General features: G+C 64.5%; 47 protein-coding genes and 1 pseudogene (1 of these 48 running past the window's edge). 29 read left to right on the forward strand and 19 right to left on the reverse strand.

Going from position 1 to position 57,671, the window contains the following annotated elements:
• Positions 1-116: pseudogene (locus tag BUB39_RS25755) on the reverse strand (histidine kinase); the annotation flags it as partial.
• 426 nt (positions 117-542) lie between these two features.
• Here BUB39_RS25755 and BUB39_RS09445 point away from each other — a divergent pair.
• The 3 genes from BUB39_RS09445 to BUB39_RS09455 all read left to right on the forward strand — a co-directional run bounded on the left by BUB39_RS09445 (position 543) and on the right by BUB39_RS09455 (position 2,266).
• Positions 543-929, forward strand: a complete 387-nt coding sequence (locus BUB39_RS09445) for a COG4315 family predicted lipoprotein (RefSeq protein WP_084527203.1) — start codon at positions 543-545, stop codon at positions 927-929.
• 124 nt (positions 930-1,053) lie between these two features.
• Entirely contained in the window at positions 1,054-1,215 is a 162-nt protein-coding gene (locus tag BUB39_RS09450) for a DUF3309 family protein (RefSeq protein WP_073052916.1), read from the forward strand.
• A gap of 25 nt (positions 1,216-1,240) precedes the next feature.
• On the forward strand, positions 1,241-2,266 hold the full coding sequence (locus BUB39_RS09455; protein WP_073052917.1) for a fatty acid desaturase: 1,026 nt from the start codon (positions 1,241-1,243) through the stop codon (positions 2,264-2,266).
• 236 nt (positions 2,267-2,502) lie between these two features.
• On the opposite strand, the gene BUB39_RS09460 is transcribed toward BUB39_RS09455, so the two are convergent.
• Positions 2,503-3,396 carry a LysR family transcriptional regulator gene (locus BUB39_RS09460; RefSeq protein ID WP_073052918.1) on the reverse strand — a complete coding sequence of 298 codons (894 nt, stop codon included), beginning with the start codon at positions 3,394-3,396 and terminating at the stop codon, positions 2,503-2,505.
• Positions 3,397-3,497: 101 nt separating this feature from the next.
• On the opposite strand from BUB39_RS09460, the gene BUB39_RS09465 reads away from it, so the two are divergent.
• The 12 genes from BUB39_RS09465 (at position 3,498) to BUB39_RS09520 (ending at position 18,207) form a co-directional block, all read left to right on the forward strand.
• Positions 3,498-4,376 carry an SDR family oxidoreductase gene (locus BUB39_RS09465; RefSeq protein WP_073052919.1) on the forward strand — a complete coding sequence of 293 codons (879 nt, stop codon included), beginning with the start codon at positions 3,498-3,500 and terminating at the stop codon, positions 4,374-4,376.
• Positions 4,377-4,623: 247 nt separating this feature from the next.
• A complete protein-coding gene (locus BUB39_RS09470) occupies positions 4,624-6,093 on the forward strand; it encodes an FAD-dependent monooxygenase (protein WP_073052920.1) in 1,470 nt (489 codons plus the stop codon).
• A gap of 200 nt (positions 6,094-6,293) precedes the next feature.
• Positions 6,294-7,457 (forward strand): ROK family protein, encoded by a 1,164-nt coding sequence (locus BUB39_RS09475; protein WP_244540209.1) that lies wholly within the window; start codon positions 6,294-6,296, stop codon positions 7,455-7,457.
• Between the two features lie 170 nt (positions 7,458-7,627).
• Positions 7,628-8,872: an ABC transporter substrate-binding protein gene (locus BUB39_RS09480; RefSeq protein WP_244540210.1), complete on the forward strand. Its 1,245-nt coding sequence runs from the start codon at positions 7,628-7,630 to the stop codon at positions 8,870-8,872.
• 270 nt (positions 8,873-9,142) lie between these two features.
• Positions 9,143-10,030, forward strand: coding sequence for a carbohydrate ABC transporter permease (locus tag BUB39_RS09485; protein ID WP_073052921.1), 888 nt, complete (start codon positions 9,143-9,145; stop codon positions 10,028-10,030).
• Between the two features lie 5 nt (positions 10,031-10,035).
• Positions 10,036-10,869: a carbohydrate ABC transporter permease gene (locus BUB39_RS09490; protein ID WP_244540211.1), complete on the forward strand. Its 834-nt coding sequence runs from the start codon at positions 10,036-10,038 to the stop codon at positions 10,867-10,869.
• A gap of 13 nt (positions 10,870-10,882) precedes the next feature.
• A complete protein-coding gene (locus BUB39_RS09495; protein WP_073052923.1) occupies positions 10,883-12,001 on the forward strand; it encodes an ABC transporter ATP-binding protein in 1,119 nt (372 codons plus the stop codon).
• 23 nt (positions 12,002-12,024) lie between these two features.
• Positions 12,025-12,954, forward strand: coding sequence for an N-acetylglucosamine kinase (locus tag BUB39_RS09500; protein ID WP_244540212.1), 930 nt, complete (start codon positions 12,025-12,027; stop codon positions 12,952-12,954).
• Between the two features lie 17 nt (positions 12,955-12,971).
• Positions 12,972-13,973 (forward strand): SIS domain-containing protein, encoded by a 1,002-nt coding sequence (locus tag BUB39_RS09505; RefSeq protein ID WP_073052925.1) that lies wholly within the window; start codon positions 12,972-12,974, stop codon positions 13,971-13,973.
• 26 nt (positions 13,974-13,999) lie between these two features.
• Positions 14,000-15,160 carry a DSD1 family PLP-dependent enzyme gene (locus BUB39_RS09510; RefSeq protein ID WP_073052926.1) on the forward strand — a complete coding sequence of 387 codons (1,161 nt, stop codon included), beginning with the start codon at positions 14,000-14,002 and terminating at the stop codon, positions 15,158-15,160.
• A gap of 106 nt (positions 15,161-15,266) precedes the next feature.
• Positions 15,267-15,494, forward strand: coding sequence for a hypothetical protein (locus BUB39_RS09515; protein WP_073052927.1), 228 nt, complete (start codon positions 15,267-15,269; stop codon positions 15,492-15,494).
• 151 nt (positions 15,495-15,645) lie between these two features.
• Positions 15,646-18,207: a membrane-bound PQQ-dependent dehydrogenase, glucose/quinate/shikimate family gene (locus BUB39_RS09520; RefSeq protein WP_084527205.1), complete on the forward strand. Its 2,562-nt coding sequence runs from the start codon at positions 15,646-15,648 to the stop codon at positions 18,205-18,207.
• Positions 18,208-18,289: 82 nt separating this feature from the next.
• Here the strand turns inward: BUB39_RS09520 and BUB39_RS09525 are convergent, their stop codons facing one another.
• The 5 genes from BUB39_RS09525 to BUB39_RS09545 form a co-directional block, all read right to left on the reverse strand.
• Positions 18,290-19,084: a TIM barrel protein gene (locus BUB39_RS09525; RefSeq protein ID WP_073052928.1), complete on the reverse strand. Its 795-nt coding sequence runs from the start codon at positions 19,082-19,084 to the stop codon at positions 18,290-18,292.
• Entirely contained in the window at positions 19,081-20,001 is a 921-nt protein-coding gene (locus tag BUB39_RS09530) for a sugar phosphate isomerase/epimerase family protein (RefSeq protein ID WP_073052929.1), read from the reverse strand. The genes BUB39_RS09525 and BUB39_RS09530 overlap by 4 nt, the downstream gene beginning before the upstream one ends.
• A gap of 29 nt (positions 20,002-20,030) precedes the next feature.
• Entirely contained in the window at positions 20,031-20,864 is an 834-nt protein-coding gene (locus BUB39_RS09535) for a carbohydrate ABC transporter permease (RefSeq protein WP_210187057.1), read from the reverse strand.
• Positions 20,861-21,754, reverse strand: coding sequence for a carbohydrate ABC transporter permease (locus BUB39_RS09540; protein ID WP_073052930.1), 894 nt, complete (start codon positions 21,752-21,754; stop codon positions 20,861-20,863). Before BUB39_RS09540 ends, BUB39_RS09535 begins: the two co-directional genes overlap by 4 nt.
• 125 nt (positions 21,755-21,879) lie before the next feature.
• Positions 21,880-23,148 carry an extracellular solute-binding protein gene (locus tag BUB39_RS09545; protein WP_175561809.1) on the reverse strand — a complete coding sequence of 423 codons (1,269 nt, stop codon included), beginning with the start codon at positions 23,146-23,148 and terminating at the stop codon, positions 21,880-21,882.
• Positions 23,149-23,414: 266 nt separating this feature from the next.
• On the opposite strand from BUB39_RS09545, the gene BUB39_RS09550 reads away from it, so the two are divergent.
• Together BUB39_RS09550 and BUB39_RS09555 are read left to right on the forward strand one after the other, a co-directional pair.
• Entirely contained in the window at positions 23,415-25,070 is a 1,656-nt protein-coding gene (locus BUB39_RS09550) for a GMC oxidoreductase (protein ID WP_073052931.1), read from the forward strand.
• Positions 25,071-25,190: 120 nt separating this feature from the next.
• Positions 25,191-26,288 carry a LacI family DNA-binding transcriptional regulator gene (locus BUB39_RS09555; RefSeq protein WP_073052932.1) on the forward strand — a complete coding sequence of 366 codons (1,098 nt, stop codon included), beginning with the start codon at positions 25,191-25,193 and terminating at the stop codon, positions 26,286-26,288.
• Positions 26,289-26,366: 78 nt separating this feature from the next.
• Here BUB39_RS09555 and BUB39_RS09560 read toward each other — a convergent pair whose 3' ends face one another.
• Positions 26,367-27,374 carry a LacI family DNA-binding transcriptional regulator gene (locus BUB39_RS09560; RefSeq protein WP_073052933.1) on the reverse strand — a complete coding sequence of 336 codons (1,008 nt, stop codon included), beginning with the start codon at positions 27,372-27,374 and terminating at the stop codon, positions 26,367-26,369.
• A 312-nt stretch (positions 27,375-27,686) separates the two neighbouring features.
• Here BUB39_RS09560 and BUB39_RS09565 point away from each other — a divergent pair, with 312 nt between their 5' ends.
• The 4 genes from BUB39_RS09565 to BUB39_RS09580 all read left to right on the forward strand — a co-directional run bounded on the left by BUB39_RS09565 (position 27,687) and on the right by BUB39_RS09580 (position 32,183).
• Positions 27,687-29,000 (forward strand): alpha-L-fucosidase, encoded by a 1,314-nt coding sequence (locus BUB39_RS09565; RefSeq protein WP_073052934.1) that lies wholly within the window; start codon positions 27,687-27,689, stop codon positions 28,998-29,000.
• Positions 29,001-29,108: 108 nt separating this feature from the next.
• Positions 29,109-30,338, forward strand: coding sequence for an ABC transporter substrate-binding protein (locus tag BUB39_RS09570; RefSeq protein WP_073052935.1), 1,230 nt, complete (start codon positions 29,109-29,111; stop codon positions 30,336-30,338).
• 71 nt (positions 30,339-30,409) lie between these two features.
• The gene (locus BUB39_RS09575; protein WP_073052936.1) at positions 30,410-31,339 is read left to right on the forward strand and encodes a carbohydrate ABC transporter permease; all 930 of its coding nucleotides are present in this window, start codon (positions 30,410-30,412) and stop codon (positions 31,337-31,339) included.
• Positions 31,329-32,183: a carbohydrate ABC transporter permease gene (locus tag BUB39_RS09580; RefSeq protein ID WP_073052937.1), complete on the forward strand. Its 855-nt coding sequence runs from the start codon at positions 31,329-31,331 to the stop codon at positions 32,181-32,183. The genes BUB39_RS09575 and BUB39_RS09580 overlap by 11 nt, the downstream gene beginning before the upstream one ends.
• Positions 32,184-32,268: 85 nt before the next feature.
• Here the strand turns inward: BUB39_RS09580 and BUB39_RS09585 are convergent, their stop codons facing one another.
• From BUB39_RS09585 to BUB39_RS09600, 4 genes are all read right to left on the reverse strand, one after another.
• Entirely contained in the window at positions 32,269-34,326 is a 2,058-nt protein-coding gene (locus BUB39_RS09585) for a beta-galactosidase trimerization domain-containing protein (protein ID WP_073052938.1), read from the reverse strand.
• A gap of 472 nt (positions 34,327-34,798) precedes the next feature.
• On the reverse strand, positions 34,799-35,341 hold the full coding sequence (locus BUB39_RS09590; RefSeq protein WP_139251458.1) for an Isoquinoline 1-oxidoreductase subunit: 543 nt from the start codon (positions 35,339-35,341) through the stop codon (positions 34,799-34,801).
• Positions 35,342-35,483: 142 nt separating this feature from the next.
• Entirely contained in the window at positions 35,484-35,999 is a 516-nt protein-coding gene (locus BUB39_RS09595) for a (2Fe-2S)-binding protein (protein WP_073052939.1), read from the reverse strand.
• Positions 35,996-38,761 carry a xanthine dehydrogenase family protein molybdopterin-binding subunit gene (locus BUB39_RS09600; RefSeq protein WP_073052940.1) on the reverse strand — a complete coding sequence of 922 codons (2,766 nt, stop codon included), beginning with the start codon at positions 38,759-38,761 and terminating at the stop codon, positions 35,996-35,998. The genes BUB39_RS09595 and BUB39_RS09600 overlap by 4 nt, the downstream gene beginning before the upstream one ends.
• A gap of 355 nt (positions 38,762-39,116) precedes the next feature.
• Between BUB39_RS09600 and BUB39_RS09610 the strand changes: the two genes are divergently transcribed.
• Entirely contained in the window at positions 39,117-40,931 is a 1,815-nt protein-coding gene (locus tag BUB39_RS09610) for a heavy metal translocating P-type ATPase (protein ID WP_084527211.1), read from the forward strand.
• On the opposite strand, the gene BUB39_RS09615 is transcribed toward BUB39_RS09610, so the two are convergent.
• The 4 genes from BUB39_RS09615 to BUB39_RS09630 all read right to left on the reverse strand — a co-directional run bounded on the left by BUB39_RS09615 (position 40,932) and on the right by BUB39_RS09630 (position 45,674).
• On the reverse strand, positions 40,932-41,951 hold the full coding sequence (locus BUB39_RS09615; RefSeq protein WP_073052942.1) for a zinc-binding alcohol dehydrogenase family protein: 1,020 nt from the start codon (positions 41,949-41,951) through the stop codon (positions 40,932-40,934).
• 94 nt (positions 41,952-42,045) lie between these two features.
• Positions 42,046-43,020, reverse strand: coding sequence for an ABC transporter permease (locus tag BUB39_RS09620; RefSeq protein ID WP_073052943.1), 975 nt, complete (start codon positions 43,018-43,020; stop codon positions 42,046-42,048).
• Between the two features lie 17 nt (positions 43,021-43,037).
• The gene (locus BUB39_RS09625; RefSeq protein ID WP_073052944.1) at positions 43,038-44,579 is read right to left on the reverse strand and encodes a sugar ABC transporter ATP-binding protein; all 1,542 of its coding nucleotides are present in this window, start codon (positions 44,577-44,579) and stop codon (positions 43,038-43,040) included.
• Positions 44,580-44,681: 102 nt separating this feature from the next.
• Positions 44,682-45,674, reverse strand: a complete 993-nt coding sequence (locus tag BUB39_RS09630) for an ABC transporter substrate-binding protein (RefSeq protein WP_073052945.1) — start codon at positions 45,672-45,674, stop codon at positions 44,682-44,684.
• A 326-nt stretch (positions 45,675-46,000) separates the two neighbouring features.
• Here BUB39_RS09630 and BUB39_RS09635 point away from each other — a divergent pair, with 326 nt between their 5' ends.
• From BUB39_RS09635 to BUB39_RS09655, 5 genes are all read left to right on the forward strand, one after another.
• Positions 46,001-46,909 (forward strand): GntR family transcriptional regulator, encoded by a 909-nt coding sequence (locus BUB39_RS09635; RefSeq protein ID WP_073054101.1) that lies wholly within the window; start codon positions 46,001-46,003, stop codon positions 46,907-46,909.
• A gap of 116 nt (positions 46,910-47,025) precedes the next feature.
• On the forward strand, positions 47,026-47,712 hold the full coding sequence (locus tag BUB39_RS09640) for a GntR family transcriptional regulator (protein WP_073052946.1): 687 nt from the start codon (positions 47,026-47,028) through the stop codon (positions 47,710-47,712).
• Between the two features lie 24 nt (positions 47,713-47,736).
• Positions 47,737-48,531, forward strand: a complete 795-nt coding sequence (locus tag BUB39_RS09645) for an SDR family NAD(P)-dependent oxidoreductase (protein WP_073052947.1) — start codon at positions 47,737-47,739, stop codon at positions 48,529-48,531.
• 192 nt (positions 48,532-48,723) lie between these two features.
• Positions 48,724-52,575, forward strand: coding sequence for an autotransporter outer membrane beta-barrel domain-containing protein (locus BUB39_RS09650; RefSeq protein ID WP_139251431.1), 3,852 nt, complete (start codon positions 48,724-48,726; stop codon positions 52,573-52,575).
• Positions 52,576-52,632: 57 nt separating this feature from the next.
• A complete protein-coding gene (locus tag BUB39_RS09655; protein WP_073052949.1) occupies positions 52,633-53,127 on the forward strand; it encodes an OsmC family protein in 495 nt (164 codons plus the stop codon).
• A gap of 5 nt (positions 53,128-53,132) precedes the next feature.
• On the opposite strand, the gene BUB39_RS09660 is transcribed toward BUB39_RS09655, so the two are convergent.
• Positions 53,133-53,921: a hypothetical protein gene (locus BUB39_RS09660; RefSeq protein ID WP_073052950.1), complete on the reverse strand. Its 789-nt coding sequence runs from the start codon at positions 53,919-53,921 to the stop codon at positions 53,133-53,135.
• Between the two features lie 264 nt (positions 53,922-54,185).
• Here BUB39_RS09660 and BUB39_RS09665 point away from each other — a divergent pair, with 264 nt between their 5' ends.
• Positions 54,186-54,845, forward strand: a complete 660-nt coding sequence (locus tag BUB39_RS09665) for a carbonic anhydrase (RefSeq protein WP_073052951.1) — start codon at positions 54,186-54,188, stop codon at positions 54,843-54,845.
• 79 nt (positions 54,846-54,924) lie between these two features.
• Here the strand turns inward: BUB39_RS09665 and BUB39_RS09670 are convergent, their stop codons facing one another.
• Positions 54,925-55,959 (reverse strand): aspartate-semialdehyde dehydrogenase, encoded by a 1,035-nt coding sequence (locus tag BUB39_RS09670; RefSeq protein WP_073052952.1) that lies wholly within the window; start codon positions 55,957-55,959, stop codon positions 54,925-54,927.
• 337 nt (positions 55,960-56,296) lie between these two features.
• Between BUB39_RS09670 and BUB39_RS09675 the strand changes: the two genes are divergently transcribed.
• Positions 56,297-56,746, forward strand: coding sequence for a hypothetical protein (locus BUB39_RS09675; RefSeq protein ID WP_073052953.1), 450 nt, complete (start codon positions 56,297-56,299; stop codon positions 56,744-56,746).
• A gap of 14 nt (positions 56,747-56,760) precedes the next feature.
• On the opposite strand, the gene BUB39_RS09680 is transcribed toward BUB39_RS09675, so the two are convergent.
• Positions 56,761-57,671: the 3' portion of an aldo/keto reductase gene (locus BUB39_RS09680; RefSeq protein WP_073052954.1), read on the reverse strand. Its footprint extends 31 nt past the window's final position; only the last 911 of its 942 coding nucleotides appear in the window; its start codon lies off the right edge, out of view; the stop codon is at positions 56,761-56,763.

The raw sequence follows: 57,671 nt of genomic DNA on the forward strand, positions 1-57,671 counted from the left end.
GTGCTCGATGCGATCACCCGCAAAGCGGCGTCAAGGAACAGAAGCGGTTCGTTCGAAGACGCGATGACTGCGAGCGTGCTGGCCGCTTCAATATGGTCTGGAATGGAGTGTGACATGCTTAGGCCCTCAGGGGCCGGAGGCTCGCGAAGCGAAGCCATAGCTCGGCAATTCTCGGCGCCCGATCCTGGGATCGGGCCATCATGCAAGACGTTATCACGTCTTGTCCCGTCCGCGGCTGTCATTGTCACGGCATGACCGCTGCAATTCTCATCGCAATGTCCGGGTTCTGGGTGCTGCGTCTCTCCGGGTGCTCGAGTGAGAGCGTTGAGCCTGGCGGCCCATGGGAGTGGGCGATTGCGATGGACCGGCGGGCGTTGCAAGTCGCTGCGGAAAACTGCCCCGCCGAATTGATCTCACATGTGCTCCAATTCTTTCGCGGATGTCGGAACGAACATCTCCGGGAGCCCGTTGGTTTAGTATCGCCCGCACTCGATGGCATCGACGCTAGCGCCTGGTAAAGGCGGCGATGGACAAGGAACACCATGTTGAGAATGAATGCTCTCGCCGTGTTGATGGTCGCCATCGCGGGCCTTTCTTCCGCGGAAGCGAAGACCGTCGAGCCGGTCAAGATCGTGAAGACGCAGAATGGCCGTGTCCTGGCCGATCCAAAGGGCATGACGCTCTACACCTTCGACAAGGACCACATGGGCAGGTCGGAATGCACCCTGCTCTGCGCCGCGGTCTGGCCGCCGCTCATGGCGACGAAAGGCCAGAAGCCGTCGGACGCCTGGACGCTGGTGAAGCGCGCCAATGGTTCGATGCAATGGGCCTACAAAGGCAGGCCTCTCTACACATACCGCGTCGACATGAAGCCCGGGGACATCTCGGGCGAAGGCGTCGAGGGCGAGTGGCATATCGCCAAGCCCTGAATATGACCGTGGGGTGGCACCGATGCGCCGCCCCCCTGCTTCGCTTCGGCTTCGAGAGGCGATGGGTCCGCTGCCTCCATTCCTGGGAAGTCCCGCGCGGAATGGCGCCCAAGGAGGGCTTGATATGTCTCTGATCCTGCTGGTCATAGTGCTGATCGTCATCTTTGGCGGCGGCGGAGGATATTACGGCTACAGCCGCTATGGTGGGCGCGGGCTGGGCGGCGTCCTTGGCATTGTCCTGATCATCCTGATCCTGGTCTGGCTGTTCGGCGGCGTGCGCATCTGAACCCTTGCCACAACAGGTCCGGACCATGTCGGCGAACCATACGGCCACAATGATCTCGGCGGGCGAACTTGCCCGCTATCGCGCCCCCTCGCTCCGCCGCAGCCTGTTCGAGCTATCGATAACCGCTGTCCCGCTGGTGCTGCTCTGGGCGCTGATGTGGTCGCTGCTCTCCGTCAGCTATTGGCTAAGCCTTTTGCTGGCGGTGCCTGCCGCGGCCTTCCTCATGCGCCTCTTCATGCTCCAGCATGATTGCGGCCATGGCGCGCTGTTTGCTAATCGCGCGGCGAATGACTGGGTCGGCCGCAGCATCGGCGTGGTGACGCTCACGCCCTATGGCTTCTGGCGGCGAACGCACGCCGTGCATCACGCGGCGGTCGGAAATCTCGACAAGCGCGGCATCGGCGACATCGAAACGCTCACGGTCGCCGAATATGCTGCGCTAACTCCAGGTGCACGGCGGCGCTACCGGATCTACCGGCATCCGCTGGTGATCTTCGGCCTTGTCCCGGCCTATCTCTTCCTGCTGCACTACCGTTTGCCGGTCGGGTTGATGCGGGCCGGCAAGGCGCCATGGATCAGCACCATGGGCACCAATGCGGCGATCGCCGCCCTTGTGCTTGGCCTGATCTGGCTGGTTGGTCTTGGTCCCTTCGTCCTCATACAAGGACCGGTGATCCTCATCGCCGCGTCGATCGCCATGTGGTTCTTCTATGTCCAGCACCAGTTCGAGGACACGCGCTGGGTGCATGCGACGGGCTGGGACTTCCAGGAAGCCGCGCTGCAGGGCAGCTCGCACTACGAACTTCCCTCGGCGCTGGCCTGGTTCACCGGCAATATCGGCGTGCATCATGTGCATCACCTCTCCAGCCGGATTCCGTTCTATCGCCTGAGCGAGGTGATGGCCGACCATCCGGAACTTGCCGGTATCGGCCGACTGACCTTCCGCGAGAGCTTTCGATGCGCCAACCTTGCCCTATGGGATGAAGAAGAACAAAAATTGATTTCTTTCAAGCATTTCGAGACAAGGCAAGATCTCCGAAGCGGCCTTTGAGCCCTTCTAACTCTATTGATCATCCTAATCGGCGCGCCCGAAGTCATGGCCGAGCGACGCAGCATCATGCTGTCCAACGCGGCGCGGTTCCATAGCGAGTTCTTGCCGCCTCGCAGCTAAGCGGGCAAGCCAGGACCTCTCCTCGTTCCCGTGTCGAAGCGGTCATTGCAGTCATGCAGTGACCGCTCGGCCATGTCATCCGCCTATTACGTTGGCTCGTCGCGCCTTTGGATCCGCTAATGGTCGACATAGGCCGCCAATTCGTCCGGCGTCCCCTTGGGAAAGGCCTGCTTCAAGTGATCGAGGAAAGCGGCCACGCGCGCGCTTAACAACCGGCGCGACGGATAGAGCGTCCACAAGGTGATCTCAGGAGCCTCGACATCACCCCAATGCACCAGCCGGCCAGCAGCCAGATCGTGGCTGACGAGCGATATGGGCAGGCGCGCCGCGCCGATGCCGGTACGAACGGCATCGCGGACCATGATCATCGAAGACAGATGCAGAATTGGATCGACCGCGATACTGACGCCTCCGTTGGACGACTTGGTCTGCCAGGCGGTGGCCCGGTCGCTGGTCACGCGCACAACTGCCGGGACAGGCACGCCCTCCATCGGACGAGGTAGGTTCGGACTGGCGACAACCACCAAACTGTCGCGAAGAAAAGCTCGACCGACCAAAGTTTCATTGGGTTTCGGATTGACTCGGATGACGAGGTCATAGGCCTCTTCGACCATGTCGACCTCCCGGTCTTCCGTCGTCACTTCGAGGTGCACTTCAGGATATTTCATCCCGAATTCCGCCGCCAACCTCCCCATCGCCGTTTGCGAGAACAAGAGCGGCGAGCTGATGCGCAACCGGCCACGAGGACTGCCGCCCCCTGACGCGATGGCCGCGGCCGTCTCGTCCAGTTCGGTGAGCAATTGCCCGGTACGCTCAAAGAGCGCGCGTCCTTCCTCGGTCAGCTTGAGCAGCCTGCCGCCCCGCTCGAACAGCCGAAGCTCCAGGCTCGCCTCCAGCTCGCTCACGCGGCGGGACAGGGTTGCCTTGGGCCGACCGGCAGCGCGGGCGGCCTTTCCGAAGCCGCCATGACGAGCGACCAGATTGAAGTCGGCGAGCGCAAGAAGATCCATTCGTTCCACCTGTGAGACGATGGGTCCAGATATACGGTCTATTGCACTGGACGTGGACCATTAAATTCAGGGCGTCTTCTATCGAACCCGGAGAGATTCAGATGACCATCCTCGTTACCGGTGCCAACGGCACTGTCGGCCGCCAAGTCGTCGAACAGCTCAGCAAGCGGGGCGCCGATATACGCGCCCTGGTTCGTGATCCTGCCAAGGCGAACTTTCCGGAAGGCGTTACCGTCGTTCAGGGCGACTTCCTTGACGTTGATGCCGTGCGGAACGCCATGGAAGGCGTTTCCACGCTCTTCCTGCTCAATGCCGTGTCACCGGATGAATTCACCCAAGCGCTGATTGCGCTCAATGTGGCCCGCGCCGCCAGCGTCAACAAGCTCGTCTACCTGTCGGTGATCCACAGCGATCTCTATGTGAATGTGCCCCACTTTGCCGGCAAATTCGGCGTGGAGCGGATGATCGAGCGGATGGGCTTCGAGGCCACGATCCTGCGTCCGGCCTATTTCATCAACAATGACCTGACGATCACCGACGTCGTGCTCGGTCATGGCGTCTATCCCATGCCGGTGGGCGGCAAGGGCCTCGCAATGATCGATAGCCGCGACATCGGCGAAATCGCCGCGATCGAGCTTATGCGCCGCGAAACGAGCGCTGAGAGCCTTCCTATCGAGCGGATCAATCTCGTCGGCCCTGAGACGCTGACAGGCGCCAGCATCGCCGCCATATGGTCGGACGTGCTGGATCGCAAGGTCATCTATGGCGGCGACGATACCGCCGGCTTCGAGCAGAGCCTGCGGGCCTTCATGCCGGGTTGGATGGCCTTCGACATGCGCCTGATGAGTGAGCGCTTCCTGACCGATGGCATGCTGCCCGAGACGGGCGACGCCGAGCGCTTGACCGCATTGCTCGGCCGTCCCCTCCGCTGCTATCGGGACTTCGCAAACGAGATCGCCGCCGCTGCCGGGACGATCTGAACGACTCATCGGCATGACGGACTGACGCTTAGCCTGACCGGCGGGAGGCAGGACACGGCATGCCGCAACCGACGGCGGAGCTGTCGCTGTTCGAAGATGAACAATAGTCGTCAATGCAAAACGGACGGTATCCGCTCCTGCGGATCCCCAGTTGGCGGGACGAGGCGAACGTCGCACCATGGATCGACGCAGATGTACGGCGGTAGGGGCCGAAGCTGGTCGAACAAGAACTCGAGGGGAGTCGAAAATGACGGATCGCGTTCTGATAGCCGGTGCCGGCCCGGTGGGGCTTACGATGGCACTCGAACTTTCGCGTTATGGCGTCCCGGTTCGCGTCATCGACAAGATCGCCGGGCCCTCCGACACCTCGCGCGCGGTCGCCATCTGGCCGCGGACGCTCGAACTGTTCGATCGTTCCGGCGTGACGACGGACCTGATTGCGGTCGGCAACCGCGTGGTCGCAGCCAATATCTTTTCCGGCAAGAGCCAGATCGGCCAAATCCGGCTCAACGATATCGTCTCGCCTTTTCCCTTTGCGCTGATGACGCCGCAATACGAAACGGAAGGCGTGCTCCGCCGGCATCTCAAGTTGCGTGACGTCGAGCCACAATTCTCCACGGAGTTGACCGAGATCCAGCAGGATCTCGACGGCGTCACCGCGACGATGCGCGCCGCGGACGGGACGGAGACCACGGAACGCTTCGACTGGCTCGTCGCCTGCGATGGCTCGCACAGCGTCGTGCGCCATCGGCTCGGCCTCGAATTCCAGGGCGATACGCTGGGGCTCGACTGGACGCAGGGCGATTTCCACCTGACCGGCATGCCGATCCCGTCGTCGGAACTTGCCATCTTCTTGCATCCCGAGGGCGCGCTGGTGTTCTTTCCGATGGCGCCGGATCGCTATCGCATCATAACCAGTCTTGGGCGCTCGACGGCGGTCGAGCCCGTTCCGCTCGACCTCGAAGCCTTCCAGAAGGTCATCGATCGCCGCGGACCGGGTGGCGTCACGCTGACCGGCACGGTATGGACCAGCGCTTTCCGCATCAATGAACGGCAGGTCGGCGCCTACCGCTCGGGCCGGGTCTTCCTCGCCGGCGATGCCGCCCATGTGCATAGCCCGGCCGGCGGCCAGGGCATGAACACGGGGATGCAGGACGCGATCAACCTCGCGTGGAAGCTGGCTCTCGTCAGCCGGGGCATCTCCACGGCGCCAGAATTGCTCGAGAGCTACGATGCCGAACGCCGGCCAACCGGTGCCGAGGTCATCCGCGAATCGGGCAAGCTCACCAAGGCCGCGACGATAGAGAGCCACGCCCTGCAAGATGTCCGCAATGTCGTGGCGCATTGGGTCCTTGGCCTGCCGGCCGCGCAGCACGCCGTCGCCGGGCTGATCACGGAGCTCGCCATCGCCTATCCGAAGAGCATCCTCAACGGACCTTCGGGCGGCGACCGCGCAGGCTCCCGCGTATCACCGGTTGCTGGCGAGCCGCCTTATGGTGCGACAGATACACCCCGCTTCGGTCTTCACGGCTGCGGCGAAGGCGCCAAATCGCTGCTGTCACAATTCCCCACTCTGCTGGAGCACCAGCTTCGCGCCCCGCAGGCAGTGGGCCAGCTCACCCTTGTCCGGCCCGACGGCTATCTGGCGGCGTCCGTGCCGGAGGGAGATTGGCGGGAGATCGCCGCCTATCTGGCGCTGTTCGCAGCGCCAGCCTGAGCGGGCGCCGAAACAGGCATGAGCGACGCGGATTTCGTCGAGAACCGCCGGTCAGCCGTCGGATGCGTCGCTAAAGTCAGGCTGCTTGATAGCCAAAGCACAGCAGTTGCACGCCTGGCCCCGCAAGGCCGCAAGAGAGCTGACTTTACTATGGCGAAGCCGCCTGACAATCTGCGCGCCCACAGCCGACCGAGGACCCCTTGGAGCAAATCGAGACCGACGGAACCACTGCGGCCCTGACCGGCAGTGCACGCGCGGTTTTCCGTCGGCTGGTCGAGGATGGACCCTCGACCCGCCCGCAGATCGGCAACGCGCTGCATCTGTCACGCCCCACCATGTCGGCGGCGATCGCCGAACTCGAACGCCCGCGCTATGTCGAGATGATCGGCGCGGTCCAGGGATCGTTCGGCCGCAGCGCGGCCCAGTATCGAGTCGGAAGCGGTGCAGGACATGTCATCGCCGTCGACGCGGGATCGACGCATGTCCGCGTTCGGGTTTCAACGCTCGACCGAAGGCTGCTCGCGAGCCGCATTCTCCGTCTTCCCGCCAGCCAGATCGCCATCAATGAAGAAGTCAGCCGCGCCGTCGCGGCAGAAGTGGCCGCCGCAAGGGCAGCCGCGCTGCCCGGTTGGGGGCCGCTGCGCGTCCTCGGCCTCGCTCTGCCGACCCGCGTCGTCGGCCTGGGCGGCGATGTGATCTCAACACGGCAAGAGGTGGTGTTTAGCGCATTCACGCCTCCTCCCGGGGTCACCCTGGTTCTCGAGAACAACGTCAATTGCGCCGCTGTCGCCGAGCAGCACTACGGCGCGGCACGGGGTGCTTCGGGCTTCGCCTATGTCCAGATCGGACTGAAGATCGGCATGGGGCTGGTGCTGGGCGACCAACTGATCCGCGGCCGCAACGGTGCCGCGGGCGAGATCGGCCATCTGAGCTTTCCCTTCGCGCCCGGCGCGAGCCCGGTGCCGGGAGAAGCCGAGCACTACTTGGGAACGGAAGCCTTCATCGGCCGCGTTCGAGCCGACTGGCCCGAAATTGCCGGCCCTTCGCCGATCGACACGGCGGAGCTTCTGTCGATGGCGGAGAGCGGCAACGCCGACGCTCTCCGTCATGTCGAGCGGCACGCTTCGGACATCGGCGCCGTCGTCGCCACCTGCGTCAGCGTGGTCGATCCGGGGCTCGTCGTGCTGGGTGGTGGTCTCGGGGCATCGCCGCTGCTTCTGCCCGGCGTCCGCGAAGCCGCCAATCGCCTGTCCTACCCGGTCGAGATCCGCAACACGCTCCTCGGCACTGATGCGACCGTCATGGGGATCGAACGCCTGGCGATCGAGGCGGCCATGACCCTTCTGATCGGCGAAGAGGCCTGAGAGCCATCCACTCCGCGAAATCCGAGGCTCAGCTTCGATAATCCACTTGACTGTTGAGCCGATAGTTTTGTTAGTTAACCTGCCTAACACAAAAACACCTTGCCATTGGCAAAGGCGCCAGGAACCAGCAGGAGCTAAGATTGAGGAACCTCAATAAACTTCGATCCGGCGTGGCCGGACTCGTCGCACTGGGCATGATCGGATCGGCCGGCGCGGCCGCCGCCGAGGACGTGACGCTGCAATACTGGGTCTACTCCGACTTTGCGCAGGGAGAGGCGCTGGCGCTGCAGCAGGAATTCATCAAGGAATTCAGCGCCAAGCATCCCGGTGTGAAGATCGACATCGTCGGCAAGGGCGACGACGATCTGACCGCTGGCCAAGTGGCGGGAGCCGCCAGCGGCCAGTTGCCCGACGTGTTCATGAACGCCCAGTCGGTCGGCGCTCAGCTGGTCGAAGTCGGCGCGCTCGACAATCTCTATTCCAAGTGGATGGCGATGCCCGAAGAGTATCGGGCCCAGTTCGATGCCGAAGCGCTGAAGGGCTGCATGCCCAAGCCGGACGAACTGTACTGCCTTCCCTATACAGGCTTCGGGTCGCTGCTGTTTCGCAATCTCACCGTTCTGGAAAAGGCCGGCATCGACACGTCGAAGCCGCCGGCAACCTGGGCCGAATGGTTCGACCAGATGAAGAAGGTGAAAGCAGCCGGGCTCTACGCGATTCCGGATGACACGCTGGTCTTCAACTCGGTTGCAGAAATCTATGCGACCTCAGGCGGCAACGACAGCTGGGGCTTCGACTGGGCGAACCGCAAGACCCGCATCGATCCGGCGATCATGACGACGGTGCTGCAGAAGTTCGTCGACATGAAGGATCTGAACAGCAGCACGAGCCGCAACGATCAGGCAACAAAAGACCTGTTCATCTCGAACCAGCTCGCCTTTCACAATATCGGCCCTTGGGTCAACCCGACCTATGAAGAGGCCGCCAAGACCAGCGGGCTGAAATACGATTTCGTTCTGATCCCCGGCGACACCGCCGGCAAGACGGGCGGCATCCGCAGCTATGAAATGATCGGCGTCGCGCCCGGCCCGCATGCGGATCTGGCGTTCGAATTTGCAGCCTTCATCACCGAGAAGAGCCAGATGGCGCGGTGGGCCAAGCTGCTGTCGCGCTACAACGCGAATGCCGCGGCCATGGCTGAGCCCGATGTGTCAGCCCTGCCGCTGATCAAGCTCTCCGTCGACGCCGCTCATGGCGCGATGGATGTCGCGGCGCCCTACTTCGTGGACTCGGTGCCCAGCTGCTACAATTCGACTGTCACCGACATCGCCGCTGCGACCGCCGATGGGGAATACACCCCCGAAGCCGGCGCCAAGGAGATGATCAGCCAGCTGAATGCCTGCCTCGCGCAGTAGTTCAGGCGAGACTCGGTCGGCCGAAACGGCTTCTGGCGCGCGATAGCGCCAGAGCTGCCGCCTTGGGCAGCCAATGGTGGTGCGTCCGCCGGCTCTGTCGAACCGAACAGGGCACAGTCACATCGCCGCGCCCGCTCTATGGCTCGGCTCTCGATGTCAGCTCGACTGCAATGCAAGGCATCGTCGAGAATGCGCCCGGAGCAGCACTCCCTGCCTTCGCGAACACGCTGCGGCCGGCCGGATCGGCCGCAGTCCTGAAACGGAGCGCCCATGTCTCTTCGCCGCTACCTGCCGCACTACCTCATGATCGCCCCGTTCATCGTCCTGTTCGCGATGTTCTTCCTCTATCCGATCATCAGCGGCCTTTATTACAGCTTTCAGAACTGGAACGGCGTCAAGCCACCGGCCTTCGTCGGTATAGCCAACTATCAGAAGATCATCGCATCACGCGACTTTGCCACGGCGATGCGTAATCTTATGACCTATGTGGCGATCACCGTGCCACTCGGCATTTTGGTCGCGCTCGGCTTGGCTCTGCTGGTCGACAACTTTACCGGGCGCTGGGCCAACATCTTTCGCAATGCCTATTTCATGCCCGTAGTTCTGCCGGCCTTCCTCGCCGCAACCATCTGGCGCTGGATCTATGCCCCGAATTTCGGCCTGCTGAACATGATCCTCGGCTGGTTTGGCAGACCCTCAGTGAACTTCCTGAACGATACCAGCACGATGCTCTATGCGCTGGTGGCCGTGGATGTCTGGGTTTCCGCAGGCTTCAACATGGTCATCATCCTGGCCGGGCTGAAGAACATCCCGGTCGAGCTCTATGAGGCCGCCCGGCTCGATGGCGCCAGCAAGCGGCAGCAGATCGTCCACATCACGATCCCGATGCTGGGTCCGGTGCTGTTCTTCGTCGTGACCTATGGACTGATCTCGGCCATGCAGGTCTTCGACAAGCCCTGGCTGCTGACCGGCTCGTCCTTCACCTCCTATGGCGGCCGGCGCAACGCGCTGCTGTTCCCAGTCATGGACATGATGGGCCGCGCCTTCGGCAGCGTGCGGTTCGGCGAGGCCGCGGCCTACGGCTTCATCCTGACCGTTGCGATCATCGCTCTCACCGCGGCCATGTTCATGCTGCGCCGTTGGAAATGGCGGAAATGACCGGAATGTCGCTCCCCCCTATCTGGACCATCCTGAAATGGGCTCTGGCGCTGTCCATCGCGGCCGTCGCGCTGTTTCCGATCTGGTGGATGGTCAACGTCGTCTTTGCGCTGCCGGGCGAGCCCGTGTCGCTCAATCCCCGGTTATGGCCCACCTCGATTCCGGCCGGCATCGACAAGATCCGGCTGATCCTGACCGAGACGGACTTCCTGCGCGCCTACGGGATCTCCCTGCTTTATGCGGTGCTGACCATCGCCGGCGTGCTGATCATCGGCTCGCTGGCCGCCTTCGAATTCGCGTTGTTCGACTTCCCGGGAAGAAAGCTGCTGTTCGGCATCGTGATGCTGTCACTGATGGTGCCAACGGCGGTGACGATCATCCCGACCTATCTCCTGACCTCGCAGCTCGGCTGGCTGAACACCATGCAGGGGCTGGTGATACCGGGCGTCGCTTCCGCCTTTGGGCTCTTCATGCTGATCCAGTTCATGCGCGCGATACCGATGGACATGATCGAGGCGGCCCGTCTCGATGGGGCCAGCCATTTCCAGGTCTACTGGCATGTCGCGCTGCCACTCTGCAGCAACGCGCTGGTCACGCTGGCCATCCTGACCTTCATGCAGACCTGGGGAAACTATATGTGGCCGCTGATCGTCAGCTCTCGCCCCGAGATGTACACGGTCGGCCAGGTCGTTGGCCTGTTCAACTCGCCGCTGTCGCACCAGACAGTCGATACGGTCATGACCGCAAATCTTCTGGCCGCGATCCCGCCGCTGCTCTTCTTCCTGATCTTCCAGCGCAAGATCGTTGAAGGCATCGCGATGTCGGGAACCAAGGGCTGATCGGAGAACTATAATGGCATTCCTCGACATCGCGGCGGTCACAAAGTCCTTTGGCGCCCAGGGCGTCCTCAAGGACGTGAACCTCTCCATCGAGCGGGGCGAGTTCGTCGTCTTCGTCGGCCCGTCGGGCTGCGGAAAGTCGACCTTGCTGCGCATCATCACCGGTCTGGAGACGGTGACATCGGGAACAATCTCGATCGAGGGCGAGGTGATGAACGATGTCGAGCCGGCCCGTCGCGGAACGGCGATGGTGTTCCAGTCCTATGCTCTCTACCCGCATATGACGACGTTCCAGAACGTTTCGTTCAGCCTGCGCATGGCGCATCGCGCGCGCGACGTCATCGTGGACAAGGTCCAGAAGGCGGCCGCCATTCTCCAGCTGGACAAGCTTCTCGAGCGGAAGCCGGGCCAGCTTTCCGGCGGCCAGAAGCAACGGGTCGCCATCGGCCGTGCCATCGTGCGCGAGCCGCGGGTGTTCCTGTTCGACGAGCCGCTGTCGAATCTCGATGCCGAACTGCGCGTGCAGATGCGGGCCGAACTGATGGAACTGCATCGCCGGCTCGGAACCACGATGATCTACGTCACCCATGATCAGGTCGAGGCCATGACGCTGGCCGACAAGATGGTGGTGATGCATGCCGGGCGCGTCCAGCAGGCCGGCAAGCCGCTGGATCTCTACGACGATCCCGACAATCGCTTCGTCGCCGGCTTCGTCGGTTCGCCCAAGATGAACTTCCTGCCCGCACGCGTGCAGTCGTCCGGACCGAATGCGCTTGGCCTTGCCGGTGTTGGCGGGGCCGGCGAGGCCACCCTCCCCTTCACGGCGCCGCCTGGCCTGGCCGGTCCGGTCGAGATCGGCCTGCGGCCCGAACGCATGCGCCCACTACCGCCAGGCGCGCCGCCACCGCCGAATTCCATCGTGCTGGAGGGCCAGGTGACCTTGGTCGAGGAACTCGGATCCGAAAGTTACGTCCATATGGTACTCGCCGACGGCACCCCGGTGACGCTGCGCGCCGGCCGCGACGAAACTGTGGAAGGACCCTCGCTGCGCGTGGCCGCGGACCCGCGCCACGCTTTGCTGTTCGGTCCTGACGGCGAGCGCATCCGCAGCCAAGGCGGAAGCAAGCGATGAATGTGTCGGCGAATGAAACGGCCATGATCGTTGGGATCGACATCGGCGGCACCAAGACGCATCTGCGCGCTCAGCCCCTCGCAGGCGGCCCGGACCGGGACCTGCTGGTCCCGAGCTCGCAATGGCGCACTCGCAACTGGGACCAGGATGCCGGCGCACTGCTCGCCATGGTCGATAACCTCGTCGAGGGCGCGCCGCTCGCTGCCATCGGCATCGGCGCGCATGGCTGCGACGACAGTGCCGAATGCGAGGCCTTCCGTAGCGCTTTCGCCGCGCGCACCGGGACGCCGCTCTCGGTGGTGAACGATGCCGAACTGATGCCGCTGGCTCTAGGCTTCGCTGAGCAGATCGGCGTCGTCGCTGGCACCGGCTCGATCGCCGTATGCCGTCCTTCCCCCCAAAGCATGCTGGTCGCCGGTGGCTGGGGCTGGATCATCGGCGACGAGGGCAGCGCCTCCGGCCTGGTGCGCGAGGCTGTGCGCGCGGTTGCGCGCCATTTCGATCGCGGTGGCGGACGTGGCGAGCCACTGGTCGAGGCGATCTTCGAGACGCTACAGGTCCCTTCGGTGCCCCGCCTCGGCAGCACGCTCTCCGAACTCCGCTCGGCCGCCACGGTCGGACGCCACGCCACGGCGATCTTCCAGGCTGCCGAGGCTGGCTCAGCCCTGGCGGCGACCGTCATTCGCGAGGGCGGCCGCGCCCTGGCGGAGATGGCGGCGCTTCTCGACGCCCGCGGTGCCGGCGCCCGGCACGCGGTTGCCGGCGGCAGCGTCATCGCCGCACAGCCGCTGCTATGGCGCGCCTTCGCAGCGGCGCTGTCGGAGGCGACCGGCGGACGTATCGCCGCGCATCTCTTCACCGGCGATCCGGTCGAAGGCGCCTGCCGCCTCGCCGCCAGCCTGACCCGCATTCCGGCGGCGGACGGAGCAAGCTCCGCCTCTGCCCTGTCGTAATCCAGAAAGGACCTGTCATGAGCTACCGTTCCACCATTGCCCGCCAGCCCCAGGCGCTTGCCGATACGCATGCAGCCGCGCGCGCCGAACTCGCCGGCATGGACCTGTCGCAGCTCGACCGGCCCGTCATCGGGGTAACGGGCATCGGCGCCAGCTTCGCGGCCGCAACCGTCGTGGCGGCCGAGTTGCAGTCGAAGGGACGGCGCGGCTTCGCCATCCGGTCGGATGACATGGTCCACGGATTTGACCTCTGCGATGCACTGATCGGCCTTTCGCATCGTGGCCGCAGCGTCGAGACCGTTGCCGCGCTCGAAAAGCTGCCATCGGCCGGCCGGCTGGCGATTACCAATGACCCCGAAAGCCCGCTGGCCAAGGCGGCGCACCTGCATATACGCCTCGCAAACGGCTCGGACGCGACCCCGTCCAGCACCGGCTATACCGCGACGCTGCTCGCGTCGGGTCTGGTCGCACAGAAGCTGGCCGGTACGGCAGATGCCTTCGCCGGACTTCCCGCTCTCGCGGAAGAGGTTCTGACGACGGCGGGCGCGAAGATGGAGCGGCTGGGCAAGCTTTTCGAAAATCGCCGCGCGATCGATTGCGTCGGCGCTGGCGCTTCGCTCGGCACGGCGGATGGTGCCTCGCTTCTGATCCGCGAGGCCTCCCGCATCCCGGCTGCCGCCTATGACACGCGGCACTACCTGCACGGACCGATGGAATCGATGGACGCCGCGACCGGCGTGGTGATCTTCGGCGCCGGCCGCGAGCTCGAATTGGCAAAGCACCTGCAGACGATCGGCGTCCCGGTGCTTCTGGTCACGACGGCCGAAGACATCGCCGATGGCGAGCTCCTGACCGTCATTCGCGTGCCGAAATCCGGCAACCTCATCGCGCAGGGCGTCATCGACATCTTTTCCCCCCAACTGCTGGCCGCCCAGCTTTCGGATCAGGCAGGATTGACGGACACCAAGTTCCGCTACCGCATGTCAGATACGAAGGTGCCGCAGCCGGAAGCGGCCTGACCGGCGCCAGACAGGCAGGATATCGAATGACCACAGCACAGGATCTTTCCGGCCTCGAAGTCGGCTTCGATATCCCTGCCCGTCCCGGAATGAACGAGACTGAGATCCAGACGCCGTGTCTGGTTCTCGATCTCGATGCACTCGAGGCAAATCTGCGACGGATGGCCGATTTCGTCGTCAGCCGCGGGCTGCGCCTGCGCGCCCATGGCAAGATGCACAAGTCGGTCGACATCGCCCATATGCAGATGGCGATCGGCGGCGCCTCGGGCCTCTGCTGCCAGAAGGTCAGTGAAGCCGAAGTCTTCGCGCGTGGCGGTATCCGCGACATCCTGCTCACCAATCAGGTACGCAGCCCCGTGATGATCGACCGGCTGGCGCGACTGCCGCTGCTCGGCGCGAAAGTGGCCGTCTGCGTGGATGATCTCGCCAATGTGCCCGAACTAGCCGCGGCGGCCGCGCGGCACGGTACGACGCTCGGCTGTTTCGTCGAGGTTGACTGCGGTGCCGGCCGCTGCGGCGTGTCGCATCCGGAAGCCGCCCTGGCTCTGGCCGCCGCGATTGCCGCGGCGCCGGGCCTCACTTTCGAAGGGGTTCAGGCCTATCAGGGCCGCCTCCAGCACCTGCCGACCTTTGAGGAACGCGAGACGGCCTTCGCCGCCTCCCTCGCAATCACCCGCGCCGTGGTCGATCGAATCGAGGCTGGCGGTCTTCCGGTCCCGCTGGTGACCGGCGGAGGCACTGGCAGCCATCCGCTGGAGGCTGCATCCGGGCTCTATGGTGAACTCCAGTGCGGATCCTATGCCTTCATGGATGCCGATTATGGCCGCGTTCGCGGCCAGGACGGCGGCCGGCTCGATGCTGAATGGCGCAATGCCCTGTTCCTGCTGACGTCGGTCCTCTCATGCCCCGCGCCCAGCCGCGCCGTCTGCGACGCCGGGCTGAAAGCGCAGTCGGCCGACTCCGGCCTGCCGATGGTCTTCGGCCGTGATGGCGTCCGCTATGTCCGCTGGTCCGACGAACATGGCGACCTTGCCGATCCGGACGGGCTGCTTTCCGTCGGCGACCGGCTGCGGCTCGTGCCGGGCCATTGCGACCCGACCTGCAATCTGCACGACTGGTATGTCGCCGTGCGCGGCGGTCAGGTCGAGGCGATCTTGCCGGTATCCGCGCGCGGCAAGCTCTTCTAGAGCATTCTGGAATGACGCTGGCCGGTATTCAGCGACAACAAGTTGGCTACAGATTCCGCGAGGGTGAACATCCGTGTCGGCATAAGTACTTCTGTGGGCGCTCAGCATGGGCGGCCAGAAGTTCTATTTGATCTGGCGTTATGTCGATGGCACGGCCAAGATCAAGCCGGCCGCAAGACCATCGCCGTGTTTCCGCGGCAACGGAACGCTGATATACTCCACTGTCCATATCCCATGCCGCCTCGACAAAGCCCTCGACGAGGCGCCGAAGCGGGGGTGGCTGGTCGTCGATATGAAGACGGATTGGAAGCTGATCTTTCCGTTCCAAAAGTGAGTGGATCGGCCGGGTCGGCCATGCGGCGGCTCGATGAGGCTCCGCCGCGAGGAACTTCGGCTGAGCGGTGACGTTGCCAGATTGCGGGTCTGCTTTCGCGCCTGCGCTCGCCTTCAGGCGACGCGATCAGGCGTATTGCCTGCGGCCCGAAATGAATGGCACGCTCATCATGTATCGCATCTTCCTATCGCTCCTGACCGCTATTCTGGGGCTGGCGCTGCTTCTCGGCGGCATCTGGCTCGCCGCCCTCGGCGGCTCGTGGTTCTTCATCCTGCTCGGCGCGCTCGTCCTGGCATCGGCGCTGATGCTGTTCAATCGACGATCCGAGGGGCTGGCGCTTTATGGCCTAACACTGCTGCTGACCCTGGCCTGGGCCATCTATGAGGTCGGCTTCGATTGGTGGGCGCTCTCGTCGCGCGGCAGCCTGCTGGTGGCGATCGGCGTCCTCCTGCTGATGCCGCCGATGGTTTGGTCGCTCCATCAGAACGGCGTTGGCCGGGCGCGTTATGGCTCATCGAGCGGCGTGCTCACCTTGTCGATCCTGGTGGCAGTCGTCGTCGCCGGCTATTCGATGTTCCAAAGCCCTCATGACCAGCCGGGCGCCTTCTCGGATGAAGCGATGGCCGCGACGCGGCCGGTCGAAAGCGGCGTCCCGGATGGCGAGTGGCACGCCTATGGACGCACCGAAGCGGGGCGCCGCTATTCGCCGCTCGACCAGATCACACCCGCCAATGTCGACAAGCTAGCGGTCGCCTGGACCTACCACACTGGCGATGTCCGCGGCCCTGAGGATCCCGGCGAGGCGACGTATGAAGTCACACCGCTGATGATCGATGGCACCGTCTATATCTGCACGCCGCACAGCTTGGTCATCGCGCTCGACGCCGTGTCGGGCAAGGAGAAGTGGCGGTTCGACCCACAGCTGAAGCAAACGCTCAAGCAGACAACCCAGCATCTCACCTGCCGCGGCGTTTCCTATTACGACGGCAGTGCTGCGGCGGCTGCGGCTGCTCCGGTTCAACCGTCCGCTGCGGCGGCTGAGCAGCTCACCGATGCCCAGCGGGTCGCCAGGAGCGCCGCCGAGGTTACTACCGAGGCGGCTGGCTTGCCGCAGAATGTCGTCACCGGCCAAGCGTCTGCAGAGACTCCCAATCCGGTCGTCACGCGCAAGCCGGCATCAGCGCCGGTAGCCATCGATCCGACCTGTGTGAAGCGCCTATTCGCGCCGACTTCGGACGGCCGCCTGATCGCGCTGAGCGCCGAGACTGGCAAGATCTGCCCCGGTTTCGGCGGAGAGAGTGGCACGATCAATCTATGGGCGAACATGCCGAACGTAACGCCCGGTTCGGTCTATTCGACCTCGCCTCCAGTCGTGACCGATAAGCTGGTCATTGTCGGCGGTACGGTGAACGACAACGTCTCCACGACTTCGCCTTCGGGCGTCATCCGCGCCTATGACGTCAATACGGGCGATCTCATCTGGAACTTCGATTCAAAGAACCCGGACGCGACGGCGCCAATTGCCAACGGCCAGACCTATTCCGCGAACGCGCCAAACTCCTGGAGCGTGTCGAGCTATGATCCGAAGCTCGGGCTGATCTATCTTCCGATGGGCAACGAGTCGCCCGACCAATATGGCGCCGGGCGTAGCGCCAGCGTCGAGAAGTATTCCTCCTCGATCCTGGCGCTCGACGTGAACACCGGCAAGCCGGCCTGGGTATTCCAGACCGTTCATCACGACCTCTGGGACATGGATGTTCCCGCGCAGCCGAGCCTCGTCGACCTGACCATCGACGGAAAAGACGTTCCGGCGCTCGTCGCACCGACCAAGCAGGGCGAGATCTTTGTGCTGAATCGCGAAACGGGCGAGCCAGTCCTGCCGGTAACCGAGGAGCCAGCGCCGACCGGCGCCGTCAAGGGGGATACGACGGCGCCGACACAGCCTGTTTCCAAGATTTCGTTCAAGCCAGAGCCGCTGCAGGAAAAGGACATGTGGGGGGCGACGCCTCTCGACGCACTTGCCTGCCGGATCGCCTACCACTCGCTCGACTATAAGGGTCGGTTCACACCGCCGACGGAGAAGGGCTCGATCATCTATCCCGGCAATTTCGGCGCCTTCAATTGGGGTGCGGTTGCCGTCGACCCGAACCGGCAGGTGCTGTTCGCGATGCCGGTCTATCTCGCCTTCACCTCACAGATGGTGCCGCGCCCCAACACGACGGACCGCGTCGTCACCAAAGCCGGCGAGGACGTGTTCAACGAGAATTTCGGCGCGCCTTACGCCTCCAAGATGGGCGCCTTTCTCTCGCCGATCGGGCTGCCGTGCCAAGCACCGCCCTGGGGCTATGTCGCGGGGGTCGACCTGACGACAGGCAAGACGGTCTACAAGCATGTCAACGGTACTGTGCGTGATCTCTCCCCGATCCCATTACCGTTCAAGATGGGAGTGCCCGGCATCGGTGGCCCGATCATTACGAAGGGTGGATTGGCATTCCTCAGCGGCACCCTCGACTATTATGTGCGCGGCTATGACCTGAAGACCGGCGAGGAGCTCTGGCGCGCCCGGCTGCCAGCCGGTGGTCAGGCGACGCCTTCGACCTATCAAGGCGCCGATGGCCGGCAATATCTTGTCGTCGTCGCCGGCGGCCACGGTTCGACTGGCACCAAGGCGGGCGATGCCATCATCGCCTATGCGCTGCCGAGGGGCAGCTAGGGCCCAGAGCGCCCTTCATCGCGAGCCGGACTGGCTCCAGCTCCGACAATATCGGAGGTCGGTCATTGCGTCATGACCGGTCTCAGCCCGAGGCAAGAGCCTGTCTCAGCAAGGATTGCGCGCCCCGATAGAGCAGGTCGCTCTCGCCAAGCGGCATTGCCTCAATCCCGACATGGCCGTCGTAGCCAGCATTGATAAGCCAGCGAAGTTCGCCGACCCAATCCTCTGTTCCTGTGCCAAATTCGTGGCGCCCCGGGACGTCGGCTGCCTGGACATGGCCGATGCGCTCGACATCGCCCGCGATTGCCCATCCGAGCGGCTCGCCGTTCAGGATGGCATGATAGCGGTCGTACAGCAGACGCACATTCGGCCGATCCAGCGCACGCACCAGCCCGAGCGCGCTCGCCGTGTCCGGCAGCAGAGCGTTCGGCCCCTCGAATTCGCGATTGACCACCTCGACCAGGAGTTCGACCGGTAGCGTAGCAATTTCATCCGATGCTTGCGCGAGCGCTTCGGCGGCGATGGCGCGCTGCTCGGCGATGTCCTCACCCGCGACAACATCGCCAGCGAGGACGACGACCTTCGGCGCACGGAGATCGACAGCAATATGGGCCGTGTCGCGGACGCGCCGGACGAATTCGGCATGCGATTGGCGGTCTGCGAGCTGGCATTTATTCCGCCAATCCTCGGCGCAGAGCGTCAGCAGCCGCGCACCCGTCGCATCGAGCGCCGCCGCCAGCGCGTCAAGCGGCTTGTCGCGCCAGTCCCAGATCTCCACGGCCGGAAATCCCGCATCGACAGCCGCCCTGACACGGTCCGGGAAGGGGCGATCCCCCTCCCCGAAGGCGAGTTCGATGCAGACGCTGAAATCGATCATGACCGCGCGCGCTCGACCACGGCCCGCCCGGCCCTGAGCGCCGCAACGGGATCCGGCGCAGCGTCCAGCTCAAGCAGCACGGTTTCGCAGCCCGGCGTCGCGAGCATCGCCTCCGACCAGCCGTTCCAGTCGACCACGCCGGCGCCGAAATCGACCATGAAGCGCTGCTGCTGCGTGAAGATCGTGTCGTCGATCACCAGATTCTCGGTGATCTCACCGACGGCGTCCTTCCAGTGCGCGAGGATAATGCGCTGATTGTAGCGCCGTGCGGTGCGAACCGGGTCGCCGCCGCCAAGCGTGATGTGACAGCTATCCGGGCAGAGCCCAACATAGCGCGGATCGGTGAACGCCATGAAGAGGTCGATGTCGCGCTCATACCAGAGCGCGCTATTCGACTCGGTGTGGACCGCGAGCTTGATGCCTTCCGCCGCGACGGCCTCGCCGATGGCATGGGCAATGCCGGCAGCATGGCTCATGAAAGCCACATCGATGAAGAGCGGCGGCCGCACGCCGACGGTCCGGCGCATCGGCAGACCCGTGACGAGAATCTCGCCGCCGGCTTCAGCGAGAAACGCTGCCCGGCGCTCGGCATCGGCGATGATCGCGGGCAGGTCGGCGTTCTCCGACCAGGCCGGAGCATCCGCCATGAAGGCGCTGACGACGGTAAGCCCGCGTGCTTCGAGCGTGCTGCCGAACGCCTTGGCGCTGCCGAACGCCTTCAGGACATTGTCGATGCTGCCCGGTCCGAATGTCAGCTCGATACCGCTCACGCCCGCCTCCGACAGGGCCGCCATCACCTTGTCCCAGAACGCGTCCGGCTTCGACGAGGCGAAGGCGTTGAGCTCATCCGTCGTGTCGAGGCCCCAGAAGGCCGGCTGGTAGAAGGTGATCATGTCGGTTGCGAACAGGGTCGTCATGGGAGTTTTTCCTCTTTTGGGGCGGAGGGCTATTTCAGCCCGGTGGCGGCGATGCCGCGAACGAAGTAGCGCTGCAGGAAGACGAAGAGGATGAGCACCGGCAGCAGCACGATGATCGCGCCGGAGAGCAGCAGGCCGTATTCGGTCGACTTCGCGCCCTGCGAGGCGACGGCGAGACCGACGGGTAGCGTGAACGTGTCCTGGTTCTGCGCCACGATCAGCGGCCAGAGGAAGTAGTTCCAGGAGTTCAGGAAGGTGATGATCGCAACCGTTGCGATGGCGGGCCCCACCAGAGGCAGGAAGATGCTGAAGAAGATACGGAACTCTCCCGCGCCGTCGAGGCGCGCGGCCTCCAGCAGTTCGTTCGGCACTGAAAGGGCGAACTGGCGCATGATGAAGACGCCGATCGGCATGACGGCGATCGGCAGGAAGATGCCGGTGAGCGTGTTCAGGAGCCCCATCTGCACGATGATGAAGAACGACGGCACGAACAGCGCGATATAAGGGATCATCATCGCCGCAATGATGCAGCCGAAGACGAACCGGCTGCCCCTGAACGGGATCTTGGCCAGCGCATAGCCCGCGAGCGACGAGAAGAAGACGTTAGAGACGACGGTGAGACCGGAGACGACGAGCGAATTGCCGAGATAGGTGCCAAACTGCCGACGCGCGAACAGCTCAACGAAGTTGCTGAAGTCGGTGAAACTGCGCGGCAGCCAGGCGCCAGGCGCGGCGAGAATCTCCGCCTGCGACTTGAAGGCTCCGAAGAACACCCAGGCGAAGGGCAGCAGCATCAGCCCCGCCACAAGCGTGAGGGTCGCGTAGAGAGCGACTGTGCCGCGGGAGGTTCCCTCGCTCATCATGAAGCAGCCCTCAACATGCGCAGTTGCAAAATGCCGAGGACGGCGACGATGACCAGCATCACATAGGAGCCGGCCATCGCAGAAGCGATGTTGCCATGACCGAACTGCTCATAGACCCAGAGCGCGACTGACCGCGTCGCGCCGAGAGGACCACCCTTGGTGAGCAGATAGGGCTCATCGAAGATGTTCATGTAGGAAACCGTCATCAGCACCGTCACCAGGAGCGTCGCGGGCTTCAGGAGCGGCAGCGTGATGTGGAGGAAGCGCCTGGGCGCCGAGGCGCCGTCGATTGCCGCGGCTTCGTGGACATCGGCGGGAATGCCCTGCAGCCCGGCGAGGAACAGCACCATGCAGGTGCCGACATTGCGCCAAGTCGTCAGCAGGATGACCGTTGTGATCGCCATGTTCGGATTGCCGAGCCAGTTCGGTCCTTGCAGGCCAAGCTCGGCGAGAAAGGTGTTTACCGGACCCCGCAGCGTGAACGCGTACTGCCAGATGACAGCGGCGGCGACGATGTTGGTGATGACAGGCAGATAGAACGCCGCGCGATAGGTGGCCCGCAGCCTCTTGATGCCGCTGTTAAGCGCCAGCGCCAGCGCGAGACCGATCGCCATCGTCAGCGGCACGCCGACAACGACAAATATCCCGGTCGTGACCAGCGACTTCAGGAAGCCGGCATTGGTCAGGACGCGGGCAAAGGTATCGAGGAAGGTGAAGTGCACCTGGAGCGGGTGCCGGATATCGGCGACGCCGATATCGGTGAAGCTGTAGATGAGCGCGATCAGCGCCGGAATCGCCGTGAAGACGAAGAAGATCACGAGGAAGGGCGCGACGAAAATCCAGGCCGTCGCGGATCGCCATCCTGACGGCTGGCGGTGCCTGATATCCACGTGGCTCAAGGCAAAGTCTCCACGGTGAGCGGAATGGCGATCGCCGGCGTATGGCCGCTTCTGTCGCCTCGAACGCGAAGGCGGGGCTCGGAGCCGGGACTGTCCCCGGCTCCGCCGAAGGTCGGCTATTTTCCGAGGCCAGCCGACTCGGCAAAGGCCTGGACGTCATCCAGCACCTGCTTGGCCGTTGCCTGGCCCCGGGCGACGAGTTCCATCTGCTGGCCCATATAGGTGCCGACCTGATTCCAGGTCGTGACCTGGGGAATGTCGACAGCGGTCTGCAGGGCCTGACGCTCGGCGTCCAGTAGCGGGTTGCCGGCGATCGCCGGATCATTCCACGCAGCCTTCACCGCAGGCAGGCTGCCGAAAGCCTTGTACCAGGCGAGCTGGGTGTCCGGCTGCGTCAGGTAGCGGACGAGCTTCCAGGCGGCGTCGGGATTCTTTCCATCCTTGAGCACCGCGAGGCTACCCGAGCCAAGTGCCGAGAAACTGCCGGCGGGACCGGCCGGCATCGGCGCGGTTGCGAGCTTCGCGGTGACCCAATCCTGGCCGTTGGCCTGTACCAGCCACCCCTCGAACCAGGGTCCGATATCCTTGCTGGCGATCTCGCCCGAGGTGAACCACGGCACCGTGTCGAGGAACTTCGGGCCGTCCGGCGAAGCGAGGCCCTCCGTGAACAGCGAGCCCCAGAATTCGAGCGCCTTGATGTTGGCCTCGGAATTGATGGTCCACTGCTTCCTGTCGGCGCTCAGGAAGCCACCGCCGGCTTGATAGGCAAATTCGTTGAGGCCTTGCGCGTTGTAGATGTCGTAGCCGACATCGGCGGAAAAGCCCCATGTCGCGCCCTGGTCCTTCATGGCCTTGGCGAAGGTCTTCAGCTCCTCCCAGGTCTTCGGCGCGGAGAGACCGGCCTTTTCCGCGAGATCCTTGCGATACTGGAACATCGTGGCATAGGCGTCCCACGGCACGCCATAGGCGACGCCGTCCCGCACATTCGTCTCATAGGCGCTGGCGAAGAAGTCGTCGGCCTTGACCAGCCCCTCGGGGACCGGCGCGAAGGCGTCGGTGGCCATGAGGCTCGCTTGGCTCTGCGAATAAAGACGCACGATGTCGGGCACCGTGCCGGCGGCGATGGCCGTCAGCAGTTTGGCGTCAAACTGCTCCGATGGGATCTGCGTGATCTGGACCTTGAGGTCGGGATTGGCCTTCTCGAAATCGGCGAGGAAGGCCGGAAGCTTGTCGCCTTCGGCACCACCGATCCAGATCTGCAGCGCGCCCGTTGCCGGTGCGTCACCGATCGCCGCTGCCGACGCCCCGGCGGCTAGGCCGAGCGATGCGGTCAGGGCCGTTGCCGTGAAGAAGGCTGCCGCACGGACTAAGCGTTTTAAGGACATGATACCTCTTTCTCGAATGCGGGATGGGTAAGGCACGTCTGGTCCTGCGGCCGTCGCGCTGGCTTCTTGCACGGGGACCGGATTCTTCTGGCAATCGATTGCCATTCGCTAATCCATTGCATATGCTCTTTTTGTACGCAAGCCGGATTTGTGCGCGATCGTTGGGCAGTTCGCCTAGCGAAAGCGCTGCACCCGGCGCAGATTCCCGCCTTTGTTGCCCGGAGGTTCACAAACCGGGCCGCCCTTCCTGATGGAGCAAGTCTGCGATGACTGAGATGGTGTTCGATGCGCTGGTCATCGGATCGGGTGCCGCAGGGTCGTTTGCCGCGCGCGAACTGACCGCGCAGGGTCTCAGAGTCGTGCAGCTTGAGGCGGGACCGGAAATCGGGCCGGGCCATTTCGATGCAACGAAGAATCCCCGCCAGACGGAAATCAATCTCTGGCAGCGGGCCAAGGCGACGGCGCTCGGCCAAGCGATCCAGGCCCGAGCCGCCTTCTTCGACGGACGGATGCGGCGCCTCTTCGTCAGCGACCGGCAAAATCCCTATTCGACGCCGCCCGACGCACCGTTTCTCTGGATCCGGGGGCGGCAGGCCGGGGGCCGGACCCATACGTTTGGCCGCGTGCTGGTGCGCTGGACAGATGACGATTTCAAGATGCAGAGCCGTACTGGCAAGGGGGTCGACTGGCCCATCGACTACCGGGAGCTGGAGCCCTTCTATGAGGAGGTCGAGCGCGTGCTGGAGCTCTATGGCCAGGTCGAAGGCGCACCGACCATGCCGGACAGCATCTATGCACACCGGTCCGAACTGACCGAGGCCGAACGCCTGTTCAAGCAGGCGGTCGAGACACGATGGCCGGAGCGCCGGGTCGTCACATGGCGCTATCTCGGTCCCGAGCCGACGCGCGTGCTGAAGCCTATGCGCGATGCGCTCGCGAGCGGGCGGCTCGCCATCCGCTACGACACCATCGCCAGCAAGGTCCTCACGGACGACAGCGGCGTGAGGGCCGTCGGCGCCGAGGTCATCAACGCCCGCACCGGACAGGTCGAAACACTGCGCGCACGTTCGGTCGTCGTCTGCGCCTCGCCGATCGAAAGCGTCCGGCTGCTGCTGAACTCGGCATCGCCGCACCACCCGACCGGGCTCGCCAATAGCTCCGGCACGCTCGGACGCTATTTCATGGACCAGATACCGGTCGTCGCTGCCGGCGTCTTCCCCGCGACGCGCGGCGCCTCGACGGCCGATACCGCGCCGGCGGACCCTTTCTACCGGCCGTCGGGCGGCATCTTCCTGCCGCGCTTCATCGGCCCGGATGGCGCTTCTGGAACCGGCGACTTCGCCTTCCAGGGAACCGTTGGCCGGAACCAGTCGCCGGCCTCGCGTCCCTCGCGGTTCAGCTTCTTCGGCTTCAGCGCGATGGAGCCGGATGCCGACAACCGCATCACGCTCGATCCGCGCCGGAAGGATCGCTGGGGCATCCCGATCCCGCATATCCGCTGCAAGATGGGCGCCATGGATGCGCAGACAGCCAGGCAGGCCATGGCAGCGCTCGAAGAAACCGTCGAGGGCGCCGGCTGCGAGGTCGAATTTGTCGGCTCGCCTCTCGGGCTCAATGAGAAGGGCCGCGGCGCCTATCCCGATGCGGATTGGTTCAGCCGCACGGCCTTCCGAGCGCTTTTCCGCCGGACGATCGCGATGGGCGCGGCCATCCACGAGACCGGCGGTGCGCGGATGGGCAGCACCCGCACCAACTCTGTCCTCGATGGCTTGAACCGGAGCTGGGATGTTCCCAATCTTCTGGTCACAGACGCCAGCGCCTTCGCCGGCAGCGGCGTCGCTGGGACGACCCTGACCATCATGGCGATGACCGTTCGCGCCTGCCGGCATCTCGCGAGCCAGTTGAAGGAAGGGCGCCTCTAGCCTCGGCGGCCAGAGGTTCAATCGAGTCACGGCCACGCGACGCGCCTGAAACCGGCAGAAGCGCTATAACGTCCTGACGATTCGTGACAATTCAGCGCCTTCGGGCGCGACGAGGAGTCGATGCCGAAACAGAAGGACAGCCGGACGCCCGGCCCCTCCATCGCGGATGTGGCTCGGGAGGCAGGCGTCGCCACATCAACGGTCAGCCGCGCGTTGACCGTCCCCGGCCGGGTGGCTGAGCCGACGCGGCTCAAGGTCGAGGCGGCGGCGCGCAAGCTTGGTTATACGGCTAACCAGACCGCACGAAACCTGCGCGTCGGCACGTCGCGCACGATCATGATCGTGCTGCCGGAGGAGATCTATACCGGCGCCTCCCAGACCGTTTCGGAGGTGCTGCGGGCGACGGCAAAGAGCCTCACGGCACGGGGCTTCTCTCTGCTGATCGCCAATGTGTCGCGCGAAGCGGAGACCGATGCGCATATTCTGGCGGTCGCACAGGGCGGCACCGTAGCCGGTGTGCTCCTGATGGCCGCCGACATCCCGCGGACGAACGGGCGCAGTCTCACGGATGCGGGCTTGCCGATCGTCTCGCTGCATTTCGATCTCTCGGGTGAGGCGATCCCGAGCGTCGTCAGCAATGATCGCGAGGCTATCGCAGAAGGGACCGCGGCATTGATCGCGCGTGGCCATCGACACTTTCTCTATATCCGCGGCCGCCTCGGCAATTACCACGAGATCGAGCGCCTCGCAGGCGTTCGTGGGGCCATCGCCGCGGCTGACCTGCCGGCCTCGGCGCTGAGACTTCATCAGGGCGATTTCGAATTCAGCGGCGGCATGGCGGCGGGAGAAGCGTTCCTGGCCATTCCCGCGGCCGAGCGGCCGACCGCCGTCATTTGCGCCAATGACGATACGGCCATCGGTTTCACCAAGACCGTCGTCGACGCCGGCGTCAGCGTGCCGGGCGACGTGTCGGTGCTCGGCTTCGACGGCGCGGCGATCGCCCCCTTCCTTACCCCCTCGCTCTCGACCATTCAGCAGGACACGGCCGGGCTCGGTGGCCAGGCCGCCAATCTCGTGATGGACAGGGTGCTCGGCGAGCCTGTCGATAGCCACCTGTGCCTGGTGGTGCCCTGCACGCTCGTCATGCGCGACAGCGTTGGCCCCTGTCCCGAGCCCGGAAAAAGCGCCGACAACAGGGGAACTGCACAGAGCGCGTGATACGGATCATGGGGAGACGAGACTGTGGGCAATGAACCTCCAGCAGATCGAACCGGCAGCCCGGATGCGTCTCGGCGCTCACGCCCTTAGATCGGCGCAAGACTCGCCGAGGACGATCTTCGGCGGCAAGATCATGCGTCGCGGCGGGATTGACGCCTGGTCACGGCTTTCAATGCGTTCGAGCAGCCAGTCGATCGCGATGGCGGCAAGTTCCTGCAGCGGCTGCACCGCCAATGTCAGGCGCGGCTTGACGAGGCCCATCCAGGGCACGTCGTCGATGCTGGTCAGCGAAATGTCCTGCGGACAGCGAAAGCCGAGATCGGAAATCGCCTGCAGGGCCCCGAGCGCCATGACGTTGTTGGAGGCGAGGATCGCGGTCGGCCGTTCGACGCCGGTGAGCAGCCGCACGGTCTCGGTGTAGGCCTCGCCGCCGTCATAGTTGGCGAAAAGCACGAAGTCGGGCTCAATCGGTGCATCGGCCCGCTGCATCGCCGAAACGAACCCCTCGAGGCGTCGCTCGGTCGTCCACAGTCCCGGGTTACCGCCGATGAAGGCAATCCGGCGATGGCCGAGCCGCAGCAGGTATTCGGTCAGAATTCGACTGGCTAGGACGTTGTCCGTGCCAACATAGTCGAGCGACAGACCCTCAATATACTGATCGAACGTGACCATCGGGATGGTAATCGAAGCGAGATAATTGCGATAGTCGTCGCTGATTCCCTGGGGATTGATAAGGATGCCTGAGACCCGCTGCGCCGCCAGCAACTCAAGCGCCGTCCGCTCCAAGGCGACTCCGCGTGAATTGGAGACGATGACGGCGCGATTCGCCGCCAATGCGTGCTTCTCGACGACGATAAGCCAATTGGAAAAGAAGGGATTGGTGATGTCGCCCGGCACGAGGGCGATCAGCCGACTGCGCCCGTTCTTGAGGCTCTGAGCGAGCGCGTTCGGTGCATAGCCGACGGCGCGCGCCGCCTCGGCGATCCTGAGCTTGGTCTCGTCGCTGACTCTGCCTTCGTTGAAGGCCGCCGAAACGGTCGAAATTGAAACGCCGGCCCGCTTCGCCACGTCACGGATGGTCGCCATTTTACCCCTTCGATCCGAACCGGTTCGCTGGACCTTTTCCCAATGCTGAAAACCCTAGTCGATTCAAGCGCCGGGAACAAATACCCAGCGTTTATGCTGCATTGCGAAAGCCTCGGGTCAATGAATGCTGCACGTTTTCAGGCATTGCCAAGCAGGTGGATTCGGTGCTTAGTTCGATTTGTCGAAACGGTTCGGCAATCACCGTTCGATGGATCGTCCCGTGGCGGGCCGGTCCGGGCGGATTCCGGCTGTCGTCTTGCTGAGGCTTTGGCCGAACGAGGCGGGCTGACGGCTGCGTGGGAGGATGAGACAATGGCGTCGGATCTTCGGTCTCTGGCTCTGCCGGAGGAGAAGAAGGCATGGTTTACACACGACCGGCTGGGCATGTTTGTTCATTGGGGCCTCTATGCCCTGCCCGGCAGGCATGAGTGGATCAAGAACTACGAACAGATCGACGACCAGAACTATCAGGCCTACTTCGATCATTTCGATCCCGATCTTTACGATCCGGCCGATTGGGCGCGCCGCGCCAAGGCAGCGGGCATGAAATATGTGGTGCTAACGACCAAGCACCATGAAGGCTTCTGCCTCTGGGACAGCAAACATACCGATTACAAGGTCACCAACACGCCTTATGGCAAGGACCTGTTGCGCCCCTTCGTCGATGCGTTCAGGGCAGAAGGTCTGCGCGTTGGCTTCTACTATTCTCTGATCGACTGGCATCACCCCGATTTCCCGGTCGACCCGCATCATCCTCAGCGCAATGCCCCCGACGCTGCCAAGCGCAACGAGGGTCGCGACGTCACGCGGTATGCCGCTTATATGCGCGATCAGGTGCGCGAGCTGCTGACGGATTTCGGCAAGATCGATGTCATCTGGTTCGACTTCTCCTATCCGCAGCGCGAACTGAACGGCCTCAAGGGCAAGGGCCATCGCGACTGGGAGAGCGAGGCGTTGGTGCGCACCGTGCGCGAACTCCAGCCGGACATCATCATCAACAACCGGCTCGACCTCGCCGGCCTGCCGCCCGATATCGTCACGCCGGAACAGTATGTGCCGCGCGCCTGGCCGGAGCGGAACGGCAAGCGCGTGACCTGGGAAGCCTGCCACACCCTGTCGGGATCCTGGGGCTATCATCGCGACGAAGCGACGTGGAAGAGCCCGGAACAGCTCGTGCAGCTTCTCATCGACAATGTCGCGATGGGCGGCAACTTGCTGATGAATGTCGGGCCGACGGCTCGTGGCACGCTCGATCATCGCGCCAAGGCCGCGCTCGACGTCTATGCGGACTGGATGACTCTGAATGCGCGCAGCATCTATGGCTGCACGGAATCGAAGCTGCCCGCGCCGCGCGACTGCCGCTACACGCAGAACGGCAATCGCCTCTATCTCCATATCTTCAACTGGCCGTTCCGCCACATCCATCTCGATGGCCTCGGCGGCGGCAAGGTGGAATATGCGCAGTTCCTTCATGACGGCAGCGAGGTAAAATGGCTGCCGCCTTCGGAACTCACGCTCTGGAGCAACACCGAGATGGAGGTCCGCTCGGATTCGCTGACGCTCGAGCTTCCGGTCAAGAAGCCGCCCGTCGTCGTCCCTGTGATCGAGATTTTTCTGAAGGCCTGAGCGGGCCCATTGCTACGGGGCGTGCTGCGAAATCAGCCGCCCCCTGCCAACAGCAAGAGCTGCAGAAGCGGCCAGTGTCGTGATGACTGTCCAGTTGGAGGAAATCGAATGGACATCTTGAAGAATGCCGCCCGGCTCGCCGCCGCAGCGGGCTGCGCGCTTGTGATGAGCACGGCGGTGCGCGCCGAGCCGGTGACGCTCACCTGGTTCATGTGGTCCGGCTCGGACGCCGAAGTGTCCGCCTGGAAGCATGTCGCGGGCCTCGTCACCGAGAAGTATCCCGACATCAAGATCGAGTTCCAGACGGCCTCGTGGCCGGATTACTGGACCAAGCTGCCGGCGCTCGCCGCGTCCGGCCAGCTGCCGGACATCATCAGCCTCCAGAGCATGCGCACGCCCGGCTTCGCCAACCTGTTCGAGCCGCTCGACCCCTATGCGAAGAAGGACGGTTTCGACCTGGCCGCATTCGACACGTCGATCGTCCAAGGCTTGACTGATGACGGCGGCCTTCGCGCGCTGCCTTATGATTTCGGCCCGATGGTCATGTTCTACAACCAGGACATGTTCGAGAAGTACAAGGTCGAGGAGCCGAAGGTCGGCTGGACCAACGACGACTTCTTGAAGGCTGCCAAGGCTCTCACCGTCGACGGCAATTACGGCACGGCACAGTCGGTGCCCGACGTCTTCTTCGCCTATGCCCGCTCGGCCGGCGCCAACTATTTGAAGGATGGCGCGCTCGACCTGACCAATGAGCCGCTCAAGGCCGCTTTCCAGAGCTATGTCGACGTCGTCGCCAAGGACAAAGTCGCCCCGCTCTTCCCGGCAAGCGGCACCCCGTCAGGCGCCCAGGCCAATGGCCGCTTCGTCGCGGGCTCGGTCGCCATGTATGTCGACGGCCCGTGGAGCCTCATCAACGTCAAGGACTCCGTCAAGTTCAAGGTCGGCATCGCGCCGCTCCCCGCTGGCGCCGCCGGCAGCATCAGCCTTTCGGCCGGCTCGGGCTTCGGTATCGCCAGCACCAGCAAGCACAAGGATGAAGCCTGGAAGGCCCTCCAGGTGCTGACCGGCCCCGAGGCCGAGGAGTATCTGGCCTCGAATGGACGCGCTTTCGCCGCGCGCAACGCGCAGCAGAAGTTCTGGTACGAGTCGGCCGCCAAGGGCGTCGCCAATGCCCAGGCGACGATCGAAGCCGCACTGAAGACCGCCGAGCCGTACAAGACCACCGCCGAGTGGAACACGGTTTCGCAGCTCTTCGAGCAGTATGCGCCGCTTGCCTTCGCAGGCTCGCAGTCCGCAGCGACGACACTCGACCAGATCCAGCAGCTTTCCGAGCAGTAAGCTGATGGATCCGCGGGGCGGCTCCTCCCGCCGCCCCGCATTTCGACCGCAATCGACGTTATGAGGATCGCATGAGTTCGAAGCTGGCGGCCGCCCCTTCGCGGGCTGGCACGGGGCGAGCGAAAGCCATCCTGAAGGATGACAGGCGCGCCGCATTCTGGTTTCTGCTGCCGAGCTTCCTTGGGCTCACCATCTTCCTGCTGGTTCCCCTCGCCGCCTCGCTGGTGCTGAGCTTCACGAACTGGCAGCTCATCGGACAGTCGAAATTCGTAGGCTGGCGCAACTACGTCAATCTGATCTCCCTTGATCCCAGCTTCTGGCAGGTCCTGCGTAACACTTTCCATTTCACGATCGAGTATCTTGTCCTCAACATCGTGATCTCGGTCACGATGGCGGTGTGGATCTCAAATCTTCGCTGGGGCAAGAGCTTCTTCCGCCTGATCTTCTTCTTGCCGACCTTCACGCCGCTGATCGGCTCGGCCATCGTCTGGCTGCTGATATTCACGCCGGGCGGCTTCGCAGACTTCATCTTCTCGACCCTGCATCTGCCGATCCCCAACCTCTTGACCAGCCCCGACCTCGCCCTGCAGGCGATCGTCATCGTCTCGCTATGGTCCGGCTTCGGCTACAATCTGCTGTTGTTCGGCGCGGCGCTCGAGGCCATCCCGCAGAGCTATCTGGATGCAGCCGCCATCGACGGTGCCTCATCCTGGCAACGGTTCTGGCGGATCAAGCTGCCGCTCATCTCGCCAACGCTGTTCTTCGGCACCGTGATGACGGCGATCACCAGCCTGCAGGTATTCGACCAGGTCTATGCGCTGACGCGCGGCGGCCCCGGCTCAGCAACGGCAACGCTCGGCTTCTCGATCTACCGGACGGGCTTCGCCGCCTACAAGATGGGCTACGCCTCGGCGATCGCCTGGGTGCTGTTCGTCATCATCATGGCCCTGACGATCCTCCAGCTCCGCGTCCAGCGGCGATGGGTGCATTATGACCTTTGACGAGACCCATCATTCGCCCACCCAGCGCGTCGGCGGCATCCTGCTGCATGTCGGCATCGTGCTGGCCGCGATCGCATTCCTGTTCCCGTTCTTCTGGATGGTAACCAACGCGATCCGGCCAAACGCCGAAGTCCTCGCTGTGCCGCCGCAGCTCTTCCCGAGCGACTGGCAATGGTCCAACTTCGTCTATGCTTGGCTCTATCTGCCGTTCGGGCGCTTCTTCCTGAACAGCGTCATCGTCGCCGGCGGCATCACCATCCTGACGCTGACCGTCTCCAGTATGGCGGCCTATGCCTTCGCCCGGTTGCGCTTCCCGTTCAGCGACAGCCTCTTTGTCGTCTATCTAGCGACCTTGATGGTGCCGCAGGCTGTCATCGTCATCCCGCTCTTTCTGATGATGAGCTGGCTCGGCTGGATGAACAGCTTCCAGGGCCTGATCCTGCCGATGGCTTTCTCGACCTTCGGCACCTTCATGCTCCGGCAGTATTTCCTGCAGATCCCAAAGGAACTCGAAGAGGCGGCGATGATCGAAGGCTGCTCGCGCTTCACGATCTTCCTGCGCATCATCCTGCCGCTGTCGCGGCCGATGCTCGGCCTGCTTGCCCTATTTACCTTCACCGGGCAGTGGAATTCGTTCCTCTGGCCGCTGATCATCGTCAACGGCCCTGATTATTCAACGATCCCGCTCGGCCTGACGCTCTTTCAGAGCCAGCAGGGCGTGCAGTGGAACTACATGATGGCCGGTTCGACGATTTCGATGCTGCCCGGCATCCTGCTGACTCTCGCGCTGCAGCGCTACATCTTCAGCGGCATCGCCATGGGTTCGGGCTTCGGCGGTCGCTGACGCGCCGGCGGGGCAAAGCCCCGGGCAGACAAACTCAAACAGAAATAAAGAGCGGCGCCGGCCTGAGCCGGCGCCGCAATCATTATCAGACGCCTTCGAGAACCAGCGCGCTGTGGATATGCAGCCGCGGCAGCGTTACCTGCACCCGTCCATCATCCAGCATCTGCCAGTCGACATCGGCACCGGTCATCGCGTCATAGATGCGACCAGGCTTTGCTGGCAGGCGGAGGCTTGCCGTGACCGGTCCGATCGCCGGGATATCCTCGATCATCTCAAGAACGCGCTTGTGGCCACGCTCGAATGCCGACGGCACAGCCTTGCCGCGCACCTGCGGCGAGCCATAGAGGAGATGCAGGATATGCCGGTTCTCCGATGCCTGGTGCGTGAGCGCCACGCGGCCGGACGAGGGCAGATCCGTCTCAAGCACCGGATCGGGCATCAGCCGGCGGATGAGACCGCGGATGATGTACTTGTACAGCGGCTGACCAAAGGCGTGGTACATCTCGAAGATCGGGAAGGCCACATAGCCGATGCCGCGATACTCGGTGACACCCGCACCGATCGTGCCTGCCGTCGGATCATCCGGCGTGTGTTGGTGCGAGCAATAGTGCCGGTAGGTGCGGTTGAAGTAGGACGGCACGATCGAGGCGAGCACCGTCGCTGCGCCGCTGACAATCGTCTCACCCGTGCCGTACATGACGAACGGCGATTCCGGCAGACCGGCATCGAGCGCGTCCGGATCGGCCCTGAGATAAGACGGGTTGAACTCGACAGGCCCGTTCGCGGATTCAAGTCCGAGATCGAGCGCAAACCCATCCGCGTTGATGCCGGAGCTTCCTGACAGGATCAGCTTGCCGCCAGCGGCGACATAGCGCTCAAGCCGCGCTGCGAGCTCCGCGTCGATCGGAATCGAATCGGGCAGGATCAGCAGCCGATAGGGATCGAACGACGCCGTGCCGTCGAGCACGTCGAAGGGCAGCTTCAGTTCCTGAAGCATCTGCGCCGCGCCGTCGTCGCTCTGATTGTTGCGCGCACCAACGGGATGGAAATATTCCGCGGCGAGGATCGCGATCTCGGACACCTGCTTCGCGCCCGCGAGGAACGGCTCTAGCTTGGCGATCCGCTCATAGGCAGGCGCGATCGACTTGTAGGTGTCGTGGTTGATGGCGCCGTTCGGATGCAACTGGTCACCGACCAGGCATTTTGCGCCGAGCGCCACCATCTGCGCCGTCTCATACATCAGCGCCTGCTGGCTCTTGAAGCCGCCGAACTCGCCCCACGAGGTATGGAACTTGCCGGTCTGGCCCAGGAAGTCGAAACCGAGCGGCGCGGCATAGCGTGCGCTCGAGGGGAAGTGATCATAGCCCCAGCCCCCTGTCGGCAGGCTTTCCAGCTCGAGATGGGAATAGGTGGCGAAGCGCTTCTGGCCCTGTTTGTGGATGTGGCCGCAATTGTAGAAGACGCGCAGTCCCGGGAATTCGGCGAAGATGGCGTCCGAAATATACTGGCGGAACTCCTCGTTGACGGCCTCGTCGTTCTTCAGGCGGTCATCGGCATTTTCGGGGTCGAGGCCTTCGGCGAGCATGCGGCCGATACAGGCCGAGCAGACGCAACCGGGCGTCAGCACGATGTCGAAGAACAGGCCCGGCGTCTTGTAATTCGAGGCGACTTCACGCGCCTGATCGAGGATGTAGTCGCGGAAGCCCTGATGGTTGAGGCAGATCGTGTGCCAGGCCGGGCTCAGCTGCTTGAGGCTGGAGATGTCGTCCGGCTTCTCGTGCTGGAAATGATTGTCCGCAGCCATCACCCGCCATTCCGGATGCTCGCGCGCAGTCAGTTCGTCCCACTGCACGGAGATATAGACCGGCACCTCGATATCGGCAGCGGCGCAAGCCTTGATCATGTCGCCCATGAGGTCGGGGCGCGTCAGGTGCGGATGCGGCTTGCCGACCTTGGTCGGGTAGTAGGACCAGCCGTGATGGCACTTGGCGAAGACGGTGATCGAATCGACATTGGCAGCCTTGAGCGTCGCGACGAAGTCGTCGGGATCGAAGGCCGAGCCGACACCCGGAATATGTTCCGATGTGTGGAAGTCGAGATGGATCTGGCGGTAGCGCAGCGGCTTGAATGGCGTCGCGGGCATTTCGTTCCCTTCGAGACAGTGTTGCGGGCGTCGGAGAAGGTGGATTCCCCGGCGCTGTGTGGTTGACCGGAGGGCGTGACGGAACGTCGAGCCGTCCGCCGCCCCCGTCGATCGGGAAGTGCCGGAAATCGCGGCCAGCCGAGCGTGGCGCAGCCTATTTGCCGCGTCTCGCGCGCTCCTCCCAAAAGCGTTGGAAGGCGAAAGCAGAAACGTCTCGCCTCCGATGAAACGATATCAACTAACGATGGCGATGAGAAGGCGGCGAGGTCGATTTAGCCCATAGGACGACGCCGGGGTCGTGACATTTTTCATGCCGACGCCTCGCCCGGGACGGGGTCTACCGGTCGCTTGAGGCCGGGTCTCTTCGGATGCAATGCGAGACGTCGCGTCGCCAGGCGGGAGCGCGCTTCACAGCGAACCCGGCCAGGCGTCGATCAACGATTGCGACAGGTGGAACAGCCGACGCCGCCGCTCAGGGACAGGCAGCGCCGCTCTTGACCCACGCGGCGACGAGCGCGCCGGCCTCTTTCTGCGTGCCTGGCGCCGGCGTGCGGCCGACGCCGGGATGCCAGGCCCAGCCGACCAGCGTGTCGGCACCGATATGATCGATCAGGTCCTCGGGCGTCCGTCCGCCGTTGCGGGCCGGGTCCTTGATCTGCTGGCAGATTTCAGACAGCGTTTTGCCCTGCCAGCCCATTTCGAGCGGCGCCAGATGCCAGGCCGGATGGCCAGGGATACGGCCCTGATCGAAATTCGCGCCCTGATGACAGGTGTTGCAGCGCATGCTGACGAGACCCATGCCATCTGGTCCACGGAACACCGGCGGCTCATGCGGCCGCATCATATCGCCCTGGCTCGGGCGGTTGCCGGCCGGATGGCAATTGAGGCAGCGCGGGCTCTCCAGCACCTTGCCGAGTTCGGTGAAATAGGCGGCCGAACGCTGCACCGGGTCGGTGATCGCGGCAAAGCTTTCAGGCGAGGCGAGCGTCCGCGACGTGTCCGAGGAGACGGCCATCCCTGTCGCGGCAAAAACCAGCCCGTTGGCAAGCACCGGCACCACCAGCAGGAGCAACCATTTCGGTCTCGTCATCGCTTCCTCCGCGGCATGCCGCTCATCCCAACTCATGTCGAAGAGGCCGTTCGGCCCTTGCCGGCCGTCAGACCAGGTAACGGCCCGCATCGGCGAGGATCACGGCGCGCACCGCCTCGTGATATTTGACGTAGCCCGTGCAGCGGCAGAGATGCCCGTCGAGGGCCTCGGCGATGACCGCCTCAAGCGTTGCGCGCGGCACCGGCGTCTTTTCGAGCCGCTCCAGCAACACCTGACCCTCATTGAGGAAGCCCGGCGTGCAATAGCCGCACTGGAACGAGAAATGCTCGATGAACGCCGTCTGCAGAGGCGTCAGCACGCCATCCTTCGCATGGCCCTCGATGGTGCGAATGGCCTTGCCATCGAAATTCGCCGCCGGGACAACACAGGTCGGATTGGTGTGGCTGGACCCATCCGGCATGTCGACGATGACGGCGCAACTCAGACACTGCGCGGCGCCGCAGCCGAACTTCGTCCCGGTCATGCCGAGCTGTTCTCGCAGGAAATCATTCATCGTGAGGTCATCACGGACCTCAAACGGGCCGAGCGTGCGGCCATTGACGCTGAGCGACAGGGTCGTCACGCGAGCACTCCCTTGATGCGATCCGCCGTCACCGGCAGCGAGTCGAAGCGGTGGCCGGTCGCCTCGAAAATGGCGTTGAGCAGAGCCGGCACCACCGGGATCATGACGACCTCGGCCATGCCTTTCGGCGGCTCCTTTGGCGAAAGCGGCGGCAGGATCTCGACCACGAGATCATTCACCGGCAGGTCTGATGCACGCGCGATCCGGTACTGGCCGAGATTCCACTGCCCATTGCCGGGACCATCCTCGAAAGGTGGCAACGTCTCAAGCAAGGCGTAGCCGACGCCCATCGCGAACCCGCCCTGCGCCTGGCCGCGCACGACTTCTGGCGCCAGGGCCTCGCCGCATTCGAGCACGCTATAGGCCTTGTCGATCCTGACGATGCCGGTGGCACGCTCGATTTCGATGCGAACAAGAGTCCCGCAGAGCGAGGTGAACGCCGTGCCGATGCGATTGTAGTCGGCTGGCGGAAAGGCGACCGCGCTACGATCGAGCGGCTCGAAATCGCCGTCGCCGCGCCGGATGGCCAGCGCATCGATATCCGCAGTCAGTTGGTATTCGCCGACCGTGAAGGTGGCCTGTGACCAGGCCCAGCGCGAAAAGGCATGCGCCATCGTGCCGGTAATGCCGTTCATGGCGTGGGCCTTGGCGGCGATGGCCTTCAGAGGCAGCGGCGAGAGGCCCGACATCAGCAGCATGCCGTCCTGCCAAAACGCCTCGTCCCACTGCTTGGCCCGCGGGTCGTCTGGCGGAATGTCCCAGATAGCCAGCGCCGCTGGCCAGAGCCCGAAGCGGAACAGCACTCGCGCCGCCTCGGCGGCGGCCTGCGTGCCGACATGCGCGCCGATCGAGGCACTGGTCGCCGAACTGATCGCAGGCACCCAGCGCGGATTCTTGGCTGCCTCATCCTGCGCGGCCTGCGTCGTGCTGTAGGCGTCGCCCGTCGTGAATAGTCCGAGCGCATCGAAAGCGTCGATTTCTGAGACGCCGACACGATCGGCAACGACGCCAATATGCGCCGCGACACGGTTGGCGATTGCCGTACCGATGCCGTTGCCCATCTCGACGGCGTCGCCATGGATAGAGACGCGGCCCTCGGCATCGATCTCGACACGGCCGAGCGAACAATCTGCGCCGGTGCCGTAATCCTTGGTGCAGACCGCGACGCCGGTGCCCACCAGAAAGCCGTGTTTCGCGGTAGCTTTATAGCTGGCGCGATCACGCCAGATCGGGTTCGCCTCGAGCTTTGCCAGGATCTCAGGCGTTCGCACCGAAACGGAATAGGGGTTTCCGGTCATCGTCCGGCCGCCAGTGGCAAGCGCATTGCGGCGGCGGAATTCGATCGGATCGAGCTGCAGAGCGGTACAGATTTCGTCGGCCAGCACCTCGATCGCGGTCATGGTCTGCAGCGTGCCATAGCCGCGCATCGATCCGGCCGTCACGCCGCGCGAATGCAGCGCCACCGTGGTGACGTCGACCTTCGGAACCGAATAGATGCCAAGCGCGCCGGTGGCGCCGACGACCGCGACGCTCGGCGAATAATTGGCCATGCCGCCGCCGTCGAGGACGTGGTCGGCCGCAAAGGCCGTGATGAGCCCGCTCTTCCTGTCGACGCCGATCTGCGAGTGCATCTTGAAGGCGTGACGCTTGACGCCGCCCTGAAACTGCTGGAAGCGATCATGCGCGAGCCGCACCGGACGGCCGGGGAGGAACATTCCGGCCAGCGCGATATAGAGCGAGAAGGGCGTATGGTCCTTACCGCCGAAGCCGCCGCCGACATAGGCAAACTGCGCGTTGATCGAGGCCGGCTTGTGGTCGGCATCGGCCTCGCCGAGCAGGAACGCGATGGCCGACGCCGCCTCGAACGGCGACTGAACGCCGAGCACAAGTTCGAGATTGCGCTTCGCGGGGTCGTACCAGGCGAGGCCGCATTCCGGCTCGAGGAAGACGGGATCGATCGACTGGGTCTCGAAATCCCGTTCGATGACCAGCGTTCCGGCATCCGGCGCGTCGAGGCCAGCGCGGATCTCATCACCGAACTGCGCGCCCTTCACATACTCGCCGCCTTTGGCGACGGGAAGCGGCTTCCAGATCGGCCGGCCGGAACTCTCGAAGAAGCCTGGACTGATCCAGCCCTCCTGGATCGGCGAGTAGATATCAGGCGCATCGGGTGTCGGACCCGCAACGCGCGTGAAGCGGAACGCGCCGTAATTCGGACCTTCGAGCGGGCCTGTTTCGGCGCCGAACTTCAGATAGTCGCCGTCGCGGAGCGCCAGGCGGGCACGATCGAAATCATCGAAACGCTCGAAGATGAGCAGGGCCAGGGGCTGGCCAAGAAAGAACGGCGTCTTGCCGACCGGGCAGAACAGGTCGCCGGCATAGAATTCCGGTACCCGCATTCCAATCCGGGCGACATCCTCGGCCGTCACCACGACCGTCGGCCTGGCGGTCAAGGCGAGGCGATCGAGATCGATGCCCTCATAGACATGGCTCGCATCGGGGGAGCGGACGAACAGCGCATGCGCCGTCTCGGACGGCCAGCCGGGCATGTCGGCGGCCCGGAAGTCGGAGGCATAAAGCTTGGCGCCCGTCACCTTGGCGACGCCGTCGACACGGCCAAGCTTCGGCCTTGCGACGCCACGGCCCGGCAGCGTCTCGCGCGACGCAAAGGTCGGCGCGTCGGCACGCGCCATCGGCGTCACCGCAACCGCGATGCCGCTCGCCATCATCAGCTTCACGAAGTCCCGCCGCGAAGGCCTCATCGGCTCTACCCCCTCGCGGGCTTCCCGCGAAATACCGAGCGCGGCGCGTGAATCGAGCCGGCCTCCTCAGTCACGGACGTTAGAGAAGCTCCAGGCAGCAGACCATGGCCAACAGTCTCACGGCGCGAATAAATGCAGCGCAGCCGTCTGCCACGATCGGGGCCATGGAGAGGTGGCCGGCCGACGGCATTCCTTGGAGATCAAACATGTCAACGCCGTATCGACCGGTCGATCGCGGCGTCATGCGCGAGATCAATTGATCCTCCGTCTCATTGATCTCGCGCATGATAGCGGAATTGGAAATAGTTCAATCTCTCTCCCAGAGGCGAGGAAGCCGACACGAGGAGCGCCGCAGATGTCGGTTTCGGCGGGAAGACTGGGGCTGGTCTTCATTGCACTTGCGGGCCTCGTCGCCGGCGGGATCGGTCTTGCCCTTGGCGCGTCCTGGGCAGGGCTCGCATGCGGGCTCGCGACTGTCCCGGTGCTGGCTGCGCTGCTGGTCGAAATCGCCGTCAGCCTTCGACGGGGCGATGTCGGTCTCGATATCGTTGCGGCCCTGTCGATGTCGGCGGCGCTCGCTTTCGGCGAACCGCTTGCCGGCAATGTCGTCGCGCTGATGTATGCCGGCGGGCAGTTGCTGGAGAGCTTCGCCGAAGGCCGCGCCCGCCGCGAAATGACGGCGCTGCTGGGCCGCGTCGCCCGCACCGCCATGCGGATCACCGACGAGGGGCTGACCGAAGTCCCGATCGAAGCGCTGGACGCCGGCGATCGCGTCCTGATCCGCCGCGGCGAGGTGGTGCCCGTCGACGGCGTTCTGGTCTCCGACGCGGGAACGTTCGACCAATCGGCGCTGACCGGCGAAAGCCTGCCGGTCAATAAAACGGTGAGCGACGAAGTCCTCTCCGGGATCACGAATGCCGGCGATGCTGTCGAGATCACGGCAACGCAGCCGGCCGCCGAAAGCACCTATGCCGGCATCGTCCGTCTGGTCGCAGCTGCCGCCGCAAGCCGGGCGCCGAGCCTGCGCATCGCCGACCGCTATGCGATCGGCTTTCTGGTTCTGACCCTCGTCATCGCCGGCATCGCGTGGCAGGCCTCGGGCGATCCTGTCCGCGCTCTGGCCGTGCTGGTCGTCGCCACACCCTGCCCGCTGATCCTGGCGCTGCCCGTCGCCATCATCTCCGGCATGTCGCGCGCTGCAAAGGCCGGCATACTGATCAAGACAGGCGGTGCCCTTGAAGCGCTCGCCGGCATCCGGACGGTGATCCTCGACAAGACCGGCACCCTGACATTCGGGATTGCGCAAGTCGCCGACATCCGGTCGACGGGCGCGTTCAAAGCGGACGAGCTGCTGCGCCTCGCCGCCTCCCTAGACCAGGCATCCGGCCATGTTGTCGCCGCAGCGCTCGTTGCAGAAGCAAAGCGGCGCGGTCTCGACCTGGTCACGCCAACCGAGGTGAAGGAAGAGCCGGGCGCGGGACTGACCGGCATCGTTGCGAACCACACGGTCGCCATCGGTGGTGTTGCCTATGTGCTTCGCCAAAGCGACACAGTCGCGGAGATCGACGACGACATCATCCCGGGCAGCGCCATCGTCGCGGTCGCGGTCGACGGATCCCTTGCGGGACTCATCGTGCTTGCGGACAGCCTCCGGCCCGAGGCGCCGGCGATGATCGAGGCGCTCGGGCGATCCGGCGTCGAACGCATCGTGCTCGCTTCGGGCGACCGCGCCGACGTGGTTGCAGCGATAGCAGGCGCGCTGCCGATTGACGCGGCGTTCGGCGACCTGACGCCCGCGGATAAGCTCGCGCTCGTGCGTCAGGAAGAGGAAAGAGCGCCGACGCTGATGGTCGGCGACGGGGTCAACGACGCCCCGGCCCTCGCTGGCGCCAGCGTCGGGGTGGCCATGGGTGCCCGAGGGGCAGCCGCCTCGTCCGAGAGCGCCGACATCGTGCTGTTGGTCGACAGCATCGAAAGACTGGCACTGGCGCTGCAGATCGGCCGGCGAACACGACGGATCGCGATGGAGAGCGTGCTGGCCGGGCTTGGCCTCTCGGTCGCCGCGATGATCCTCGCAGCGTTCGGCCTGCTGCCGCCGGTTGCCGGGGCGCTGCTCCAGGAAGTGATCGACGTGGCGGTGATCCTCAATGCGCTGAGGGCGCTCCGCTGATCAGGCGCCGACATCGATGATGGCCTTGATCAGGCCTTCCTTCTGATGCGCCCAGCGCGGCAGATCCTCGACGACATTGGCGAGTGACGTCCGATGGGTCGCGAGCGCCGCCTGCGAAACGAGGCCGTTCCGCATCGAGGTCATCACATGCTCGAAATCGGTCCGTGTCGCGTTGCGGCTGCCGATCAGCGTCATTTCCCGCTTGTGGAATTCAGGATCGGCGAAGCTGATGCGATCCTTGACGACGCTGATGAGCACATAGCTGCCGCCATGCGCCACCAGCGTGAATCCAGCTTCGATCGCCTTGGCATTGCCGGTCGCGTCGAATACGACGCTGAACCCCTCGTTATCCGTGTGGGCCATCAACCGCGCCTCAGCATCAGTGCCGATTTCGAACACCGCCTGAAAGCCGAGCGTGTCGCGGGCAAAGGCAAGCCGCTCGGCGCTGGTATCGAGCAGCGCCACCTCGAGCCCTGCGATCCGGGCGAAAATGGCCGCGCCAAGCCCGATCGGGCCAATCCCCACGACCAATGCGCGCTGCCCCGGCTCGGGTCGGGACCGCCGGACGGCATGGGCACCAATGGCCAGGAATTCGACCATCGCCGCATCACGCAGCGACAGGCCGCCGGCGGGATAGAGATTGCCGGCCGGCATGACGATCCGTTCGGCCATGCCACCATCGCCGTGCACGCCGAGCACATTGATCGACATGCAGCAATTCGGCTTGCCGTTGCGGCAGGCGATGCAGTGTCCGCAGGAGATGTAGGGATTGATGACCACCGGCGTGCCGATGGCGAGACCAACACCCTCCCCCACCGCGGCGACGACACCCGAGAGCTCGTGGCCCATGACGCGCGGATAGGCGAGGAAGGGGTGCTTCCCCTCGAAGATATGGTAGTCGGTACCGCAGATGCCGACATGGCGAATATCGACCGCGGCCTCCCCGGGGCCCGGCTCCGGCGGCAGCGGGCGATCGACGAGTTCGAGCTTGCCCGGCTCAAGGCACAAGACGGCTTTCATGACGATGCTCCCCGCCGACGGCACGGCGCTGTGAAAGGACCTGATCCGACCGAACGGAAGACGCTCGCCGCCTCCGACAGGGCGGGGAGCCGCCCTAGCGGCCGCGACGGCGCAACTGGTCGAAATAGACGATGACGATGATCAGGCCACCCGTGATGATGCGCTGCCAGAACGAATTGACGTTGAGCAGATTGGCACCGTTATTGATCGTTGCCAGGATGAATGCGCCGATCAGCGGCCCATGAATGGAGCCGACCGCGCCGAAAAGGCTCGTGCCGCCAATGACGGTCGAGGCGATCGCTTGCAGCTCCCAACCTTCCGCCTGGGTCGCATTGCCGATGCCGATACGCGTTGCGAGCAGCACGCCGACAAAGGCCGCGAAAATCGACGACAGGGCATAGGCGAGATAGATGACGCGGTTAACACGCACGCCAGAGAGGCGGGCCGATTCCGGATTGGACCCGACGGCGAAGAGATAGCGACCCCAGCGTGTGTGATTGAGAAAGACATAGGCCGGAACGGCAACGAGGATCACCATCCAGAACAGGCTGGGGATGCCGAGGAAATCAAGCGTCGCGAACTCGGTGAACGCGTCGTTCTGGATCGAGATCGTCGAGCCGTTGGTCATCAGAAGGCCGATTCCGCGCAGCGAGGTCAGCGATGCCAGGGTGATGATGAAGGGCGGCAGGCCCATGCGCGTGATGCCGAAGCCATGGAACAATCCGATGCCAAGGCCGACCAGCAACGTGATCAGGATCGCCGCCCACACCGGAACGCCCGCCTGAAGCAGCAGCGCGATCACCACCGTGGAGAAGCCCACCACCGCGCCGACCGACAGATCGATGCCGGCGGTGATGATGACGAAGGTCTGGCCGACGGCCAGGATCGCGATCATCGAGCCCTGGCGCATCAGGTTCGAAATGTTCTTGTCGGTCAGGAAGTTCGGCGTCGCGAAGGCGAGCACCGCCCAGAGCAGTACGAGAAGGCCAAGCAGCGTCAGCGCGAAGAGGAAACTGTAGTTCCGCCGCGCCTTTACGGCTTTCGCCGTGGCGACATCCACACTTGCCATAGTCAGTTATCCTCCCCTTAGACGCCGATCGCCTCGGCGAGGACCTCTTCGTGGCTGGCGCCACGGAAGCCATTGCTGCCGACCAGATGGCCAGCACGAAACACATGCAGCGTATCGGCAAGCTCATAGACCTCCGGCAGATAGCTGGAGATCAGCAGGATGCCGGCACCATCCTTGAGAAGCTTGGCGAACAGGCGATAGATCTCGGCCTTGGTTCCGACATCGACGCCAACCGTCGGCTCGTCGAAGATGAAAAGATCGGCGCCATGGTTCAGCCACTTGCCGATGACGATCTTCTGCTGGTTGCCGCCCGACATTGAGGAGGCGAGTGACTTGCGGCTCGGCGTCTTGATCGAAAGATCGCGAATCTGCTGGTCGGCGCGCCGCGCTTCCTCCCGGCCTGAGATGACAAGGCCACGCGTCAGGCGATCATAAATGGGCAGATTGAGGTTGAGCCCGATCGGCAGGTTGAGGTTGAGGCCCTGGTCGCGCCGACTTTCCGGCGCCAGCGCGATGCCGAGGCCAATCGCCGTGCGCTCGTTCGAAATGGCGATCGGCTGGCCTTTCCAGAGCATCTCGCCGGAGGTCTTGGGATTGCGTCCGAACACGCTGAGCGCGAACTCGCTCCGCCCGGCACCGATCAGCCCGTAAAGACCGACGATTTCACCGCGCCGGATGGTGAGCGAGACGTCCTCGAAGCCCTTCCCGGAAAGATGACGGGTCTCGAGCAGCACGTCGCCGAAGGGGATGTGCTCCTTGTGATAGATCTGGTCGATCGAGCGATTGATCATCATCGCGACCAACTCGTTGTCATTGGTCTCGGCGATATTGCGTGTGCCGACCAGCGTTCCATCCCGGAACACCGAGACGCGATCGGCGAGCTCGAACACCTCTTCCATGCGATGGCTGATATAGATGATCGTCACGCCCTCGCCTTTCAGACGGCGGATCAGCGCAAAAAGCTGCGCCGCTTCCTGCCGCGTGAGATAGGCGGTCGGCTCGTCGAAGATCAGGAACTGCGTGCCGCGCAGCGAGGCGCGAGCGGTTGCCACCAATTGCTGCTGGCCGATCGTCAGGCTGCCCAGCTCGACGCCGGCGGGCAGCTGAAATCCCATGTCATCGAGGATCTTCTGGGCCGCGCGCGTCATCTCCCGCTTCTGCAGCAGACCGAATTTCACCGTCTCGTCGCCGAGAAAGATATTGGCCGCAACCGAGAGATGACGGCAGAGCACAACTTCCTGATGAACGGCGTTTATGCCGTGATCGATCGCCTCCTGCGGATTGGCGAGACCGACTGACTGGCCGTTCCAGAGAACATCGCCGCCGCTGCGTGGGATAACCCCAGTCAGCAGCTTGATCAGCGTCGATTTTCCAGCTCCGTTTTCCCCGACGATGGCGTGGATCTCGCCGCGACGGAACGCGAGGCTGGAAGGCTTCAGCGCCAGCACCGATCCGTAGCTCTTTTCGAGATTGCGCAATTCGAGGATCGTGTCGTCGCCCGTGACGGGCGCCGCGGTCCCAGATGCGGGAGCGGCTGCGGCAACGCCTGATGCGCTCATGATCTCGTCCTGCTCAAGGAGCGGCACGAGGCCGCGTCGGCCAGGAGACTGGCCCGATGGTTTGGCGCGCCGCCCTCCCCCGAGGCGGCGCGCCGCGTCGCCTTACTTCACCTTGGGGTTCAGAAGAGCCGAATTCTTCGTCTCGTCCATGTTCGCCTTGGTGATGAGGTTGGCGCCGGTATCGACGAAGGTCTCGACCTTCTCCTTCTTCGAGGCGGCGAGCGCGGTCTTGATGCCGTCATAGCCCATCCGGTACGGATCCTGGACGACGAGCGCCGCAATGGTGCCGTCCTTCAGGAAGCCGACCAGCTTGTCGTCATTGTCGAAGCCGATCAGCGCGACCTTGTCAGCCACCTTGTTCTCGGCGATCGCCTGGCCCGCGCCCTGCGCCATGATCAGGTTCGAGGCGAAGACACCGACGAGGTTCGGATTGGCCGTCAGGAGGTCAGTGGTGATGTTGAGGCCGGTGGTGGCCTGGCCATCGGCGACCTTGTCGGCGACGAGCTTCAGCTCGGGATATTTCGCGAGCTCTTCCTTGAAGCCCTTGGCGCGCTGATCGAGCGAGCCGACGCCCGGCAGGGCGGTGATGAGGGCAACGTCGCCAGCTTCCTTGCCCGTCTTGGCCTTGATCGCCGCGGCGAGACCGCGCGCGGCGACGCGGCCGCCTTCGACATTGTCCGTCGTCAGGAACGAGGTGAACGCCTTCGAATCAGCGGCAGAGTCGATACCGATGATCGGAACCGACTTGGCAGCTTCGTCGATCGGCTTGCCGAGCGCCTTGAATTCGGTCGGCGAGATGACGATCGCGGCCGGCTTGCCGGCGACGGCATTCTCGAGGATCGTGATCTGGCCGTTGATGTCGGCTTCCGACTGGGCGCCGAGCTCGGGGACGTTGACACCGAGATCCTTGCCGGCAGCGCGCGCACCCGCGAGCACGATCTGCCAGTAGAACGACGTGGTGTCCTTGACGATGATCGGGATCGTCACGTCGGCAGCAGCGGCAGGGCCGGCCTGCATCAGACTGGCAGCCACCACCGCCGCGCCGGCCATCAGGCCGAACCCGCGACGCGTGACGGTCTTGTTGTTAAAAGACATTGGCTTCCTCTCCCTTGAGCGCGTGCTCCACGCAGGACGTAGTTCAGGACGCGCTCGCCTCTGCTACGTCTTTTATCGTTATAAGACTGCGGCAGCGATCTAAGACATAGACGGAACCCCTTTGCAATATAGAAAGACAGTCTCCTTAGGAGCGATATCGACCGATTAATTCTTTGCGAAGCAGCAATTATACTTATGCCGTTTGTGCACCGCACATACCGTTCCGCTTGTTATCGATAACAGACTGGATATTGTCGCGCGGACGCGGCGATCCCCGCATGGCGGCTCTCGCCACGACCCGCACGTGGCTGCATGCATGGTTGCTGATGAGCAAGCGCGATACAGTGTTCAAGGAGGCCTACAATGCCAGCCTTGGCATGCTCAAAGTCGGCGTCGTCCTTCCCTCGGAGGCTGAGCTCGGCCGCCGCCTCGGCATCAGCCGCACCACGGTGCGCTCTATTCTCGACGCTCAGGTCGCAGTTGGCCTGATCGCGTGGAATCGGCGTCACAAGGAGGTTCTGCGTCCTCCGGAACCGGAGGACTACTTCCCGGCCGATGAGACAGACACGGTATCTTCGATGGTCGAGCGCGCCTTCCTGCAGCGCATCCTCTCGGCCGACGCGCAGCCGGGCAGCCAGCTGAACGAATCCGATTTCGCGCGCGAGGTGGGGGTCAGCACATCAGCCGTGCGCGAATTCCTCATCCGCTTCAGCCGCTTCGGTCTCATCGAGAAGCAGCGCAACCGTCATTGGGTTCTGAACGGCTTTACCGAGGCCTTCGCGCTCGAACTCTTCGAGGTGCGCGAGATGTTCGAACTGCGCTCGGCACGCGCTTTCGTGCGGCTGCCGCGCGACAATCCAGCATGGGCGGCGCTCGATGCCATCGAAGCGGAGCATAGGGACTTTCTCGGTCAGCCGGGCGCACGGATGCGGGCTTTTCCGGATCTCGACGATCGCTTCCACCGCCTGATCCACGGCGCGTCGCATAACCGTTTCGTCACGGATTTCTATGACGTCATCTCTCTGATCTTCCACTTCCACTACCAGTGGAGCAAGGCAGACGAGCTCGACCGCAACGCCACGGCGCTGCGTGAACATCTCGATTATATCGGCGGACTGCGCTCGGGCCATGAACTGGACGCCGAGTTCTACTGCCGCAAGCACCTCGCCTCGGCGCGCCTGACACTGCTGCGCGCCATCAAGGGTCCCAATGTCCCGCCGCCGGATGGCACCTGAGGAGCGAGCGGCCGCGCTACCGCCTCCTGATGTTGCCGAAGCGGCGCGCTGTGGCTATTCGTCGAGGACCGGGCGGACGGCCCCCGGGAAGCGACGGACGAAGGAATGACCGGGACATGGCGCAGGCGGCGCTGACGCTGATGAAGACGCGTTCGACGGCTCAGAGCGTCTATGAGCTTCTGCGCGGCGAAATCGTCATGAACCTCTTGAGGCCGGAGGAGACGATCCGCGAGAGCGCCATTGCCGAACGGCTCGGCGTATCGCGAACCCCCGTGCGGGAGGCACTGCTGCGCCTCGCCGATCTCGGCCTCGTCGACATCTTCCCGCAGAGCGGCACGCGCGTCGCGCCGATCCGCATCGGCAAGGTGCGCGCCGCCCAGCTAATCCGCGAAGCTGTCGAGGTCGAGGTCGTCAGCCGCGCGGCAGGCTTCGCCACGACCGCCGATATCGCCAGCCTCGACCTCATCATCGACGACCAGATCAGAGCCAGCGAACGCGGCGACATGCGCCGCTTGTTCGAGCTCGACGAAGACTTTCACCGTGCGATCTTTGCCATTGCCGGCTGTCTCGGCGCCGCCGACGAACTCGATGACGTCAAGCTGCATCTCGACCGGCTGCGCTACCTCTCGGTCGACTGGCCGCGCAGCGCCAGCCACATCATCGCCGACCATCGCATGATCCGCGATGCCATCGCTGCCCCGGACGCCGGGGCCGCTGCAGCAGCGATGCGCACCCATCTGCGCGCCATTCTGGTACCGCTCGACATGATGTCGCGCCGCGCCGAGGCCGCTGTCGCCGGCTGATCATCTATCGGGAGAAGAAACGACATGACCACCAAGGGCGAATTCGACGGCAAGGTTGCGCTTGTCACAGGCGCGGCGATGGGGATAGGCGGCGCAGTCGCCGAGCTTCTGGCTGCACGTGGCGCCAGCCTCGTGCTCGTGGACCGCGATGCCAAGGCCCTCGCCGCCATGGCCGAGCGCACAGGCGGCGAAGCCGTCGCCGGCAATATCGCGGATCGCGCAACCCTCGAAGCGGCGATCGACCGCGTTCGAAGCCGCTTCGGCCGTCTCGACGTGCTCTCGAACAATGCCGGCATCCAGCGCTATGGCACACTCGAGACGACGACCGAGGCGATCTGGGACGAAGTGTTCGACATCAACCTCAAGGCGATCTTCCGGCTGTCGGCCCTGGCTATTCCGCTGCTGCGCCAGACGCGGGGGGCGATCGTCAATATGGCCTCGGTGCAGGGCCTCGCCTCGCAGGCCAATGTCGTGGCCTATACAGCGGCCAAGCATGCGCTGATCGGCCTGACCCGCGCAGTGGCGGTGGATCATGCGCCGGAAGGCATCCGCGTCAATGCCGTCGCGCCCGGATCGGTCGATACGCCGATGCTGCGTACCACCATCGCCATGGCCGACGATCCCGCCGCCCTCGACGCCGCCATCGACGGAATGCATCCTCTCGGTCGCCGCGCCGCCCCGAGCGAGATCGCCGAGGTCGTCGCCTTCCTCGCATCGGAGCGGGCGTCCTTTGTCACCGGCGCCGTCTATGTCGTCGACGGTGGCCTGACCATCCCGCTTGGCGGCGCCCCGAAGCCCTCCGAGACATCGCGTGGCTAAAGCGTCGCCGACGCCAAGCCGGCTTTGTATTTTCCGAATCCGGCTTGGCTTCATCATGCTCCGGTAGCGCTGGCTTCCGCGCCCGCCCGAGTCGTCGATGCCTCATGGTTAACCCGCCCTTAAGCCCGAACGCCGCACGTTCGGCATCAAAGGCGGCGATCCTGCTGCCTGAGCCGAGATCGAGGGCGGCCCGTGACGGAACCGGTGCGGCAGGAGAAAGCGAGCCGTCGTGGTGCGGCGCTGCGGGCTATGCCCGTGGCCGGAGCCCTGCTCGCGTCGGCGCCGGGGTTCGCGCATGCGGAGACGATCTGGACCCTGCCCGCCGCCGGCAACTGGACGACATCGGACAACTGGTCGACGGCAACCGTTCCAGACGCAACCACCGCCGTCCGGATCGACAATGGCGGCGAGGCGCAGGTCACGTTCTCCGGGGCAGCCGCGTCGAACCTGACAATCGGCGGCGATGCCGGATCGTCCGGCACGCTCACCGTCACCTCGGGCGGCACGCTCACGACGACATCGGAGACACCGACTGTCATCGGACAAGACGGCACGGGAACCCTCACCGTCACGCGCGTCGGCTCCGACTGGACCAATTCAGGCAGCCTCGTTGTGGGCGACGCGGCCGGAGCGAGCGGCAGCATCGTTGTCGACATGGGCGCCACGGTCACGACCGGCACGGCCGCCGGCGCGACCACTATATTCGCCAGTCAGGCCGGCTCCAGCGGCAGCCTCTCCATCGACGGCAGCGGATCGATCTTTGCGACCGGCAACACGATCGTCGTCGGTAATGCCGGCAGCGCAACGCTCCGCGTGTCAAGTGGCGGCACGCTCACCGACAACGGCGCCATCCTCGGCGCCATGGCAGGCGGCTCGGCGACCTCCGTCGTGACGGGGTTCGGCTCATCCTGGCAGACGACTGGCGGGCTGGTCCTGGGGCAAAGCGGCAGTGCCACCCTCACCATCGAGGCAGCGGGCACGGCCAACGCCACGACAGTGACGGCCGGCGCCGAGGCCAGCGGCAGTGGAACGATCAAGGTTTCGGGCGAGGGCTCGGCCCTCGCTGTCGATGACGAACTCACCTTGGGGGCGAGCGGCACCGGCGAATTGACCGTCGAAAGCGGCGGGAGTGCCACGGCCGATGCGGTCACGCTGGGGGCCGATGCAGGGGGCACGGGCACCGCGAAGGTCACCGGCTCCGGCTCCAGCCTCACCGCGACCAGCGAATTGACGCTCGGGGCCTCCGGAATCGGCAGCCTCACGGTCGAGGCGGGCGGCGACGTAACCGCCGCCGGGCTGACGGTGGGCGCCGACACGGCCGGCTCCGGATCGTTGACAGTGACGGGCGACGGCTCGACCGTCTCGGCGACCGCCCTTACCATCGGCGCGTCCGGCAGCGGCTCAGCCACGATCGAAGCCGGCGGCGCGCTAGCAAGCGAAAGCGCGACGCTTGGCGCAGAGGCTGGCGCCAGTGGCGCTGCCGCCGTCAACGGCACGGGATCAACTTGGACGACGTCCGGCGAGCTCACCATCGGCGCCGATGGCACCGGAAGCCTGACCGTGGTCGGCGCCGGCACGGCCGCGAGCGGCTCCACCACGCTCGGCGCCAATGCGGGTGGCACGGGCGCCCTGACCATTTCCGGCATCGGCTCGAGCAGCACGACCTCGGGCATGCTCACCGTGGGGGCGGCCGGCACGGGAACGATTGACGTCTCGCTCGGCGCGACGATTTCGACGGGCTCGACCATCGTCGGCGGTGAGCTTGGCGGCAGCGGCAGCGTCCTCGTAACCGACAACGGCTCGGCGCTCGATTCTGGGACCAGCTTGACGGTCGGCAATGCCGGCTCCGGCACGCTGACATTGGTCAATGGCGGCACGGCCGTCGCGGATACCGCCAGCATCGGCGCTTCGGCATCCGGGACCGGCGCCGTGACGGTCACCAATCTGGGCTCGGCCCTCGCCATCGGCGGCGCCATCACCGTGGGCGAGGCGGGTACCGGCACGCTTTCCATTCTCTCGGCCGCGACCATGACGAGCGGCGACGCCACCCTTGGCGCCGAGCCCGGCAGCAGCGGGACCGTGGCGGTCACCGGTGCCGGGTCGGACTGGTCCGCGGGGACCATGACGATCGGCAGCGGCGGCAACGGTGTGCTCCAGGTCACAGAGGCCGGCACGCTGGAAAGCGGCGGGGCCGTTCTCGGCGCCGCAGCAGGCGGGCAAGGCGCCGTCACCGTCGATGGGGACGGCTCGGTCTGGTCCGCGAGTGGCGATCTCGTATTGGGGGCGAGCGGCGATGGCAGCCTGCTCATCAATGCGGGCGGCACGGTCAATGTCGCGGAGGGCGGTGGCGCCGTCACGCTCGCAGCCGATGAAGGCGGCACCGGCGTCCTGCAGATCGGCACCGGCGCCGGTGCCGGCACGCTCAATGCGGCGTCCATCACTGGCGGCGATGGCACCGCGCTGATCGTCTTCGATCACAGCGAGACGGGTTACACCTTCACGCCGGAGATCGCCGGATCGACGACCGTTTCTCTGATCGGCGCGGGCACGACCATCTTCACCGCCGCCAACAGCTATCGCGGCGCGACAACCGTTGGCGCCGGCACGCTTCAGGCGGGCGGGGTCGATGTCCTCAGCCCATCCTCGGCGGTTTCGGTCGCCTCCGGCGCGACGCTGGACCTCGCCGGCTTCGGTCAGGTCGTCTCACGCCTTGCCAATGCCGGAACCGTGACCGTCGCCGGCAGCAAGCCCGGCACCACGCTCACCGTCAGCGGAGACTATAGCGGCAGCGACGGCACACTGGTCCTCGGCGCCGACCTCGGCAACCAGGCGGTGGCCGCCGATCGGCTGGTGGTCGATGGCAGTGTTTCCGGGACGACCAGACTGACGGTCGTGAATCTTGGCGGCACAGGCGCGCCAACGACAGGGAACGGCATCGAACTTGTCAGCGTCAGCGGCGCTTCTCCTTCCGATGCATTCTCGGCCGACCGCATCATCGCCGGCGCCTATGACTATCGCCTCTATCAGGGGGATATCGCCGGTAGCGACGGCAACTGGTATCTCCGCAGCGATCTTTCCCTGGCCGCGCAGACCTATGCCGCGTTTCCGGCAACACTCGTCGACTATGCTCTTTCGAGTATCGGCAACTACCGCCAGCGCACCGGTGTCTGGAGCTACGGCCCCATCGGTTCGGCCGTCGGCGACGCATGGATGCGCGGTGCCGGAAGCTGGCGCAGCACGTCGCCCGACAGCGGCTCGCCTTACGATCAGAGCCTGCAATTCGGACAGGCCGGCTTCTCGGCCGAGCTGCCGCCCATGCTCGCGGCCCCCGGAGAACTTAGCGCCGGCCTGATGGCGACCATCGGTCGTTCGTCAACCACCGTCGCGGCATCGACCCACGGCGCGGCAGGCAACGGCTCCATCGATACCAACGCCTGGGGCGTCGGCGGCAATCTGACCTGGACCGGCTCCGGACCCGGCTATGATGGCCTCTATGCAGACGCGGTTGGACAGCTCACGTGGTACGACAGCGATATCTCCAGCAGCGATGGCGGCGGCGCCTCAGGCAGTGGGGCCTTCGGCGGCGCCGTGAGCCTCGAGGTCGGCAAGTGGATCGAGCTCTCCAAGGGTTGGGCAGTCGTGCCGCAAGGCCAGCTCGTCTATGCCACTGCCGGCGCCGATGGGTTCACCGATAGCGACGGCACGCGGGTCGACAACCTGTCAGGCGACAGCCTTGTCGGCCGGGTGGGCGTTCGCGTTGAGCATGGCGGCCTCCTGGTCGGCGGCGTCACCGACATGATGCGGCTCAATGCCTATCTGCTCGCCAATCTCGCTTATGCCTTCACGGGCAATTTCAATGTCGATGTCGGCGGAACGCCGCTGAGCACCGACCAGGCCGCCTTGATGGGCGAGCTCGGCCTTGGGGCCACCCTTCAGATGACGGCCAACGCTGCCCTCTATGGTGAGGCAAGCTATGCGGCGGCCGCGGCCGGCGGCAGCGACCAGCGCTGGTCCGGCAATGTCGGCGTCCGCATGGACTGGTAGCCGCAGCCGCGCAGGCTCGGCTATAGTTGGCACGCGGATCAGCAGGGAGTGCGTCTCATGGCGGCAGTAAAGGCGGTTCTGGGCACGGCGAACTACGCCGTCGCGATCGAGGCCGGGCCGCATGCGCTCGCCGCCGACGAACCGGCGTCACGCGGGGGAAGCGCCACCGGCCCGGGACCTTACGATCTGGTCCTCGCCGGCCTTGCCGCCTGCACGGTCATCACGCTTCGGATGTATGCCGAACGCAAGGGTTGGCAGCTCGGCGCGATCCACGCCGAACTGACGCACAGCAAGATCGACAAGCGCTCGAAGATCGATCGCACCCTCTCGTTTGAAGCATCGCTGGCGCCCGAACAGATCACCCGCCTCGCCGAGATCGCTGAAAAGACGCCGGTGACGCTGACGCTGAAGGACGGCGCCGACATCACGACGCATATCGCTCCCGCGCACCACGCCGAAACACCGGCCGAACTCGATGAAAGGCTCGATGAAGCGCTGGAAGAGAGCTTCCCGGCCAGCGATCCGCCCAGCGTTTCCCCCGGCGAAGGCTAACCAGGCTAGAAATGGATTCCGACACCGGCGAAGACGCCCTGCTGCGTGGCGTCGTAGACGAAGCCGCCGCTCTGGTAGTCCTCATAGATGGCGCGATAGCCGATCGAGGTGGAGACGGTCTTCGACCAGTTGTAGCCGAGCGCGCCGAAGGCCTGCCAGGTCAGGTTGGAACCGACGCCGAAGCCGCCGACATCGCCGAGCGCATTGACGAACCAGCGATCGTTGAAATCGTAATGCGCGTAGAGGCCGACCGTGGGATCAATCCACTGCACCGTGCCGGAATCGCCGACCGAGATCGGCAAGAAATTCGGACCGACGGAGAGATCGGCACTCAAATTCTGATAGCGGAAGCCGGCCGTGGCGCTGAGCTGCAGATTGGTCACGCCAAGCGGAAGTTGATAGCCGACGAGCCCCTGAATGGTGATCTGCGTCTGGCTGTAGTCATAGCCATAGCCAGTACCGCCGATGTCGCCGTCCTGACTGATCTTCGTCCACATGAAGTCGGTCAGGATCATCCAATTCTCATGCGTCGCGCCGAACGAGGCCATCAGCGCGCCGTCGAGATCCTTCACCGCGTCGGCGGGGGTGACGTTGATGCTGACGGGTCCGATGCCGCGCACGCCGACATCTCCCTGGACGCCGGACAGCCAGCCATAGAACGTCGCCTGGAAGCGCCAATCATTGACAACCGGCAGTGGAGCCGGATCGACCGGAAGCGGCGTAACATCTGCCGCGATGGCCGGGCTCGCGAGCCCCGATATCAGGCCCAGAATTGCCAACCAGGTGGAACGCATTGATAGACCCCCGCCTCGATCATTGTCCCAATTTAGCACGCGGACGACTTCGAATGACGGCCAAGTCGGCACGGTGTCTGATCGAACTCCAAGGGTTGCAGGAATGTCACGTGCCCATGGCGCCCCCTGAACCAAGCGCGCGCCACCGCGCCCCAAACGCCGCACGGCGGTCTCGTGATGAGTGCTGCGGCGGAACAGTCTCTTGCATTTCCCGCCGGTTTTGCTGCACTGCATCCTCGGTCTCATCCAGCGAGTACAGCGACGATGGCAGCGTATCCGGACTTCCCTCCCCGTCTCCTGCGTGGTTACAGCGCGTTTCGCGAGAACCGATTGCCGCATGAAAGCGCGCGCTACCGCATCCTCGCCGAGGCGGGCCAGCGCCCACGCACCATGCTGGTCGGCTGCTGCGACAGCCGCGCGGCGCCGGAGACGATCTTCGACGCGGCGCCTGGCGAACTCTTCGTCATCCGCAATGTCGCGAACCTCGTGCCGCCCTATGATCCGGACGGCGAATACCACGGCACCTCGGCGGCGATCGAATTCGGCGTCATGGGCCTCAAGGTGCGTTACATCCTGGTGATGGGCCATGGTCGCTGCGGCGGCGTGCAGGCCTATATGGCGAGCCGCGACGCGCCCGAAGGCGCCGATCTCGGATCGGGCGCCTTCATCGGAAAATGGATTTCACTGATCGCCCCGGCCGAACAGCTTGTCTGCGAGGATCCCGTCGACGCGGCCGAGCGTCAGCGCGCCCTCGAATTCGCCTCGGTGCGGCAGTCGATCGAGAACCTACGCACCTTCCCCTCGATCAAGAACCTCGAGGAGATCGGCGAGATCGAGCTGCATGGTGCCTGGTTCGACATCTCGACCGGCGAGCTGCATGTGCTCGATCACGAGACCGGGCACTTCAATATCGCCGCGCCATAAAAAAACCGGCGCCCGAAAAGGCGCCGGTCCAAATCGTTGATGATCGGGGGAGAGCGGCGCGAACGGGCACCGCCTGGTGTCAGGCCGCCTTCTTGCGCGGCTGGATCAGCTTGCGGTTGACGAGCACTTCGGCGATCTGCACGGCGTTGAGCGCAGCGCCCTTGCGGAGATTGTCCGAGACGACCCAGAGATTGAGGCCGTTCTCGATGGTGGCGTCCTCCCGGATGCGCGAGATAAAGGTCGCGTCCTCGCCCGTCGCCTCATAGGGCGTGATGTACTGGTTCTCTTCCGGATTGTCGATGACGAGGCAGCCGGGCGCCTCGCGCAGGATGTCGCGCGCTTCCTCGGCGGTGATCGGCTTCTCGAATTCGATATTCACCGATTCCGAATGCGAGATGAACACGGGAACGCGGACGGCCGTGCAGGTCAGCTTGATCTTCGGATCGAGGATCTTCTTGGTCTCGGCCATCACCTTCCATTCTTCCTTGGTGTAGCCGTCCTCCATGAAGACGTCGATGTGGGGAATGATGTTGAAGGCGATGCGCTTCGTGAACTTCTCCGAGACGATCGGATCATTGACGAAGACGGCGCGGGTCTGCGTGAACAGTTCGTCCATCGCCTCCTTGCCGGCGCCCGACACCGACTGGTAGGTCGAAACGACGACGCGCTTGATCGTCGCGACATCATGCAGCGGCTTCAGGGCCACCACGAGCTGTGCGGTCGAGCAGTTGGGATTGGCGATGATGTTCTTCTTGCGGAATCCAGAGATCGCGTCGGCATTCACTTCCGGAACGATCAGCGGCACCTCGGCGTCGTAGCGCCAGGCCGAGGAATTATCGATCACGACACAGCCCTGCGCGCCGATCCGGGGCGACCATTCCTTGGAGATCGTGCCGCCGGCCGACATCAGGCAGATGTCGGTGTCGGAGAAATCATACTGGTCGAGCGGCCTGACCTTCAGGCGGCGATCGCCGAACGAGACCTCGGTCCCTTGGCTGCGGCGCGAGGCGAGCGCCACTACCTCGTCGGCGGGAAACCCGCGCTCATCCAGGATGTTCAGCATCTCGCGGCCCACATTGCCCGTGGCACCGACGATTGCGACCTTGTAGCCCATGATAGCCTATTCCTTCATTTCATCGCTCTCCCGCACCGGCGGGCCGCATGACGCGGCAACCAGCCGGCTGTTCTCCCCCTCGAACCCCGGGGAGAGACCGTGGGGTACGGGAGGGACGATCAGCCGGTCGTCGCGGTTTTCGGAGTGGTGGTCGCTTTTGTCCCGGCGCGGACGGCGGCGGTCCGGGCAGCAGCGATCGGCCCGGTGACGGCGGCCACCAGGCGGACTAGGATTGGACTGGCACTGAAATGCACGGCCATCGGCAAGCCCGATTGAGAATGGTCGAGGTTCTGACGCCAAAATGGCGTGGAAGTCAACACTCCTGCAGGGGCGCACCATGTCCATCATCGACAATAGGGCTCCCCGTTCGCCGATCCTCGCCCTCATGATGACGCTTGCTTTGGCGGCCGCCGCACATCCAGCCGCCGCCGGCGAGCGCATGACGACGGGCGAAATCGAGGCGACCTTCAGCGGCATGACGCTCGACGGCATCTACCGCAGCGGCGAGTTCTTCAGCGAGACCTACCGCGACGACGGCTCGATCCGCTACCACGGCACCGAAGGCGCGGACATGGGCGAGTGGTCGGCCGAGGGCGGACGGTTCTGCACCTTCTATGAATCCGCCGACGGCGGCTGCTTCTTCGTCGATCGTGACGGCGCCAATTGTTTCACCTTCACGGTCGACGAAGGCACGCTCAATCCAAAGCCGGCACGCGACTGGACGTCGCGTGGCTGGGACCGCACCCGCCCCTCAACCTGTCCCAAGGCGCCGGAAGCGAGTACTTAAGCTCTGCATCGACCTCAGGCGCTTTTGCCAAGCAGGGCATCGACCTCCGCACGCTCGGCGGCCGTGAGCACCCAGCCCGCGGCACTCGCATTGGCCGCCACTTGTTCCGGCCGCGTCGCGCCCGCGATGACCGAGGCGACCGTGCCATGCGACAGCAGCCAGGCAAAGGCGAGATCGACGAGGCTATGCTGCTTGGCTTCGGCGAAAGCCGCGAGCTTTTCGACGAGTTCCAGGTTGCTCTCGGTCAGATAGCGGTCGCCGAGCGCCGGCCAGGCACTGAGACGGCTGTTCTCCGGCTTGACGCCGCCGCGATATTTGCCGGTGAGCAACCCGCTCGCGAGCGGGAAATAGGGAATGAGCGACAGCCCTTCCGCCTCGATCGCGGGAAGAAGTTCCTTCTCGATCGAGCGCTCGACCAGGCTGAGTTCATCCTGGCTGGAGACGAAGCCCTGCCAGCCCTCGCCGCGCGCCGCCGTCTGCGCGGCCCGAAGGCCGTCCGCGCTGAAGTTCGAAGCGCCATACCAGCGGATCTTGCCGCTTTCGACCAATTCCTCAAGCGCGCCAAGCGTTTCCTCGATCGGCGTCTCGGGATCGGGCCTGTGCATCTGATAAAGATCGATCCAGTCGGTCTGCAGCCGCCGCAACGAGTCCTCGACCGCCTTCAGTACATAGCTGCGCGTGCCGCGACGATCGACATTCGTGCCGGGGACCGGGGCTCCGAATTTTGTGGCGAGGATGACCTTGTCCCGGCGCCCCGCGAGGATTTCGCCGATCAGGGTCTCCGACTTGGTTTCGGCATAGACGTCGGCGGTATCGAAGAAGGTGATGCCGTGATCGAGCGCGGCATCGATGACGCGCCGCGAGGCGGCGGCGTCGATGCGCCCGCCGAAATTGTTGCAACCGAGCCCGACGACCGAGACGTCGA

Source organism: Kaistia soli DSM 19436, from assembly GCF_900129325.1.
Classification (GTDB): Bacteria; Pseudomonadota; Alphaproteobacteria; order Rhizobiales; family Kaistiaceae; genus Kaistia; species Kaistia soli.

Coding starts and splice junctions, on each gene's coding strand:
- BUB39_RS09445 (WP_084527203.1), top strand. CDS start 543: ATGTTGAGAATGAATGCTCTCGCCGTGTTGATGGTCGCCATCGCGGGC.
- BUB39_RS09450 (WP_073052916.1), top strand. CDS start 1,054: ATGTCTCTGATCCTGCTGGTCATAGTGCTGATCGTCATCTTTGGCGGC.
- BUB39_RS09455 (WP_073052917.1), top strand. CDS start 1,241: ATGTCGGCGAACCATACGGCCACAATGATCTCGGCGGGCGAACTTGCC.
- BUB39_RS09460 (WP_073052918.1), bottom strand. CDS start 3,396: ATGGATCTTCTTGCGCTCGCCGACTTCAATCTGGTCGCTCGTCATGGC.
- BUB39_RS09465 (WP_073052919.1), top strand. CDS start 3,498: ATGACCATCCTCGTTACCGGTGCCAACGGCACTGTCGGCCGCCAAGTC.
- BUB39_RS09470 (WP_073052920.1), top strand. CDS start 4,624: ATGACGGATCGCGTTCTGATAGCCGGTGCCGGCCCGGTGGGGCTTACG.
- BUB39_RS09485 (WP_073052921.1), top strand. CDS start 9,143: ATGTCTCTTCGCCGCTACCTGCCGCACTACCTCATGATCGCCCCGTTC.
- BUB39_RS09490 (WP_244540211.1), top strand. CDS start 10,036: ATGTCGCTCCCCCCTATCTGGACCATCCTGAAATGGGCTCTGGCGCTG.
- BUB39_RS09495 (WP_073052923.1), top strand. CDS start 10,883: ATGGCATTCCTCGACATCGCGGCGGTCACAAAGTCCTTTGGCGCCCAG.
- BUB39_RS09500 (WP_244540212.1), top strand. CDS start 12,025: ATGATCGTTGGGATCGACATCGGCGGCACCAAGACGCATCTGCGCGCT.
- BUB39_RS09505 (WP_073052925.1), top strand. CDS start 12,972: ATGAGCTACCGTTCCACCATTGCCCGCCAGCCCCAGGCGCTTGCCGAT.
- BUB39_RS09510 (WP_073052926.1), top strand. CDS start 14,000: ATGACCACAGCACAGGATCTTTCCGGCCTCGAAGTCGGCTTCGATATC.
- BUB39_RS09515 (WP_073052927.1), top strand. CDS start 15,267: ATGGGCGGCCAGAAGTTCTATTTGATCTGGCGTTATGTCGATGGCACG.
- BUB39_RS09520 (WP_084527205.1), top strand. CDS start 15,646: ATGAATGGCACGCTCATCATGTATCGCATCTTCCTATCGCTCCTGACC.
- BUB39_RS09525 (WP_073052928.1), bottom strand. CDS start 19,084: ATGATCGATTTCAGCGTCTGCATCGAACTCGCCTTCGGGGAGGGGGAT.
- BUB39_RS09530 (WP_073052929.1), bottom strand. CDS start 20,001: ATGACGACCCTGTTCGCAACCGACATGATCACCTTCTACCAGCCGGCC.
- BUB39_RS09535 (WP_210187057.1), bottom strand. CDS start 20,864: ATGATGAGCGAGGGAACCTCCCGCGGCACAGTCGCTCTCTACGCGACC.
- BUB39_RS09545 (WP_175561809.1), bottom strand. CDS start 23,148: ATGTCCTTAAAACGCTTAGTCCGTGCGGCAGCCTTCTTCACGGCAACG.
- BUB39_RS09550 (WP_073052931.1), top strand. CDS start 23,415: ATGACTGAGATGGTGTTCGATGCGCTGGTCATCGGATCGGGTGCCGCA.
- BUB39_RS09555 (WP_073052932.1), top strand. CDS start 25,191: ATGCCGAAACAGAAGGACAGCCGGACGCCCGGCCCCTCCATCGCGGAT.
- BUB39_RS09560 (WP_073052933.1), bottom strand. CDS start 27,374: ATGGCGACCATCCGTGACGTGGCGAAGCGGGCCGGCGTTTCAATTTCG.
- BUB39_RS09565 (WP_073052934.1), top strand. CDS start 27,687: ATGGCGTCGGATCTTCGGTCTCTGGCTCTGCCGGAGGAGAAGAAGGCA.
- BUB39_RS09570 (WP_073052935.1), top strand. CDS start 29,109: ATGGACATCTTGAAGAATGCCGCCCGGCTCGCCGCCGCAGCGGGCTGC.
- BUB39_RS09575 (WP_073052936.1), top strand. CDS start 30,410: ATGAGTTCGAAGCTGGCGGCCGCCCCTTCGCGGGCTGGCACGGGGCGA.
- BUB39_RS09580 (WP_073052937.1), top strand. CDS start 31,329: ATGACCTTTGACGAGACCCATCATTCGCCCACCCAGCGCGTCGGCGGC.
- BUB39_RS09585 (WP_073052938.1), bottom strand. CDS start 34,326: ATGCCCGCGACGCCATTCAAGCCGCTGCGCTACCGCCAGATCCATCTC.
- BUB39_RS09590 (WP_139251458.1), bottom strand. CDS start 35,341: ATGGCCGTCTCCTCGGACACGTCGCGGACGCTCGCCTCGCCTGAAAGC.
- BUB39_RS09600 (WP_073052940.1), bottom strand. CDS start 38,761: ATGAGGCCTTCGCGGCGGGACTTCGTGAAGCTGATGATGGCGAGCGGC.
- BUB39_RS09610 (WP_084527211.1), top strand. CDS start 39,117: ATGTCGGTTTCGGCGGGAAGACTGGGGCTGGTCTTCATTGCACTTGCG.
- BUB39_RS09615 (WP_073052942.1), bottom strand. CDS start 41,951: ATGAAAGCCGTCTTGTGCCTTGAGCCGGGCAAGCTCGAACTCGTCGAT.
- BUB39_RS09620 (WP_073052943.1), bottom strand. CDS start 43,020: ATGGCAAGTGTGGATGTCGCCACGGCGAAAGCCGTAAAGGCGCGGCGG.
- BUB39_RS09625 (WP_073052944.1), bottom strand. CDS start 44,579: ATGAGCGCATCAGGCGTTGCCGCAGCCGCTCCCGCATCTGGGACCGCG.
- BUB39_RS09630 (WP_073052945.1), bottom strand. CDS start 45,674: ATGTCTTTTAACAACAAGACCGTCACGCGTCGCGGGTTCGGCCTGATG.
- BUB39_RS09635 (WP_073054101.1), top strand. CDS start 46,001: ATGAGCAAGCGCGATACAGTGTTCAAGGAGGCCTACAATGCCAGCCTT.
- BUB39_RS09640 (WP_073052946.1), top strand. CDS start 47,026: ATGGCGCAGGCGGCGCTGACGCTGATGAAGACGCGTTCGACGGCTCAG.
- BUB39_RS09645 (WP_073052947.1), top strand. CDS start 47,737: ATGACCACCAAGGGCGAATTCGACGGCAAGGTTGCGCTTGTCACAGGC.
- BUB39_RS09655 (WP_073052949.1), top strand. CDS start 52,633: ATGGCGGCAGTAAAGGCGGTTCTGGGCACGGCGAACTACGCCGTCGCG.
- BUB39_RS09660 (WP_073052950.1), bottom strand. CDS start 53,921: ATGCGTTCCACCTGGTTGGCAATTCTGGGCCTGATATCGGGGCTCGCG.
- BUB39_RS09665 (WP_073052951.1), top strand. CDS start 54,186: ATGGCAGCGTATCCGGACTTCCCTCCCCGTCTCCTGCGTGGTTACAGC.
- BUB39_RS09670 (WP_073052952.1), bottom strand. CDS start 55,959: ATGGGCTACAAGGTCGCAATCGTCGGTGCCACGGGCAATGTGGGCCGC.
- BUB39_RS09675 (WP_073052953.1), top strand. CDS start 56,297: ATGTCCATCATCGACAATAGGGCTCCCCGTTCGCCGATCCTCGCCCTC.